Source organism: Pseudomonas abyssi (genome assembly GCF_003444685.1).
GTDB lineage: Bacteria > Pseudomonadota > Gammaproteobacteria > Pseudomonadales > Pseudomonadaceae > Halopseudomonas > Halopseudomonas abyssi.
The window spans coordinates 171,046-225,573 of sequence record NZ_LMAZ01000002.1; the positions used below are offsets into that span (position 1 = coordinate 171,046).

Here is a 54,528-nt window from a genome sequence, read left to right on the forward strand (position 1 = left end):
AAACCGGCCCGTACGCCGAGGGCTTCTACGAGTACAACAGCGGTGAGCCGGTGAAGCACGACGAACCGCTCAGCCTGGAGGTGCTCAAGCGCTATCCGCATGGCCTGGACCTGGGGCCGATGCGCGAATCCTTCCCGGGCTATCTGTTTACCGCCGACAAGAAGCTGCATCTCACGCCACCGGAGTTAGTGGACGATCTGGGTCGCGCGCTGGCTGAACTGCGCGGCGCCGAGAACGGCGAGCTGATGCTGATTGGCCGCCGTGACCTGCGCACCAACAACTCCTGGATGCACAACAGCAAACGACTGGTCAAAGGCAAGGATCGCTGCGGCATGCTGGTGCACCCTGCAGACGCCGAGCGGCTGGGCCTGGCAGACGGCAAACCGGCACGTATCGCGTCGCGCGCTGGTGAGCTGCTGGTGCGGGTCGAGGTGAGCGACGAGGTGATGCCCGGCGTGGTCTGCCTGCCCCACGGCTGGGGACATGACCGCGAGGGTGTCAGCCTGCGTGTGGCGCAGACCAACCCCGGCGTCAACGTCAACGACATTACAGATGACCAGGTGGTAGACCCGTTGTCCGGCAATGCCGTGCTCAACGGTATTCCGGTATCGGTCGTCGCTGCGTAAGCAGTCGTCCGAGACGGACGGAGGGCACGCCAGTCAGGCGTGCCCTTTTTTTGCGGCAAGCTCGCGATCAATCAACGTTTGACGCAGACAGCCAGTACGTTCCCCGATGCTCCATCCCAGGACACCAGCCGCTGATAGTCATGCGCCAGCAGCTGCACCTCAAAATACGGCTCCAGCAATTCAAGCAGCTCACCGAAGGTCACGGCAACCATCGGGTGCTCGTCTTTCCAGAGCTGGGTGCCCTGTGCATCCGTGCGTTCGATGCGCAGACGCAGGCGCTGTTGTTCACCCTCCCCTGCGTAATACCAGCCAGAGCTGAACCAGAAGGTGGCGTCGTGCTGACGCACCGAATGGGACACAAAGGAGCTGTTGTCGATCTGGCTTTTATCTACGCTGTTAAAGCAGAACACGCCGCCATCGGCCAACGCAGCATGGACACTGGCTATGCACGCGCGCAGCCGGTCGATACTGCCGCTGTAGTGGATGGAGTAGAGAAAGCAGGTGATCAGATCGAGCGGCTGACTGACGCGGAAGCCGCACATGTCCTGCTGAGAGAAGGTTGCCTCCGGGCAGCGCTGCTGCGCCAGATCCAGCATCGGCTGGTTGATATCCAGACCACTGCTCTGAAACCCCGCATCCAGAAAGTGACGCACGTGCGGGCCGGTACCGCAGGCCAGGTCCAGATGGCGTTGACCGCCGTTGCCGAACAGCTGATGGATACGCTGCACAGACTGGCTTTGGGCCGGGTAATCGATGTCGGCGCACATCAGGTCGTAGTAACCCGATAGGTCCGTGTAGATGGCGTTGTGAGACATGATGGCCTGGCGCTGAAATGGCGGTGGCGCATCATATATCGCGGTGACAGAAAGTCACCTGAAATCTGCAGGAAGAGCCCACGATTGCGCCAGAGCGACGCAATCGTGGGCCGATGTCATGGTAGTCGGGCTACCAGGACGTTGCTATCACGGGGGAGTTGCACAGGCCGGCAGGCCGGCGCGCTCACCCACAGTGAAGGTACAACCGTAGTTGTCGTTTGCAACCACGACCGGATCAAGCACCTCGTCACCGGCCGGCTTGGCGCCACCGTTTACCCAGGTCAGCCAGTCGTTGATCGCGGCGGTGTACTCACCGTCCGAGAAGTCGCAGTGGCTCGGCGCTCGAATGGCCCGCTGCACCAGCAAGTCTTCATTGCCATTGGCCTCTGCGCGCTCACGGTACAACTGCTGATGACGGAACGGTACGTAGAAGTCGCCAAGCGTGTGCATGGTCAGAACGGGTACGTCAAAGTCCCCGTTGACCAGCGGTATCCAGCGCACCCCGTCGTCACGTAGGGGGTTGGCGTCCGGATCGGCGCTGACGCGATCAAGAGACTCGTTAAACTCGATCTCTTCTGCGGTGGGTGTGGGGCCAGTGGTCCAGCGATACACCACATCCTCATTCCCGTACATGCTCTTGAGCAGGATGCCATTGATGCGACCATCGCTGCCGCCGGTGCCCAGCACGATGTCCTGCAAGGGCGTGGCATAACCAATGTTGAAAATCGGCCTCTTACCGCCAGTCAGGTTTTCGGCGATGGCTACCAGCCGCTCGCCGGCAACCCCCTTCGGTGACGCCCAGTTCGGCCAGCCATTGGGCAACTGATTGAACAGCGCATCAACCATGGGACCAGGAGAGGTAATAAGAGAAGCAGACCCAAAGTCGGTAAACTCACCCGCCAGCTCAAGGAAGCGAGAGTAGTCCTCATCGCCGTAGCCGGAGATTTCCATCATTACCCGGGTGTAGTCGCCCAACCACTGAAACTCATTCTGCTCTGCATGGCAAAAAGGCGCAGCCCCTGCATAAGGCACAGAGAACTGGGTTTGCTCAAGATTCTCGCGATCAACCGCGGCGGCAGCGATGTGGCCGCCCATCGAAACCCCCGAGATCAGGTACTGACTGGGAGCGGTATACCGTTCGCCGTAGTCCTGCTCGATATAGTCAACAACGTTGAGAGCAAGCTTGTTGGTATCTTCGATACCGGCACGGGCATCGTACCAATTGGCGGAGTAGGAGGACGCCGCCCAGGCGTACCCGGCGTTCAGTACAGCCAAGCGCCAGGCTGCCGGCGGCATGGCAAGGCTCAGGTCGAGTGTTTCGCCTGCATAGCCATGGGTCCACATAACCAGCCCATCACCATCCCAGCCATCCGGCACTTCAACCGAATAGATGGCATCGCCCTGCAGCCCCTCATAGATACCGAAGTAGATAGATGTGCCGGCCAGCGCGGCCGGCAAGGTAGCTGGCAATTCAGCACGGAAGTCACGACTATCTTGAGCGCGGGTTTCGGCAACCGGCGGAGAATCGCTGCCCCCACCGCCACCACTCAAACAACCACTCAGCATTAATGCAGACAGCGCTACGGGCACGGCAGCCCGAGACCAAGATGCAGTTGGCAAGGTAAACCTCCAGTGTTTTTTGTAATTGTTATTGCTGCGCAAGTCCTGCGCTTGCCGATCATAGTGGAGATTTGGCGGCCATAGCCGATTATCACTGCGAATGATGAGAAGTCTGCAGCGCAGCGTATACAGAGGCGAGCCGGCATAGCCACACCGCCTCCGCGCGCACCTCGCAAACGCCTATTCCAGCGCGTTTGATCGACAATATTCGCGGATGCGCTGACTGCTCGCACTGGTTACACTACCGCTGTCTTAATACCCCCATGACTCGCAAGGACACCCCAGCCATGCCCCAAGACCTGCTCTCCACTCCGATGCCTGATGCCAACGGTTACTTCGGCCCCTACGGCGGCCAACTGGTACCGCCGGAGCTGAAGCAGGCGATGGACGATATCGACAAGGCGTATGAAGAGATCCGCCAGCGCGAAGACTTTCAGCAGGAGCTGGCCAGTCTGTTTGCCGACTACGTGGGCCGCCCCAGCCCGATCTTTCACGCCAAGCGTCTGTCAGAGAAACTCGGCGGTGCGCAGATTCACCTCAAGCGCGAAGACCTGAACCACACCGGCGCGCACAAGATCAACCACTGCCTGGGCGAAGCACTGCTGGCCAAGTTCATGGGCAAGAAGAAGGTGATCGCCGAGACCGGTGCCGGTCAGCACGGTGTGGCACTGGCTACCGCCTGTGCGCTGGTGGGCATTCCCTGCGAGATTCACATGGGGCAGGTGGATATCGAGAAGGAACACCCGAACGTCACCAAGATGCGCATTCTCGGCTGCAAACTGGTGCCGGTTACTCGCGGCGCAGCGACCCTGAAAGAAGCGGTCGACAGCGCCTTTGAGGAGTACCTGAAGAACCCGACGGACTACATCTACGCGATTGGCTCCGTGGTTGGTCCGCATCCGTTCCCGAAAATGGTCCGTGACTTCCAGTCGATCATCGGCAACGAGTCACGCGAGCAGTTCCTCGCCAAATACAACCGTCTGCCTGATCACGTTGCTGCCTGTGTTGGCGGTGGCTCGAACGCGATGGGCATGTTTACCGCCTTCCTGAACGACGAGGCCGTGCATCTGGTCGGCGTGGAGCCGGCTGGCGAGGGGCTGGACAAGGTTGGCCGGCACGCCGCCACCATGTCGGTCGGCAAGCCCGGCGAACTGCACGGCATGGCCTGTTACGTACTGGAAGACGAACAAGGCAATCCGTCTGCCGTGCACTCCATCGCCTCCGGTCTGGATTACCCCGGCGTCGGCCCGCAGCACAGCTATCTGAAAGACATCGGCCGCGTCGACTACCAATCCGCTACCGATCAGGAATGTCTGGATGCCTTTATGACCCTGTCGCGTACCGAAGGCATCATCCCTGCACTGGAAAGCGCCCACGCCGTGGCCTGGGCCATGCGCGAAGCACCAGACCTGCCGAAAGATAGCCACATCCTGGTCAACCTGTCCGGCCGCGGCGACAAGGATGCAGACTACGTCGCGCAGAAGCTGGGGCTGTAAACGCTCCAGAGCGGGGGGGCGGTGGACACGCCTGCGGCTTTGTCCACCCTACCTCCGACCCAATCGTAGGGCGGCCTAAGCGCAGCGTGTCCGCCATCGGTCCCGCAGCCAAACGCAGCCCGATTTCAAAGCGTGCAGACCCCGCCCGGCACCGCCATCACCCAATCCCTCACCGCCTGAATGGTTGGCTCGTTCTTGCGGCTTTCCGGGTAGACCAGATAAAACGCCTTGCCCTTGATCTCCGGGCCGAAGGGCTGCACCAGCCGACCCGCAGCCAGTTCGTCCTCGATCAATTCACGGCTCATCAAGGCCACGCCCTGTGCGCCTACCGCTGCCGATACCGCATGGGTTTCATCGGAGAACACCAGCCCGGCACTGACATCCAGGCCAGGCACCTTCGCCAGTTTCTGCCAGCCCGCCCAATCCACCGGCCCGGAACCGATAACAGGGCTGTGAAAATGAATCAGCGAATGCCTGGGCAGCTCGTTCACATCGTGTAAACCGAGCAGCGGACTGCAAGCAGGAACGAAGGTGTTGTCCAGCAACTTCTCCGCCACCATGCCAGGCCAGCGGCCGTCGCCGTAGCGGATAGCGATATCGGCGGTCACACCATCCAGTGCCACGGCGTCATGCGAGGCGTGGATACGCAGGTCGATGGTCGGGTGGGTTTCGCGCAACATGCAGACCCACGACAGCAGCCAGCGAGAGGCGATCACCGGCGTGGTGGTCAGGGTAATGGCCTGCCGCTGCGGGGTCCTGCGCAAGCGCTCAACCGCAGCGCTGATGTTGTCAAAGGCGCCTTCCAGCACGTCTTTCAGTTCACGCCCCGGCGCAGTCAGCTCCAGCTTGCGCGGCTTGCGCACAAACAGCGACACGCCCAGCGACTCTTCCAGCGAACGTATCTGATGACTGATCGCCGTTGCGGTTACCGACAACTCCTCAGCGGCCTGCTTGGCGCTCTCATGCCGCGCCGCCGCCTCGAATGCCCGGAGCGCAGACAGCGGCGGTAACTTGCGCTGCACCATAGATGAGTTCCTTTCAGCTGAACGTCAAAATATTCATCGTTTGTCGCAATTTATACGCGACCTTAGCCTGAGTGTGCTGCCAATTTCAGATGAATTCAACTTCAGGAGAAAACCCATGCCGCACATTCTTCAGCTCGACGTCAGCGCCCGCCCCGGTTTCGCCGGCAAGGATCTGCACGGCTCACACAGCCGAAGTCTCAGCCAGCGTTTTGTCAGCCAGTGGCTGGCGCAACGTCCGCAAGACACCACCACCTACCGTGACATCGGGCAACACCCACCCGCCTGCGTCAGTCATGACTTGATCGCCGCCAGCTTCACGCCCGAGGCGCAGCGAGAGCCCTGGATGCATGAGACGCTCGCGGAAAGTAACCAACTGGCTGACGAATTGATCGCGGCCGATATTCTGGTCATCGGTGTGCCGATGTATAACTTCGGCATGCCCGCCGCCCTGAAGGCGTGGATCGATCAGGTTGTGCGCCCGGGCAAGACCGTGGATATCGACACCAGCAACCCGGCCGATCCGTATACGCCGCTGCTGGCTGACCGCCCTCGCCACGCGATCATTCTCAGCGCACGCGGTGGGGTTGGCTTCGGTCCGGGTGGCGAGCTGGAAGCCCTCAATCACCTGGAGCCCGCATTGATCACCGCTCTGGGCTTTATGGGCATCACACAGATCCATCAGATCGCCATCGAGGGGCAGGAAGTGGGCGGTGAGGTGCTGGCCTCGTCAGTCGCCCAGGCCAATGCGGCAGTCGATGCACTGGTGCAGCAGCTGCAGCAGGCCACGCAAGCGGCGGAGCTGGCAGAAACAGCCTAGGTGTCGCTCATCAGCGGCTGGCCGCTGCGCCAGCCGCTACTTGCTGCAGAACATGAGAAAATGCAAAAAATGTCCGTTTTGCCCCCTTCCCGTACCCGGCATACATCCTGCTAGACTCCCTCAATCAAAATGGTAGAGCCGAGCGCGAATGCAGTGGATTCCAGCCAAGGTAGGCACCCGAGGCACCCGCCGTGGCGGCTGGCTGCTTGCATTCGTTTTACTGACGCTGTCACCTGCCAATGCATCAGAACCCTGTCAGAAAAACCTGCGCTGGAACGACGACCCGCCCTACAGCATGTTACTGGCAGACGGCAGCGTGCGAGGCATCTACATTGATACCCACACCACCGTACTCGAACGCCTGGGCTGCAAGACCGTGCTGCGCAAACTGCCTTGGGCACGCGCGCTGAGGGAGCTGGAAGCCGGCAGACTGGATATTCTGCCCGGTGCATTTCGTCGCCCTGAGCGTGAGGTCTACGCGCATTTTTCTGGCCCGGTGCTGCCGCCAGCCCGCAACCTGCTGTTTGCCCACCACGAAGCGATCGGCAATTGGCCTGCCGACTCGCTCCAGGCGCTGGCCGAAACGCCCTTTCGGCTTGGCGCGCAGATCGACGTCTTGTATGGCCCTGACTACCTCCAGCTGATGAGCGACCCAGCCTACGCGAAGCGCGTCGCCATGGTCAGCCAGCGCAGCAGTCTGTGGCGCATGATTGCCCGAGGACGCATTGACGGCGCCATTGCCGACGAACACACCGGTGCCTGGGAAATTCAGCAGCTCGGCCTGGCCAACGTCATCACGGCCACCCACATTGTGGTCTCAACCGAAGCCGCAGAGGTCGCGCTAAGCAAGGCGTCCAATGACCTGGCGTTTGTTGCTGCCTACACTGCAGCCCTGCAGGAGCTGGTCAGTGAAGGCAGTTACCAGCAGATCGTCGCACGCTATCTCACGCCCTGAAGCCAGCGCCAACAGGTCACAGAATCCGCCCCGGCAAACCCCGAACGCATCACATCCCCGCTCTGAACTGATTGGCCGCGGAGCGCCTGTGGCCCATGGTGCAGCATCGCCTTCAGAGAACCGTCAGTCCATGCCCCGCTACCGCCGCGCACGCGCCCCGGGTGCCAGCTATTTCTTCACCGTCACCCTGCACGACCGCAGGAGCGACCTGCTGGTGCGTGAGATCGACCTGCTGCGGCGTTGCGTGCGCGCAGCGCGCGATCGCCATCCTTTTCACATTGACGCCTGGGTAGTGCTGCCCGACCACATGCACTGCATCTGGACCCTGCCACTCGGAGATGGTGACTACTCGCTGCGCTGGCAAGTGATCAAACACAGCTTCTCAAAACGCCTGCCAGCCACTGAACCACGCACCGCAACACAGCTACGGCGCGGCGAGCGTGGTATCTGGCAACGCCGCTACTGGGAACACCTGATTCGTGACGACAACGACTACCGACGCCACCTGGACTACATCCACTACAACCCGATCAAACATGGGCATGTGACGCGACTGGCCGATTGGCCCTATTCCAGCTTTCATCGCGCGGTCGCTGCCGGGCTATATCCAGCGGATTGGGGTGACGCGCCGGATGACGAGGCGCTGAGATTGGGTGAATAAGGTGTGTCTTTGTCGGCGGAGAATCGCGCAGCGTTCTCCACCAGAACCGCCGTACCGCAACCGCGCGGAGAAGCCTTTGGCGCTCTCCGCCCTACCCGTAGCGTGGAGAACCGCGCAGCGCTCTCCACCAGAACCGCCGCGCCGTGACCACGCGGCGAAGCCTTTGGCGCTCTCCGCCCTACCCCGTAGCGTGGAGAACCGCGCAGCGTTCTCCACCAGAGCCAACGCGCCGTGACCACGCGGAGAAGCCTTTGGCACTCTCCGCCCAACCCCGTAGCGTGGAGAACCGCGCAGCGTTCTCCACCAGAACCACCGCGCCGCGACGACGCGGAGAAGCCTTTGGCGTTCTCCGCCCTACGGCTTTTTGCGCCAGGCGGATCGGGGGCGGGAGGGTTGCAGGAGGGGTTTGGCTGTGGCGTCGTCATTGCGGGCGACGCTGGTGGCCGCCTTGGCGCGGGCGGCGTGGAGCTTTTTGTAGCTGTCGATCAGGCGCAGGTGGCGGTCCAGCCCTTCCAGCTGCATGTTGGTGGGTGTCAGGCCATGGAAACGCACATCGCCATTCACCGAGCCGATCACCGCATCCATGCGCTCATTGCCAAACATCCGACGGAAGTTGGGCTCAAAATCGGCCAGCGCCAGCTCCTCATCCAGCAGCACCTCCAAGACCACGTTGAGCGCCTGATAAAACAGGCCGCGCTCCACGGTGTTGTCATTGAACTGCAGGAAGGCTTCGACCAGCTCCTTGGCCTCATCACGCTGCTGCAGCGCCAGATGAATCAGCAGCTTGAGCTCGAGAATGGTCAGCTGACCCCAGGTGGTATTGTCATCAAACTCGATGCCGATCAGCGTCTTGATATCGGTGTAATCATCCAGGCCACTCTCGTCCAGCCGCTCGACCAGCGCCTGCAACTGCTCATCATCCAGGCTGTGCAGGTTGAGAACATCGGCGCGGAAGTCGAGCGCCTTGTTGGTGTTATCCCAGATCAGATCCTCGACCGGGTAGATCTCGGAATAGCCCGGCACCAGAATGCGGCAGGCGTTGGCGCCCAGGTCGGTGTAGGTCGCCATATAGGCTTCTTTGCCCAGGTCTTTGAGAATGCCGAACAGCGTATCGGCTTCCTGCTGGTTGGAATCCGCCCCTTGGCCGGAGAAGTCCCACTCGACAAAATCGTAGTCGGCTTTGGCGCTGAAGAAGCGCCAGGACACCACACCGCTGGAGTCGATAAAGTGCTCAACAAAGTTGTTCGGCTCGGTCACCGCCTGAGACTCGAAGGTCGGCTGCGGCAGGTCGTTCAACCCTTCAAAGCTGCGCCCCTGCAACAGCTCGGTGAGGCTGCGCTCCAGTGCCACTTCGAAGCTCGGGTGCGCGCCAAAGGAAGCAAACACACCGCCAGTGCGCGGGTTCATCAGCGTGACGCACATCACCGGGAACCGGCCGCCAAGCGAAGCGTCCTTCACTAGGACCGGGAAGCCCTGCTCTTCCAGCCCCTTGATGCCGGCAACAATGCCCGGGTATTTGTCCAACACAGTCTGCGGCACATCCGGCAGCGCCAATTCGCCTTCCAGAATCTCGCGCTTGACCGCTCGCTCAAAAATCTCGGACAGGCACTGCACCTGCGCCTCGGCCAGGGTGTTACCCGCGCTCATGCCGTTGCTGAGAAACAGGTTTTCGATCAGATTGGAGGGGAAGTACACCTCCTTGCCGTCGGACTGGCGCACATAGGGCAAGGCGCAGATGCCGCGCTCGGCATTGCCGGAGTTGGTGTCGATCAGGTGCGAGCCACGCAACTCCCCTTCCGGGTTGTAGATATCCAGGCAGTAGCTGTCGAGCAGCCCGACGGGCAGATCATCATTGCGCCCGATCTTGAACCAGCGCTCGTTGGGGTAATGCACGAAGTCCGCGCTGGCGATGTCTTCGCCCCAGAACTGATCGTTATAGAAGAAGTTGCAGTTCAGCCGCTCGATAAACTCACCCAGCGCCGAGGCCAGCGCCGCTTCCTTGGTCGCGCCCTTGCCGTTGGTAAAGCACAGAGGCGACTGGGCGTCACGGATATGCAGCGACCAGACGTTGGGCACGATGTTGCGCCAGGAGGCGATCTCGATCTTCATGCCCAGGCCTGCCAGCAGCCCCGACATGTTGGCAATGGTCTGCTCCAGCGGCAGGTCCTTGCCCAGGATGCGCGTGCCCTTGCCCTCGGTCTGCACCGGCATCAGCAGCGACTGGGCGTCAGCATCCAGATTCTCGACCTCTTCGATGACAAAGTCAGGGCCGGTCTGCACCACCTTCTTGACCGTACAGCGCTCGATCGAGCGCAGAATACCGAGGCGGTCTTTCTCGGAAATGTCGGCGGGCAGCTCGACCTGAATCTTGAAGATCTGCTTGTAGCGGTCTTCCGGGTCAACGATGTTGTTCTGCGACAGACGGATGTTGTCGGTAGGGATATTGCGGGTATTGCAGTAGAGCTTGACGAAGTACGCCGCGCACAGCGCCGATGACGCCAGAAAGTAGTCAAACGGGCCCGGAGCAGAGCCATCGCCCTTGTAGCGGATGGGCTGATCAGCCACTACCGTGAAGTCATCAAACTTGGCTTCCAGGCGGAGGTTGTCGAGAAAGTTGACCTTGATTTCCATGCAGAACACCAGACGTGGGGGCGGGTTGAATAGCCCGCCATTATCCGGCTTTTGTACTGAATGTCATGTCGCGTCCGCAGCAAAGCGACAGACGCGGATGACCGAACGCCGCTGCCCAGGCCGACAACCAGCCTGGGCAGCGCCTGGCTCAGAAGCCGATGGTGGCGGACAGCAGATAGGTACGCGGCGCTGACAAGGTCAGGCCGGCAGCGCTGTCGTCCGATGCCCCGGCAGAAATCCAGGAGCGATCATCCAGCACATTCTCCACGCTGGCACGCAAGGTGACATCCTTGCCGGCAGCGGCAAAGGCGTACCGCGCACCCAGATCATAACGCTCCCAGCCGTCGATCTTCTTGCTGTTGGCCTGATCCAGATACTGCGAGCTGGAGTGAATGCCACGGGCGGTCAGGGTCAGACCGCGCACCGCCGGCACATCCCACTCGGCGCCCAGATTGACGCTGTACTCAGGCGTAGCAGGTGCACGGTTGCCGTCCTCGGTCGGATCGTTGGTGGCGGTCAGTTCACTGTCGATGTACATCAGGCCGCCGAGCAGACGCACACCCTGCCAGGGCTCGCCAAAGGTGCTCAACTCAATACCGCGGTTCTCGCGCTTGCCGTTGGGGCCGAACACGCCAGTGGCGGCGTCGGTTTCATAGGCGGGCTGACGAATGCGGAAGGCGCTCAGGGTGACGCCAACGTCGCCCCGGTCGTACTTGGCGCCCACCTCCACCTGCCGGCTGACAAAGGGCGCGAAGATTTCATCCTCGTTGATCGAGGTAGACGGGGCGATCTTGCCCTGGCTCAAGCCTTCCATGTAGTTGGCGTAGATCGACACCTCCGGTGCAAGCCGATATACCACACCAACCGAGGGCGAAACCTTTTCCTCGTCGTACGCGGTTTCGCCCTTGATGCCGTTCGTCCAGTCATCCACCTTCACCCGCTGCCAGCGCGCGCCCAGGGTAACCAGCAGGCGGTCATCCATAAAACCCAGGGTGTCGGCCAGCGCGACACCGCTGAAACGGTTCTCGGTGTAGACCTCGTTATCGATACGGGTCGGCGCGCCCGGTGCCGGCGTGGGCACCGGGTCATACAGGTTGCTCGGACCGGTGGCGTAGCGCGCGCCGCCGTTGGTGAAGTCCATGTAGAAATAGCTGGCAGCCAGATTCAGCTCATGGCTGACCGGCCCGGTCTGCAGCCAGCTGCGCAGGCCGGCTGTGGCCGTGCGCACGCTCTCATCGCGGGTAAAGTCGCGCGGCTGCACATTGAAGTCACCGGCCTCGTTGATGATCGACACGTTATGACGCAGAAAGTCGTGGTCGCTCTCACGCACACCGGCCGCACCGTAGAACAGCAGGTCCTCGTTGATGTCGTACTCGCCATTGAACGCAGCAAAAGTGTCTTCAGTACGGGCCTTGCTCCAGGCCTGCGCGTAGTTGTCATTGACCCGGTCGGCGTCCGGAATCGGCGCGGCTGCGCCAATCAGCACGCGCTCCTGCGGTGCATCGGTATCGCGCTCGGTGTGGCCAATGTCCGCGCCCAGGCGCACACGCTCGCCCCGGTAGTCGAGGCCCAGTACCGCCATCTCGCGGTCGACGTGCTGGTGGTCCCACTCGGTATCGCCTGCCTGGCGCACGCCGTTGAAGCGCAGGCCAAAGCGGTTGTCTTCGCCAAAGCGCCGTCCCACGTCGAGTGCGCCGCCGACCTGGCTGTTGGAGGCGTAGCTGCCGGTGAACTCGGTCAGTGGCGTATCGGCGGCCCGTTTCGATACCAGATTGATGCCGCCACCCACAGCGCCGCGCGGCGATATGCCGTTGATCAACTGGCTGGGGCCCTTGATCACATCCACCCGGTCAGCCATCTCCATGTCGATCGAATAGGTCGGCAGAACACCGTACAGGCCGTTGAAGGCAACATCGGTATTGAACAGGCTGAATCCACGAATGGTGAACTGCTCGAAACGGCCACCGGCCGGGTTGGTGGAGCGCACCGACGGATCATTGGCAATCAGGTCCAGCAGGGTGCGGGCATTCTGGTTCTGGGCGGTTTCGCTGGTATAGGTGGTTGCGCTGAACGGGGTGTCCATAAAGTCGCGTGAGCCGAGCATGCCCTGGGAGGTTTGCATGGTTACCTGACCGCCGGCGTAACGCTCACCGCTGGCCAGCTGCGGGCTGACGCCCACGACCGTGATCGGAGCAATCTGCAGTGCCGCGCTCTGGGCAGGCGCCGCGACCAGCGTATAGCCGCCAGCGCGTACCGGCTGAAGCTGCAGCCCGCTACCCTGCAGCAGGCGAGCAAAGCCCTCCTCCACGCTGTAGCTGCCGGACAGGCCTTCGCTGCGGCGGCCCTGCATCAGCGCCGGATCAACCGACAGGCTCACGCCAGCCTGACCGGCAAAGCGGGTCAGTGCCGCGCCCAGCTCGCCGGCCGGCACCGCATAGCTGCGCCGTTCCACCTCCTGCGCGTAACTGGTGGAGATAGCCAGCGGGCTGACGCTCAAGCCCATGACCAGCCCCAGGTACACCCATGAACGCAGACGCAGCGATGCGCACTCGGTCGATACTGCAGACATAAACCAGCTCCTCAATTTTTGCTTTCTCACCGCTACTGACTGGCGAGCGCAGAAAAAGGGACAGGCATCAGGCATTTTCTTGTCTGGGCGCGAGCGACACCCAATAGCGGGTGCGTGTCTGCACGCTCAGCGGCAGACTGGCCGCCAGCAGCGCCAGCACACGGTCGGTGTCATCCAGTCGGAAGCTGCCCGTCACGCGCAGACGCTCCAGCGCCGGGTCCCAGCGCAGCACGCCGGGGCGATAACGACGCAGCTCGCGCAGAAAATCACCCAGCGGCTGGTTGTCGGCCAACAGCACACCCTGACGCCAGTCAGGCAGTGTGGGGTCATAAGGCGTCCAGCCGGACAATCCACCCGCGCTTACCGACACCTGCTGGCCGCCCTCAAGCAGCTCGCTGGCACCGGCACTGGCGGCCAGCTGCACCCGCCCACGGGCCACCGCGATTCGGCAGTGGTCATCAAAACGGCGTACGCACACTTCAGCGTCACGCAGGGTGAGCACGGCCTGCGGCAAGATGATACTCAGCGGCTGATCGCCAGCGGCAGACAACGCAAGCTCCCCACGCACCAACGTCAGCCGTCGCTCGGCCAGCTGCAGATTCACCGCGCTATCGGTGTTCAGCTGCAGCTCGATACCCTCGGCCAGCGGCATGCGCTGCTGTTCGCCAGTGGCGGTGTGGACATCGGCGGTCCAGGCCTGCACCGGCAACTGCCGCCCCACCAGCCAACCCGCAGGCAGCAACGCACACGCGCCCAGTACCCGCTTGACCGCCACCCGCCGACCCAGATCAGGCCTATCCAGCGCGGCCAGGGACAACGCACTGGGCAGCCCGGCAAAACGCTGACGCAACTGCAACGCGCGCTGCCAGGCGTGCTCGTGCTCGGGGTTGCTGCTGCGCCAATGCGCCAGGCGCGCGTGATCGTCTTCGCTGCAATCCTCCGCGTCCAGCAGCGCCAGCCAGCGCGCCGCCGCACGGGTGATATCGCGGCGCTCGGCCTGGGTCACACCGCTCATGTCAGCTCCAGCAGCAGACAGTGCTCGTAGGCTTGGGCCATGTAGCGTTTTACCGTGCGTTCGGATACCTGCAGCCGCGCGGCAATGTCGCGATAACCAAGCCCTTCCAGCTGACTCCAGAGAAAGGCCCGCCGCACGGCCAGCGGCAACCCGTCCAGCAGCTCGTCCAGCGCCTGCAGGGTTTCCAGCAGGGCCCAGCGCTGTTCTGGCGACGGTGCCAGCGCCTGCGGCAGTTGCTGCAGTGCATCCAGATAGGCCTGTTCCAGGCTGCGACGGGCGTAAAAGGTGTTAAGCAGGCGTTTGCCAACGGTCAACAGATAAGCACGCGGCTCGCGAATATCCGCCACGTTCTGGGAGCTGGTCAGCACCTTGATGAAGGCATCCTGACTCAGGTCAGCCGCATCCCAGGTGTTACCCAGCTGACGGCGCAACCAATTCTGTAACCAGCTGTGATGGTCGCGATAGAGCGTGTGCAGGTTCTGCTGTGTGGCTGGCGCGGCGTCGGTCATTGGCGGTCAGGATCAGGGTGGCGGACAAATGAGATTGATTGTATTTAACAAATGCCATCAACTGCAATGCGCAAGACGCCCACGCCCCATTGCACTGGCCGCGCAAACCCAGCACGATAGCCACACGCTCCCACGTGCAGATACGCCATGACCACGACGCCTGCCACACGCCAACCCTGCCCGCCCGGCACCTGCGATTGCGACCGCGACACCCTGGCCGGGCAAGCCAATGCCGACCCGCGCATCCTGCGTCTGACGCTACATGAAGAGAAACGACTGGTGGCCCGGCTCGAAGCCATCAGCACACTGGAAGAACTGGAGCACCTGCAACTGCGCATGTACGAGCAGTTGGGCATGCGTCTGGCCATCGACACCGGCTTTGGTGAAGTACGCAGCGTGCGCGGTATCGACATCAAGCTGCTACCGCAACCCGGGCTCTGCCGCAAAACCCGCAAGTCTATCCCCGCCGCCATCCGTCGCAGTCTGAAAGCGCATCCGGAGATCACCTTCGCGCTGCTGAACAGTCAGGACTTGCTGCGCGACGCCTGAGCGCCGCCAGCAACATAGCCGTGATGGGGCTCGCGCGCGACCGCGACAGGGGAGCCCCGAGTAAGGCGTGGCCTTGCGTGCACGCAAGGCACAAAAAAAACATCAGCACACGGTAGCAGGCCAAGGCACTCTGCCACTATATTGGGCGGCATGATCCCAGCTCCCCTGATTCCCCACGACAAGCTATTGGATTTGCTGCTGGATGTCGTCTGCGTCGTAAACAAGGAGGGACGCTTTTTATCCGTTAGCGCGGCCAGCGAACGGGTGTTTGGCTATACGCCGCAAGAGCTGATCGGCCGCACGGCCTTCGAACTGATCCACCCGGATGACCGGGAGGCCACCCGACAGATCGTCGAGCGAATCACCGCCGGCCAGCCCTCAAGCGATCACGAGAACCGCTACATCCACAAACAGGGTCATATCGTCCACATCATGTGGTCGACCCAATGGTTCGCAGCCGAACAGGTGCGCGTTGGCGTCGCCCGTGACATCACCGCGCGAAAACAGGCCGAGGCCAGACAGGCTGCGGTATATGCGGTATCGGCAGCGGCGCACTTGGCAGAAACACTGCCCGCACTGTATCAGCAGATGCATCACCTGATCGCCCAGCATCTGCCGGTCCAGGCCTTTTCCGTTGCCCTCTATGATGCCGAACGGGATCAACTGAGTTTTCCGTACCAGGCGGGTGATGGTCTGCCGGGGCCTGCGCCTGCGCCACTTGCCGCCTACCCGTCGCTGGCACGAACAATTCGCTCATACCCGCACACGCCCAAGACAGAAAACAGCGGACAGTCGCCTCAGCTCTGCGTCCCCCTGCTGCACGACGGCGTGCCCATTGGCGTACTCGTCGTGCAAGGCCGGCGGGGCAGTCCAGTCTTCAACGCACGGGACACCGAGTTTCTGAACTTTGTCGCCAGTCAGCTGGTCACCGCCATCAGCCGGCACCGTGCCTACGATAAACTCTCCTTCCTCGCGCAACACGACCAGCTGACACAGTTGCCCAATCGCGTACTGCTCATGGATCGCTTGCAGGGCGCCCTGCTGCGCGCCCAGCGCACTAGCGGGCAACTGGCCGTGCTGTATCTGGACCTGGACAGCTTCAAGCAGATAAATGACACCTACGGCCATGGCGTTGGCGATCAGCTGCTGCAACAGGTCGCCACCAGATTACGTCAGAGCGTACGCGAGTCCGACAGCTGTGGCCGTCTGGGTGGCGATGAGTTTGCGGTCCTGCTCGACAGCATTCGGCAACGGCAAGACGCCGCAAGCGTAGCGGAAAAGATCCTCAGCACGCTGGCAGCTCCCTTTCTGATCGAGGGACATACCCTGACCTGTACACCCAGCGTCGGCATCGCGGTCTACCCTGAGCACGGCCAGAGCGAACGCCAGCTGATGCACCACGCCGACAATGCGATGTACGCGGCCAAACGCAACGGTGGCGCCGGCTACGCTTTTTCCCCGGACGCGCCAGCCTGACGTGCAAGAAAACCCAACAGCGCCTCAACAACGACCGCTGGCTGCTCCTGCTCCACCCAGTGCCCTGCCCCGGCAATCAGGTCGACGCTGCGCAGGTCGGTGCACACCCGGCGCTGCATCAGCTCCAGCGCGCCGGGGCTCTGCCAGGTACCCCAGTCACTTGCACCTGAAATAAAACAAGACGGCACTGTTATCTGCCGCCCCGCAAACAGCAGCATCTCCGCCTGCGCCGCAGCTGAGCCAAGCGATCGGTAGCACTGCAGACCGCCCTGCAATCCGGTATCGGCAAAGATACCCGTATAGACTGCCAGCTCCGCTTCAGTCAGCCAGCCACAGGCAGCCACCTCAGCCGCTGACGGCATGGCAACCGCGACGGTCTCAGCCATCGTCTTGCCCTGCTCCATGATGTAGTAGGTCGGCATGCTGGCCAGATCGGCCGCACTCGCCGATGGCAGCGGCGCTGGCTGGTTACCCGCCCAGTCGGCGCTTTTCATGTGGAAGTAGGCACGCAGAAAGTCGTGCAGTCCCTGCTCGCACGCCAGCATGTGCGTATTGGCGTCGGGCTGACTGAAGTAACGCTGATAATGCAGGCGCGGCGGCTCAAGAGCCGCCAGATCCGCATGCAACCGCGCAATGGCCTGCGTCCCGTTCTGCCCGTCAACGCGGTAACTTGGCGGGCCCGGATAAGGCGCGCTCATCATCGCGACCGAGCGAAACGCGTCCGGGCGCGTCAGCGCACAGGTACCGGCCACCGGCGAGCCGATATCATGGCCCACTACCGCCGCCACCTGGTCATAACCCAACACGTGCACCAGCCCCAGTGCATCGCGTACCAGGTTGAGAAAGTGGTACTGACTGATGTCGCCGTCATAGCGCGCATCACCGCCCTCGGTCATGCCGTAGCCACGCTGGTCCGGCGCCACCACGTGATAACCCGCCTCGGCCAGCGGCAACATCACCTTGCGCCAGCTAAACGCCAGCTCCGGAAAACCGTGCAGCAATAACACACACTCACGCCCCGGCTGCTCAAAACCGGCTTCCAGAATATGGACGTTCAGACCGTTGCCATTGTCGACCTGGCGGGAGCGGATACCGGGCGGCAACTGCGCCAGCATGGCAGCGCGAGCAGCATTGCTGACCGGGCGGGCATTGAATTCGGGCATGGGGCCTCTTGTTGTTGTGACTGCCTAACAGAGCCCACAACCTATCCAGCACACCTCAAGCCGGTCAACCAATGACCGTCCCATTCAGCCTGCCGAATACAGCGGCATTGCCCAAAGCGATGTCGCAGATGCACAAAAGCCGCCCGGAGGCGGCTCTTGCACTACCACTCGGCCCCCTATCAGGCAGCCGCCAGATCAGACTCTGCTTCCGCCAGCATGGCAAACTCTTCGTCAGCCGACTTGGCAACCAGATGCTGGCGGCTGTAGCCGAAGTAGTAGGCAGCGCCAATCACGAACAGGCCCATGGTGAAGAAAAACGCGCGCGGGTCGAAGGCGTACACACCGGTCAGCGCGACGAGCGAGAGCACCAGCGCGATACCCGAGGTCACCACACCGCCCGGGGTCTTGTATGGGCGCGGCAGGTCAGGCTGCTTGACGCGCAGCAGGATGTGACTGAGCGCCATCAGTGCGTAAGACACGGTCGCACCGACAACAGCCATCGCCAGCATCAGGTCGCCCTCGCCGCTCAAGGAAGCGATAAAGCCAAAGATGCCAGGCACGATCAGCGCACGTGCCGGCACCTTGCGCTCGGTCGTCAGCGACAGCGACTTGGGCAAATAACCGGCGCGTGACAGAGCAAATACCAGGCGGCTGTAGCCGTAGATAATAGAGAAGAACGAGGCAACCAGACCGGCCAGACCCAGCACGTTGACCAGCGTTGCCAGACTGGCGTTTCCAGTCGCGTTAAGCGCATCCACCAGCGGCACGGCGCTTTCGCCCATGGCTTGCGCACCGGCGGCACCCGGCACCAACACCACAACCAGCAGCGCGGTAAACAGCAGAAAGACCATGGCGCCAATGATGCCCTTGGGCACGTCCTTGCCCGGGTCCTTGGCTTCTTCAGCGGCCAGCGGCACGCCTTCGACCGCCAGGAACAGCCACATGGCGAACGGCAGCGCCGCCCACACGCCGTACCAGCCCAGCGGCAGCATCTCGCTGGCACCAGCGGCATCGGTCATGGCGATGTCGAACAGGTTGTTGATGTCAAAGTGCATGATCAGAGCCACGCCCGTGGCAACGATGGCGAAGACCGCCAGACCGCTGATCACCATCATCACTTTCAGCGCTTCACCCACGCCTGCCAGGTGAATACCGACGAACACCAGATAGAAGATCGCGTACACCCACGGCCCGTTGAAGCCGAGCAGCGCTTCTACCGCAGAACCGATAAAGATAACGATGGCCGCCGGCGCCAGCGCGTACTCAATCAGCACCGCCAGGCCGGTCAAAAAGCCTCCGGTCGGCCCCATCGCCTGCCGGGCAAAACTGTAACCACCGCCCGCTGCCGGAATGGCCGCCGACATTTCCGCCAGTGACAGCACCAGCGTCAGATACATCAACCCCATAAGCACGGCGGCAATCGCAAAGCCCGCCCAGCCCGCCTGCGCGATGCCGAAGTTCCAGCCGGCAAAATCGCCGGAGATGACATAGGACACGCCAAGACCGGCGAGCAGAATCCAGCCTGCTGTCCCGCGCTTGAGTTGCCGTTTGGCAAGGTACGCCTGATGATCGTTAGACATGAGAAAGCCTCAGTGATGTTGCAGTTGTGAATGACGCCTCCCCGACGTCATTCGGAAACCAGAAAATTGCGGCTGCTGCCGCCGTGTTCGATCACCGTGTCTTCGGTGCGGTCCTTGAGGTTCACCCCGGACAGCTTCAGCCGCTGCGCCTCACGCAGCAGATACAGCGCCCGTTTGGCACCCTCTGCGTGCGGCAGGCCGGCTGGCCGCACGTTGGAAATACAGTTGCGCGCCGCATCGGTCAGCCCCGGTTTGGGTGCCCAGGTCAGGTACAGCCCAAGGCTGTCAGGCGAGCTCAGGCCGGGGCGCTCGCCCACCAGCAGCAGTACCGTGCGCGCATTCAGCAGCGCGCCAACGTCATCGCCGATGGCCACCCGGCCCTGCTCGACCACGGTTAGCGGCGCCAACGAGCAAGCCGGCAGCTCAGTGCCCAGCAGGCCAACAAAGTGCTGCAAAAACGGCACGGCGTTTTGCGCAATCGCGCGGGATGACAAGCCATCCACGATCACCACGGCCAGATCGCTCGGCTGCTCGCAGCCCAACTCGATCAGCCGCTCGCGCGACGCGTCGTCCAGTACGCGCCCCAGATCCGGGCGCTGCAGATAGGTCGTGCGGTCGACCGCCTGACTGTGCAGCCGGATCGGCTCGCCCAGTGCCGACAGTTGTGGATCGGCTGCCAGGTCGCGGCACAATGCGTCGATATCCAGCGGCAGATGCACCGCATCACGCGCCTGAGCGTGCGAGAGCTGAAACGCCAGCAACTCGCTGGTCGGCAGGCTGATGCCGGCGCGGCCCAGGCCGATACGCGCATCGGTAAATTCGCGCAGCCGACGCCAGGGGTTTTCCACCACCGCGCCCGGCTGATTGGTGGTCTTGTCGCTGCACGTGCTCATGCCCGACCTCCCGGCAGCGCCTTGAGTGAGCGGGCAAAAGGCTCGGGCAGTGCGTCGTGCAGAATGTGGCGGTCGGCATCGCGCATGATCTGCATACGCGTCAGCCACTGTTCAAACTCCGGCGACGGCTTCAGCCCCAGCGCACGGCGCGCATACAGCGCGTCATGGAATGAAGTGGTCTGGTAATTGAGCATGATGTCGTCCGAGCCGGGGATGCCCATCACGAAGGAGCAACCCGCCACACCCAGTAGCGTCAGCAGGTTGTCCATGTCGTTCTGATCGGCTTCGGCGTGGTTGGTGTAGCAAACGTCACAGCCCATCGGCACGCCGAGCAGCTTGGCGCAGAAGTGATCCTCCAGCCCGGCGCGGATGATTTCCTTGCCGTCGAACAGATACTCCGGGCCGATAAAACCGACCACGGTGTTGACCAGCAGCGGCTGGAACCTGCGTGCAACGGCGTAGGCACGGGCCTCGCAGGTCTGCTGATCCAGGCCATGATGCGCGTTGGCCGACAGCGCGCTGCCCTGCCCGGTCTCGAAATACATCACGTTGTTGCCGGCGGTACCGCGCCGCAAACTCAGGGCCGCCTGCTGTGCCTCGGCCAGGGTCGCCAGGTTGAAGCCGAAGCTGCTGTTGGTCGCCTCGGTGCCGCCAATCGACTGGAACACCAGATCCACCGGCGCCCCGGCCTCGATGCACTCGATGGTGTTGGTCACGTGGGTGAGCACGCAGGACTGGGTCGGGATCTCGTACTTCTCGATCACCTCGCCCATCAGCTTCATCAGCTTGATGGCCTGCGCCACGTTGTCGGTGGCAGGGTTGATACCAATCACCGCATCGCCGTTACCGTAGAGCAGGCCGTCGAGGATGCTGGCGGCGATACCGTTGACGTCGTCCGTCGGGTGATTGGGCTGCAAACGGGTGGACAAGCGGCCGGGCAAACCGATGGTATTGCGAAAGGCCGTGGTCACGTGGCACTTCTTGGCCACCAGAATCAGATCCTGATTGCGCATGATCTTGCTCACTGCCGCTGCCATTTCCGGGGTTACCCCGGCGCGGATCGACTGCAGTACTTGCGGGGTGGCGTGATCGCTCAGCAACCAGTTGCGAAAGTCCCCGACGGTCAGATGCGAAATGGGCGCAAAGGCCGCGGCGTCGTGCTCGTCGATGATCAGGCGGGTAATTTCATCCGCCTCATAGGGCACCAGCGCCTCGTTCAGAAAGGTCTTCAGTGGTACCTCGGCCAGCGCCATCTGCGCGACCGCGCGCTCTTCGGCCGACAGTGCTATCACGCCAGCCAGTCGATCACCGGAGCGTTGTGGTGTCGCCTTGGCCATCAACTCGGCCAAGTCGCGGAAGCCGAAAGTTCGGCTGCCCAGCGTATAGCGGTAGGTGTAGGTCATAGTGTTATCTCGGGCATGCAAATTGCTGCGAATCAGCACGCAGGCACGGCTGATCAAACGAACCGATGCGAAGGCCGTTCCAGCGCGCTATCAAGATTTGGCAAAGCTGATTTTTGCCTCAAGAATCAGGCTACTGGCAGCAGCCAACACCCGAAGGCCGGGTTGGCATGCTGCCCTCTACCTACGTGAGCGCTCGCCCATGCAACAGACCACCGAGCAAAGCGCACCAGGACGGAGCACCCGTGAGGCACAGGACGCCGACGAACACGCCCACAACCTGACCAACTGGCAGCAGGAATACGACCAGTTGAGCGGCGGGCGTTTCTATGGGCGCATAGATGAAGTGGCGCTGGACGGCTGCCAGCTGTTCAAGGAGCACACCAACCGCGCCCTGAGGCAGCAATGCAACGTGTGGAAGGACGCCCTGTGGATCGGCATCCCGGCGCGCGCATCAGACTGCCGGATCAACGGCCTCAGCGTCGGCAACGATCAGCTGATGTGCCGGCCGGGCGACCGCGACTTTGAGTTGATGACGCCCGACGCCTTCGACATCTATGGCATCGTGATTCGCGAAGAAGTGCTGCTGCAGGTCGCCGCACGAGACGCCCGCCCGATTGACCTGCAGTCACTCGCGCACAGCCCACGGCTGACCGTGCCGCAGGCCCAGCTTGATCAGGTGCGAACTCTGCTGGAACAGGTGTTGTACCGCGACGCCCTGGGGCTGGACAGTGAACACCAGCAGCAGCTCGCCAGCCAGGCCCTGCTGCAGCTGGTTACCAATGCCGCGCAACCGGCTGCTGCTCCCAGCTATGCGCACCGGCGCAAGGTGGTCGAGCAGGTCAAATGCTATCTGGCAGAACACCCGGACGCGCCCCTGAGCATCCCCGAACTCTGTGAGCGCGTACACGTCAGCCGCCGCACCCTGCAGTACAGCTTCGAGAGTATTCTCGGCATCAGCCCGCTGCAGTTTCTGCGCAGCGCCCGCCTCAACCAGGTACGCCGCGCCCTGTGCGAGCCGCAGCAAACCAGCCCCATCGCCAGCATCGCCGCCGAACGCGGCTTCTGGCATCCGGGGCAGTTTGCGCGGGATTACAAAGCGTTGTTTGGGGAGAATCCGTCGGAAACGGTAAAACGGAGCAGATGAGCCAAGGCCCGTCTCAACCAGCTGCGGGCGCGGCGAGCAGGCCAGCCATGCCACCTGCAATAGCAACACAGCACATCAGCCCGACATTAAAGCGATACCTCAGCCGCCTTTGTGTTGATGCCTCGTTGGTCACCTGCAAACACAGGAACATAAGCGGCTACAGCGGCGTATTTCTCGCCACCATAAACACCTCGTCAGCTGAATACAGATCAGCAATGGTAGCGACCACCTCCGCCCCCAGCGCGCTGCGGTACAGCTGCTGCGCATAATTGTCAGCCCGCGTGTTGACGATGATGTGCTTGAGCGCAGCGCCCTGGTGCGCCAACTCGGCCTTCACAAGCGGCAGCGACTGATCAATCAACGCCCGGCCAGTACCCTGGCCATGCCGATCCGGCAGCACCGCAATCTGATCCAGCTCCAGCACCGCCTGTGCGCGAAAGCCACTCTTTTGCGCCCAGAGGATATAGCCCGCCAGCGCGCCCTGCACCTGCGCGACGTAACAGAGAAAGCGCGGGTGAGCGGCTAGCGTTGCCGTGAGCCACTCGAGCGAATGCTGCTGCCGCGCAAAGGCCAGCCGGTGCACGCAGGCGGCCTGTTCAAGGTCAGCGTGGCGCATAGCGCGAACCCTCACGGTCACGTTCTCCTGGCCTGACATCGCTACAACCAACCCTGTTCACGGGCAAAGGCTATGTCCTGCTGCCTTTTCAGGCGTTTTTCGTTGTCTTTTTGCAGCGCGGCATAGTGCGGATGCTGGGCAAAATACGGCCCCAGCAGGCCGTCTTCGTGGGTAAAGGCCATGGTCCAGGCCATGTTTTCCGGAAACACGTACACATCCTGGCCGGTGAGGTTATCTGGGCGCAGATCAGTCAGCATTGCCGGCTCCCCGTCATTCGGCAACAGGATATAACGCGCCGCTAGGTGCGAGGCGTACGCCTGCAGCGCCGCCCGCCCCTGCAAGGCCGGGTAGCCGCCACCGCTGAAGATGTGCCACTTGTAGGCCTTGGTATTCAGGCCCAGACCGTTGCGGCAGAACACCTCCAGCCACGCACGCTCGATGGCCTTGGACTCATCCCGGTCGAACGTCTTCAGCACCTGCCCCGGTGCTATTTCGTCGTGCTCCACAGAAACTCTCTTATCCCTTTAACAGGCGTCCAATAAACTATTGGATTACTCATCCAAGCCTTTTGCCGCTAATGACCCGCTCACCTCATCCGGCACCAAAGGCACCGCCCGACCCAATGAGGTCGCTAATTTAGAGACCTACGGCAAATCGGCTCAGCCACTGTTGATCTGACAACTCTGATGCCTACGTCTTACCCTTCGTGCCTCGTATAACCGGGAAAACAGAAAAGCCAGCCCGAAAAGCCCTACGCCTATCAACCAACCGAAGGTTCGTAATAGCCAGGAGACAGACCAATACAGCTCCTCTTCACTCCGCATAACGTAGCCAATGGAATCAAAGGCATCAGCACCAACAGCCGGAGGAAAAAGTAGCGCCAGAAATACCTCGGAGTGATAACTGAAAATGCCATATCCGATTGCCGCCCCCACCAAGGCGCAGATCAGCAACACCCCAAGCGAAAACCGACTCCAGCAGAGCAAAAGGATGCTGAGAAAGACATAGATCACCAACAACGCAGCTAACATTCCCAGCATCACGCCTCCACTCCATAGGGTCAAATCTTCCGGTTGAACGTCAGCCATTGATACTTAAAATCGTGCTCAAATTACCAGCACTATTGATCTGCCGAAGGCGGCGTAATACGGCCATCGCTGAAGCGGCGCATATACGGCAGCAGCACACGCTCATCGCCGTCAGCCAGCTTGGCGATGATCATGCCTTGATCACCGTCGCGGTGGTTAGGGCCGCAGCTGCTGAATGCGTACTCCAGCATAAATTGCTGCCCCTCATGCACCTCAACGCCAGAGGTAGTAACTACCTCGACAATCTCCGCCCTCGCCCGCCCGCCATCCACCTCGGACAGTGCAACGCGCGCAATCACATCTGCCTCAAGCGGCGGCTGAGGCAGGGCGTCAAAAAACAGCGTGTCTTCAAGGATACGGCCCATGCAGGCGTGCACAGGCAACGCTAGAGAGCAGACGAAAAACGCGATCAGCAAACGCATGGTTCCCTCCACGGGTCAGTAGCCTTGCCCATTGCCGACTTTAACTTTAGCGGCGGCGCGCCACTGACATAACCCCAGCGGCAACCAGACAGCGGCGAGTACACACAACTGGTAGTAGGCCAACCGATAGGGGTGCGCCCAAGCCCCGGTGTAACCAATCGCCAATGCCGTAGCGCCCACAAAAACAACGCTCACCAGCAAGGCCGCGCGCACCGCAAACCTGGGCAGCGCCAACACCAGCAGCCCCTCAAGCGCAGACAGCACCACAAACCCGGCGCTCCACAGCCACAGCGTCAGGGCCCAACCGTAGCCACCTCTAAACGCCCGGCCTGCCCCCTCGGCAACCAGATGGCCAAGGCTGTACAGCGCCACAAGCATAAACAGCCGCAGTAGCGGCTGTAGCAATAGCAGGTGTAGCGGGCGCAAGGTCATGGGGCGTCTGGGTCTCGTTTTGCATCACCGTGCCCGGCGCCGCCGACGGCGGTCAACGGCTGGCCTCCAGGCGAGCGACTCAGGCGACAGGTGGTCGAGCCAGCCTGCGCCTTACTCGTCACTGACCGGCTTGAGTGCGTAGGCCTTGTAGGTTTCTACAAATTCCTTTGCTGCGGCCAGCGTGTCCGGATACGGCACCGATTCCAGCGAATCGCGTGTTGGGCGTATCTTCTGAAACCGAAAGCCGTGCTCAAAGAGGTAGGCCACCTTCTCCCACTGCTTCAGGTCATTCTTTCTCGGCGCCTTGAAGTGGCGGCCAAAATTGTAGGCCGGCCCACCGCACTCAGGGCACACAAGCTGATCAGGGCAACCCGCCGCCAGATCGAACTCGCGCTTGAAGGATTTGCGGCAACCCAGACAGGCAAAAGCCATGTTAAAGGGTGTGGGCATAAAGCCTCCTGCTACGGCGCCCCGAGGGGCCAGCCCTGGTGCCTGTTTAAACCGAGAACACGATCTTGTTGCGATCCAGATCGCGGATGTAGGCAGAGTATTTGGGGCCGCGCTGGCCTGGCCCTCCCTCGCAGCTGCCGCCGAGCGTCAGGGCCTTGGCATGCAGGCGGCTAACTTCATCAGCAGAGCCCACGTTCAGCCCGATCATGGTGCCGTTGCCATTGGTGGCCGCCTCGCCGTTAAACGGCTTGGCCACCGCAAAGGCAAAGTCCGGCCCCTGCCAAAAGGTCATGCGGTCGGTTGCCAGCACCTGACTGAGCCCGGTGCCGTCGAACAGCGCGTCGTAAAAGCGTACCGCGGCGTCCATGTTGTTGGTGCCGAGCACGCAATAGTCCAGTTTCATATCAATAACGTCCTTTTCTCTTTTGTTAAATACGCAGGAATACCTGAGGCTGCAGCGCCGTCCAGCAGCCACTCTACCAGCCACTCCGTCAGCCGTTCTCCCCGCTTATGGATAAACTGGTTGCTGACCGGCTCATCAATCCACTCTCGCTGCCGCACCAGCACCAACGGCTGCTCACTACCCGCTGTCGCGTCGCTAAAGGCCTTGGCCTGCTCGTAGGTCGCAAAGGCGTAGTAGTAGATCTCGCCATCAAACTCGTCGGGCGCACCCTACCAAGGCCGGCACCATACGCGGTATTCCAGTACATCATCGTAAAAGTAACCGCCGCCCGATTTAGTGTGGGCCGGATAGGTGCCTACCAGGGCGGAGTCTATTGCTGCGGGGTAGTGGCTCATGCGCGTCCTGCTGCCAGATGGGTAGTCCTCGCCAAGCGAGCGCGTAACAGGCGACTAATGAACTGGCCTGTGCCCTCCGAGGCGCCAAGCAGTATACCTGCCCAATGCCAGAGCACCACCCGGGCTTGGCGCATTAAGCACGGCAGCTGCTGTGGTAAAGTGGCCGCTTAATTCCACCAGGTAGCCCCCATGCTTATATACATTTTCATCGCCTGCGACCGGCTGGATGAAAAACAGGAAAAACAGCTCAAACAGAACCTGCCAGCTCTGCAAGCCGCGCTACAGACCTACGTTGAGGCCAACGAAGCCAACCGCGCCGAGCTGATTAACGATTGCACCAGCGATGACTGCGAAGACTGGCAGCTGGGCATCAGCCAACCGGTGAAAAAGCACACCCACCTGGCTCCCGCCGTCAACCTGTTCAACGGCCTCGCCCAGCAATACGACATCGACTGCGAAGTAGGCTCCATCCAAGACGGCGAACGCGAGCCGGTCAGCTACTTTGGCAAACATGAAGGGCAAGGCGACGCCTTTTTGATCGCCCAGTATCTGGGGCTGTAACGCGCAGCGACTGCCAGACACCGACCACGGCGAATGATGAATAGGCCGGGGCAAGCGAACCGGCCCGCGTTAGGTCACCCCGGAGAACCCCCAGCCTCAGCGTCATCAGCATTGCGGCCTCGCCGGGCCGCACCAGCACGCTTGAACAGCCGATACGCCCCCAAACCCGCAAAAAGCGCGAACACCCCAAACGACAGCCCCACCACCCCATACACATACTCACTACCCGCGTGGTGAACCGCCACCCCGTCAAAGTAGCTACCCTCCTCGTTGTACGGCATACGCGCCTTGGTATACGCATAAGCGCAGAGCATCGCTGCCGCGATGCCGAGGAGCAGTGCGAGCACGCCTGAGGCGATGGCGAGGATGCTGAGTTTGGTGGTGGTTTTCATGGGGGTTAGTGACATCGGATCAGGAGGCTGGAATCAGGCAGTCCCTGCGAGCAAAGCGAGTGAACTCAACCACTTGCTACGCCCCTTGCTCGCAGTATTGCTTGCGGCCATTACGTATGCTGATACGCGATTCAGCGCTGAGTGGATTTTATGTAATACGCACCACTAGCGTTTGTTAGCCGCGAGCCGTTTTCTGATACAGCAAGCGGGATTTGTAATGACCTAGACCCTACGATAAAAAAAAGCGAGACCTCGTCACCAGTAAACCTATATGTCCCGCTTGTTGTTCTGCCATCAGGCCCACGCGACACAACCTGCTTTCGTTCATCAAATATCAGCCAATCCTTAGGGTTGTCGTCAGGATCAAACGCAAGCTCCCATGTACCGACAAGCCAATCATTAGAGCTTGGCTCAGCTAGCGCATTCGCCGCTTGGAGTACCACGAGCAAACTAAAAATGCCATAGACCAACTTACGCGAATACTTTTTCATTTCCACTCCTTGTTTTATGAAAAACCAGAATAGGCCTCATCTTTTCTCAAGCTATCCGATCGTCTCGACCACTGTTCCGCTGTGGTCCTTAATATGTGTCTTCTTGACGTGCAACACTATTCCATTGAAGGCCCGCAAGCCGTAGATTCCCTCGCGTTGCTTAAGCACCGACTGGAGTTCGTCCAGGACGTTCGTCCGAATTTCAAGCCGAAGCGTATTGCCGTCGATCGAGTACTTGTTATTAGCTCCAGAAGCGAACACGACCTTGCACTCGCCCCCAATGAGGGCGAACTCCTTACTGAACGGCAATCGGTAGGGAAGCAAGCCGAGAATCTCCTTGACTTGGCGCGCTCCAAGGGAGATCTCCATTTCAGGCTTCCTCAGTAGGCGCTTATTCTCTCTCCAGGCAAGCTGATCAACAAAGACGTAGCCAGTGTTCGAGCCCTCTGCGGCGGCGCCGGCAGCAAGCTTCTCCCGTACTTCTTTCTTTTCCAGAAGCGAGCCGCGCTCCAGCTCGGTCAGCAGGAGTGGCAGGTGCTCCTTGAATACTTCCAGCACCTTCAAAGTTTTCCACTGCTTAACCACGAGCTCTTCATCTTCCGTGATCCCAACGACCTGCAAGAACTCGACATGCCCGTTCGGCGTTTCGATGGGGGGCAGCTCTGGATCATGAGTGAAGACAACTGAGCGAATAAGAGTCTCCGATTCCGAGGCAATCGGACCGTTGGCGTTCAGGTAGTCCCCGTTGGCGAACACGTTACCCGTGTTGAAGACGTATCGCGCAAGGTTTTGAAGGAAACTGAGAGTCCAGCCCGGCGGCTCCTCGGCCGCTGCATGCGTCTTGAGCCGCATCGTGAGCTCGAACCCCCAGCCACTAACGTCTTTGTTCTCGGACTGCTTCTCGTAGAGTTCGCTAAAGCCGTAGGTGATGAAGTGCCAGTGTGGCACCGGATCGAGACGCTTGTAGGCGCTTATACCCCTGATCGGGTCAGGACCGCCAAGCTCGTAGCTGATGAGCGTGCCATAGTGCTTAGGCTCCTGACCTGCGTAGCGAGGAGCTAACGCCCCATCGATGGCTTCCCAGCCTGGCGACTGTAGGTCCCCTAGTTCCATCCGCTCCCCCATGAATCGATGTGTCTTTTTGGCCGTCGGCAACCTGGCAGGCCATTGATGATGAGACCTAACGCTGCGCTCACCGATAAATTACAAGCGCAGCGAGTAGTTTATCCTCGTACAGCACCTTGTTAGCTGCTTTGCGGCAATAAGAAAGAGCTGTCACTGAGAAAATCGTTCACTTCTTCGGAAATGCGCTCACACCTTTTTAACTTCTCATTGATATCCTTATCAAGACTCCCCAATACAAATTGGGTTTCCTGAGCCTTAATAACCCCAAGAATATCCATTTTATCTATTAAATAAGCGACCAATGACATTGAGAGAGCGGTTAATGACCCAACAATTACCGCTGTTACAACAGGGGAAAATGGCGCGAGAAATGGCACACCCAGAATAAGTTTCTCAATGACCTCCTCGAGTGCCACACCAGCAACAACAATCCCTCCAGCTGCAATTAGCTTCATAGCCTCGTGCATTGTCTCGGCAAAGCTCATGTCAGCAGGAGGAAGAAGTATGAGCTTCAACGCTTTTAATAAGGAAAACACACCTTCTCTGACCATCCTAACAAATCGCTTAGCGGTGGTTACAAAAATATTTACCAGCGTTGTAATTAGGTTTGATATAAAACCCGATATAAATCCAGCTGAGAAACCTTCTACTACTCCTTTCCATTTATTCCCAATGCTTCGGCCAATGCGAATCAAGCGGACCTTGACATCCTTATATAAACTCTCGCCTTCGAGCCCATTGTTGTATGCATCTTTTATTTCAACAATTGCACTCGAAAAAAACTCGACCAAAAGATACCCAAATGCTTGTTGCGCGCCCATTTTTGCGCCTTCGCTTACGCCTGTGGCTGCAGAGTTTTTAAGATAGTATTTTGCTTTATCTGTATCAGACGGCAAATGTCTTGCCGAAGTTTCTTTGCCTTGCCGGATCTTATCTTTTAGTTTTCGCCCGTCTATATTAAATCGATCTTTATTTTCAATTCCAGACTCACTCTTCTTTGACATCCACTCTTCTTTATCAAAATCCCTCATTGACTGATTTATTGAGCGATCTGTTAGCGCAAGGTTATCTTCATCTGTCGCAAAGTCAGCCTTTTGTGCTGACGACTGCATGAAGCCGCCATTTTTATGGTATTGAGATAGCGACTCTATATGATCTGGGCTGGTAGTATCTGCTTTTGTCATTTTCCCAGTATAAGCATCTTGCACCATCTGATTCTCATCCATTTGAGAACGAGTATAGATAGCACCTGAGCTGTTTTTTCCTGCATTTGCAAACTGCTTTCCTTCACTACTCTTGCTATGTGTATAGTCCTCTCTTCTATAACGATCTTCGTCTTTAGCATAAACACCATTATTTGCGTTATTTATTGTTGTTACATTTCCACCCACCTTGTCATACACACTTATTATTTTCCCAAGCCCAAATGGACCTGCTATCGATAATATGACGCCGCGCTTTGTTTCATCTATAAGCTGCCCCAATCGATCTTTGTGAAATGAAGCTCTGAGTTCGGAAAGCAAAGCCTTGACCTCTTCGGCATTTACCTCCACAGAAACATTAAGATCAGATGAATAGCCAAGGCTTGTCACGCGACCGCTGTCTATGCCTTGACGAAGAAGCTTATCGACCAGCTCTTGATCAGTAACGCCACGAACGAACGGCAGAGACTGATTTCTCTTTATTATTTCTTTCCTTTTTTTGAAACGATCAATTCCGCCGCTCATTATTTATTACTCCATGTCTTATGCTGCTTTAAGCTGATTCCAAGCTTGAACAAATGCCTCTTCCTCTGGCTTTATGCCATCTATCTCCATGACAAACCTAATTAAATCCTCATAGATATCTAGAGACATTCCGGAGTCTTTTGCCAGTAAGAACGCTTCTTTAATAGTAGGTGGATTATCATAAATATCTTGAATTTTTTCCTTTACATCCTTTGGAATACTCTGAGCAGTCATTCCTTTGACAAACTCACCAATTTCTTCACGTTCATTATCAGAGAAATTACCATCGCACGCCGCGCAAGCGACCCCAACAGCTTCCATGGCAATAATAGCTTTGAAATGCTCGTCATGAGACTTGAGCTTCTCTAGTGCTTGAGAAAGCTTGTTGAAAAGCTTTTCTATCTGCACAGCATTTTCAGCCCGCCCTTCAACTCTTCCTTCCTCTTTTATCTGTTTTTTCTCTTTTTCTTCACTATCAGCTATAGCAGCGCCAACTACACCCCCCACTGCTCCTGCACCTACGGCTGCAGCGATAGTTCCAGCACCGGTAAGTGAAGCGATAACAGATGCCCCCCCCAACAATGAGCCGCCACCCGTAAATGGGGCAGCAGCAATAGCACCAACACCAACAGCAGCACCAGCTAAAACTTTACCCCACATATCAATCTCCTATTCAGGCTTAGTTCAAGCTTACAATGTTAAATTTTGGTAGCTAACGCCACACTCTGAGGCAAACCAGAGCGAAGCGTGGGTTTGTCCCTAGCAGCGCCTTGTTAGGCAATTTCACGCTAGATCCTATTCTTTTCAACTAAACGCCTATAGTGCTCGCCCATAGCTGTAAGCCTACAGGACTTGCTTTCCATTGCTGCGTTCCACATATGCGGGACGTCTACAGGAGCAAGCAAATTCAAGCGATTGAATCGTTGGAGAATCGCAAAAATTCGCGTATTTTCCGGGTCTGGTGGAGGCATCCCGGAATCCCTTCCTTTCATCTCAGGCTCAAAGGTTGGGTCAAGCTGAAAGAAATATCCTGGAGATGGAAAAAACTCAGTAATTCTTCTTAATTCATCCGTTGCTATTGCCGGAGTAGACTTTCTAAGAGACACGAACTGCTTTACATTTGTTTTGAATACCGGTCGCTGCTCCCAAGCACCTAAAGATTGATCAATGTGTGCATAAATACTACCCGGTGTAATATCGCCTGTGAGATTAGCCGCACTACCATTTAGCGCATCAACTAACAAGGTAGTAAAAACACCCCTACCATTTTCCTCAGTAGCATATTGGTCTTTAGTTGATGCGGTCAGAACAGTGAGCCCCTCCGACAATGAAGCTAGTTGCCCAGCATTGGGCGGAGTGCCTGCAATACCAGAATGGCAGCTATCTAAAAAGATTATTTTATTTTTTGCGGGTGAGTTATTAGCTAAAGTGAGAATCTCAGTCAATGAAACACCTTCATCTCCTCGACTAGAGTCAGTTGCCAACAGGTACCCGCCGGTCGCCTCAATATGGCCATGCCCAGCAAAGTAAAATAACGCAATATCTGCATCCGTTTTAAAAAGCCGTTCAATTTGATCTTTTAATTCGCCGCGTTTAACGCGGCCTGCTGGTCCTGTACCAGTCAACAAACGACAATCGAAATTTACTGCACCTCCATCATGTCGTTCTAGCACAGCTTTAACTTCGTGGGCATCGTTCACACAACCATGAAGAGAGCCTCCGTGCTCGTAATAATTTATTCCAACAATAAGAGCGATGCGCATTTGAGTCACTCCCTTATAAGCTGTCGATAAAATCCTCGATAGCCTTCCATGTCCATACAACAGTTCGAACACCTTGGACATTAGTTCGATCGTCGGTATAAGCCCATATCCCTAAGACTTTCTTCCCTTCTTCTTTAGCGCAAGCAATCTCCCATTTCTGCCCGCTTGAGGTAAGGGAGTCGCTACTAATTAGCGCGATAACACCATCAGATCGCCTAATTCTTGTTCTAACTTTATTTTTCCAGTCGGTGTCATATGCGTCCTTGACTGACATATCTATATATTCAAAAGGAGAATTTGTATTTAGTGATTGTCCCTTAAGAAAATCTCGCTGCCTCTCATCTTCAATTGCAAACGCAACAAATATCGTCTTTTTTGTAGCCAATTTACTCTCCGTTTTAGTTTATGGTTGATTCTCGATTGGTTGCCTAACGCTCGCATTTGCGGCTGGTTTGGAGCGCAGCGGAAAACCAGTCCGACAACATGAGCTTGTTAGGGCTCTTCTGGTTCTGGAAGGAATCGGTATTCCGAAATATCAAATTCATCGATTACCTCCAAAGCTCGCTCCACAACGAGTCTATGATCGCTGTCAGCTCGGCCACGCCAGTGCGTTTGGTTATTGTTTCCTATACCTTCGATCAAAAGTTCGATATCAGCTTTATCGAATTTGCTAACATGAGGCTTTATAAATTGTGAAAAGAGCGAATCAGCAGCGTCGAAGTTTGTTGCGTTTATGTACATTATAACTAGTAGTTTGTTGATGCGGCTTTTTATACCAGCTGATTCAGCATGCCTCATTAGATCATGAACGTGATTAATGTGTATTTTATGTGCTCCACCAAAAGAACATTCATGATTCGTTTTTATCAAATTAATGAGCATATTTATGTGCTCAGCAATATTTTTGCTGAGAAAATATGAAACAGCTAGCAAATCTACATCCGATTTTGCTTTAGCCGACACTACTTCCCTAGTCGCCTCACTCAGAAGATTAAACAAGTGTGGGTAATCACCCAAGAAGAAAACCGCTTGACGTAATGGTGAGCCGTCAGATATTTCACTGAAGCATGGAGAGTTGTTTTTTATGTATTCGGTTAATGTTTCACGGTTTCGATCAAAAAGTATCCTGACTGCCCGGGAATTAATGATTCTATTTTCATTACACCGCTCATCTTCAATCTTGAAAGTTACCCGCCATAAGGACTTAAATATTTGAGCTGAAACCTCTTCGTTTAAGTTTTTAAAATATTTTGACTCTAGGTACCTTTTGAGCTGGCTGTTGTCTGCGAACAAATCTTTTATTTTTTCAAGATCTTCCGCTAGTTCGGCGAACACCTGCTTTGTTAGGATCGGGGGTTTAGTTAATACAGAGTCCAGCGCAACCCTTATATCTGATAGAACCATCTCTCTATTGGGGCGAAACAGAATATCAGCTTTGCTAATCACTGGGTGAGCTGACAAATGCCTATGCCTATGCAATGCTTGCAAAGAGTCAAGCTCATGAGCCTCTAACAAGCTTGTTCGTGAAAATATCTCTTTTAAGAGATTCTCCTCCCATTTAGGATTTGCAGGATTTTTCTCTTGAAAATCTGACATTTCATTAAGGATCGATTCTGCTTTTTCATCACCATGAATATCTTTTAAATATTGTAGTTTATAAACTAGGTCACAAATAACTACAGTCCACAACATTACAAGTGCAGACCTATGGTTTCCATTAAAATAGTTATTCATCACTTCACGAAAATACTCTTTCGTACGGTGATCATGAATGTTATTAGCTGCTTGCTCTACTGAAAACTCGTACATCTTAATCCTTATATTGTCGCTGCATTCCTGACTGGTGCCCTAACGTGTGAAGCCAAGCACCAGTCGCGCTTGCGCGAGTGTGTGACTTGGCGGCTTGTTATTTGCTGATGGCGTTGCACTGACATTTGCCACAGCAAATGGATACGCCAGCAGCTTGCCGAATAGCGAGCGAGGGGGATGAGCAATTGATGGCCTCTTCTCTGCCTTAAGACCAAGTGGTTGTCCGGTACAGCACTTGGTGCTTCCCGGCAACCACTTGGTCTTAAGGTTTGATGTTAGGCGGAGGTCTGTCAATTTCACTTCCTAGACTTTGTGCTCATATCAGCTGCAGCCAATATACTGTTTAGATATACAGCACTCTGTGCGGTTTGCACTATGCTGATATGGGGTCTCGCTCGCTATCGCGCAAATAACAGCTGATTGGACCGAAGGCTTCATCATTGCATATCAGTGACTCCTTCATAACAACGCCTCCTTCCACACATCAGCATAAATAATTAACAATAAAAACAGCCACCTACCACCATTCCATCAACCACGCACGTAATAACGCGACTTCCTCTTTTCGTGCTTTCAATAACCCTGTATGACATGCCATGTGGGCATTTAGAGCGGCTGCACATTCACGATACCTCTGCATTTTGGATAGGTGCTGCAGCCCCAAAAGCTGTTGCCGGCGTTAGTGCCTTTGCGCGCAATGCGTTTGATCATGCTGCTGTGGCATAGCGGGCAGGTTGGGTCTTTTGCGGGCTGGAGGGCTGCGGCGGTGGGTGTGCTGGATGACGTGCTGGTTGGCTGAGTTATGGGCGTGCTTGGTTGGGCGCGGAGCATCAGGCGTTTAAGGCCGGCGCCGTCGATCAACTGGATGTTGCGGCCCTGGGCGAAGCTTTTGGCCTCTTGGGTGAACTGACCTGAGGTGACCACATAACCACCCGCGGCGCCCTCTGCGGCCATGGCGCCGAAAAACTCTCTCACCACCGGTACGCCCACCTTGAGCGAGCGCCAGTGTTTGCATTGCACCAAGTACTTCTCGTTGTTCTTACGCAGGATCAGGTCTACGCCGCCGTCGGCGCCCTGGCCGCCGGTTTCGGTAATGCTGTATCCCTTGCGGCGGAAGGCTTCGCCAATGAGGTGCTCAAATTGCTGCCAGCTGAGGCCGTCGATGGCTTTGCCGGGTTGGGTGGCGGCGGTGACGCTGCCGAGCAATTGCTTGCGTTTGTAGCGCGCGAGCACCGAGCCAATGGCGCCCAGGCCGCAGGCAATGGGGATGAGGTATTGGCCGAACAAGGCAAAGGTGCGCCAGAGCTGCGCGGTGAGAATGCCGCCCATATCGCCCGGTTTGAGGGCCGCGGGCGGGGTAACCGGTGCGGTGGCGATGGGGTGCAATATCAGCCAGCTGACCAGACCAATGGCCAAGCTTGCCCACCAGGGCAGACGTGACAGTACAACGATCAGGTCTTCAAATGCAGAGGTCCGTCTGCGTGCCATCCTTTGGCTCCTTTAACTGGCTTAGTGCCATTAAAGCCCTAACCTGGTGCGTGGTAAAGCAGCTTTTAGTCTGCCCCGCTCTGCTCTGCCGCCTGAGCTATCGCATGCAGCACAAAGGCCACGCGCTCCGGCACACTGCAACAGGGCACGTCCACCACGTCATAGCCCCAACGCAGGTACCAGCGTTTGAGGTTTGCATACACGCGTTGGGCTTCGCTAAAAGTCTGGTCTCGCTCGCCGTCCGTTTGGTAGATGGCCTGCCACGGCGGCAGGAAGAACACGGTGCGGTTGTAGGGGTAGGCGCTGCTTTGTTGCGCTACGGCGGCCTCGTCCATGGCGCCGGCGGCGTGCAGCATGTAGAGGGCGTCTACCACGCTGCGATCAAAGAAGCATGGCGTGTCTACAGTCTGCAATTGCTGATAGTGCTGCGTGTCCTGCTCGAATATGGCCTGGGCAAAGGCGGCGGGCTCGGGCCGTGGAGCAAGGCCGCTCTGTAGTCGGCTGCGGATAATGGCGCGGGCCGACTCGGGCACCACGGGATAACCGCGCTCGGCCAACGCAGCAAGCAGCGCTGACTTGCCGCCGCCGGGGCCGCCAGAGAGCACAAAACGGTTGGTCATAGGCATGGGTTACTCCACCGCATCCAGCGCTGCAGCGGCTGCGCGGGAGCGGCTGATGGCTTGATCCAGCTGGGCGGTGCAATGATCGCGCGCGGTCTCCAGCGCTGTATCTTCCACCGATTGCAGCGCGGCCCGCCGCACAGCCAGCTCGCCGGCCTGCTGGGCAAAGGCATCCACAAAGTCCGGCCCCAGCGCGGAGACATTCGTACACTCCGCGCCGCCGTTGTAGGCCACCAGCTCGGTAAGAAAGAGCTTGGGATGGGCTTGCGCTACCTGGCCCAGTGTCTCGTTGATCCACTCGGCCACGGCGCCATCTGCGCCTTCATACAAGCGGAACAACTGCGCGGTGGCAGCGGCTTGTCCGGCCAGGGCCGGCTCGCGCGCTGCGGCAACATCTTGCTCGGTTACCGCTGCCCACACAGGCGCACACAGGGCTGCGGCGAGCAGCGCAAAGGTTGGTTTGTTCATGGACGATTGACTCCTGCGCGGCGCTCAGATGGTGTTGTCGAGTTGGATGGCTTTCTCGGGCACACGCCAGAGGCGCACACCGTCGACGACCATGGTCCAGTCACCTTCTACTTCGTGGGGCGGTTCGCTGACCTCAAAGCGTGTGGTCAAGAACAGCAGACCGACAATAAAGTCGTCGCCCTCAAAGCCCTGCATGGGCCCATTGATGGAGGTGGTGCCGCCGCTTTTAAGCCGCTCATAGGCGACGGTGCCGTCTGCCAGAATCAGCAGGCTCATCTCTTTGCTGCGCCATTGGCCTACGTAGTCCAGCCGGTTCTCCGGTAGCGGTTCGGCGCAGCCAGCCAGCAGCACGGCCATGGCGATCACCAGCAGCCAGTTTTTCATTGCGATTCTCCGTTGCGTTCAGGGCACCGGGCAGGTTACCGATTTGCTGGCGTGCGTGCCTCCGACCAGACCGCAAATTCGTTACCGCTGGGTTCGATAAAGTGAAAACGACAGCCACCGGGAAAGTCGAAGATCGGCTTGACGATATCGCCGCCGCATGCCTGCACCTTGCTCAGCGTTGCAGCGATGTCGACACTGTAGAACACCAGCAGCGCGCCACCGCTGTCTGTGCGGTTGCAGGCGTCTGCCGTGAAGAAGCCGCCGTCCAGTCCCTCACCGGAAAACGCCGTGTAATCCGGGCCGTAATCGACAAAAGCCCAGCCAAAAGCAGCGGTGAAGAAGGCTTTGGTAGCGGCCAGGTTCTTAGCGCCCAACTCAACGTAATTCAGTTTTTCATGCTGATGCATCGCGTCTCTCCTGCTACGAGATTGAACACCGCCGGGCGAGCCGGCGGCGTGGTTGAGCCCCCCCCATTAGAGGGAGCGAGGCTAGCGCATGCTGGCCCACATCAGGCTGGCTTTTGCTCTGCTACAAGCGCTGCGGTGGCTGTCAGCTCGATGTTGGGGTGCTTCGAGAGCGTAAAGCTGTGATGCGCAATGATTGTGCGAGCATCCAGGTGTGGTTTGTCGTGGGTGGTATGGGCGTCATCTGCCAGGGTCACCTTGTAGCCGCGGCTAGCTGCGCTGAAGACGGTTCGATCGATACAGAACTCGGTCGAGTAGCCGCAGACAATAAGATGCTCTACACCCTCTTGTGCCAATCGTTCGGCCAGGTCAGTACCAAAGAAGGAGTCAGGTGTCTGCTTGCGCACCGTGATGCCCTGCTTGGCCGCGGTCAGGCCAGAGTAGAGTTGCCAGGCCGGGCTCTCGGGCTCGAGCATGCCCGGAATCTGGTGCTGGATAAGTACGGTTTTCAGTGAATGTGCGTTGGCGTATTCCACCAAGGCGTTGATGTTGCGGATGACAGCCTCGGACTGATACGGCGGCTGAGCTGAGCCAAATACGCCGTTTTGCACGTCCACCACCAGGAGTGCGGACTTCATACCAATTCCCTTTAATAATGATGTGTTTCCTACCCTCAGGCAGGTACCGGGCCAAAGAAAGCACGTGCAGCTTTGGCGAGAGCGGGCAACTGACCAAACTCACAGTGCAACTGAGTTCTGACGTACCACCCCTCAGAAGAGCCTAACGGCTGCAGCTCCAGGCCGACAGTTACAGTTCTGCGCCAATCGCAGGTAGCAGTCAGTTTGAACTCCCTCTCCAGCGACGCCCAGCACTCAGGCTCTGACCAGGGCCGGTTTTGTGCGCCCAGCCGCTAGAACAGGCGCGCCAACCCACCGGCATCGATGTAGGCCCAGACATCCTGATGGCAGGTGAGCGCGCTGGATGAAAACGTCACCTGAAAGTAATCACCGTTGCGGCTGTGCAGTACCAGCTCTGCGTCGCTCGCGGCGGATTTGATGCGGAAGGTAGTCACGGTGCTCCGGTCGGTTGTTGCGCAGTTTGCGTCAGCTCAGTTCTCGTCAAACAAAACTTCGAGGCGCGGCATCTCCGACAGCGCTCTTTCACGATCAACAATCGCCAGCCCGGCAACCAGGTTGACGTGCTGCCTCAGGTAATAGGTTTTGCCCGCTTCAAAAAGCGCTTCTACCTGCGCCCCTGACCCCAGCTCCAGCGCACGCTTCTCTGCCGCGATGCGATGCATGCCGGGCGGTAACCGGTACACAACATAGGCGTCGTCATCCAGGTCATTGATGCGGCAATGGTCGATGGACATGGGCGTGGCATACAACACGCCGACCATGGCGCCGGGCCGATAAATCACCAGGTTGGCAGCCTGCGGGCCAGACGCCGTGGGCACACTGCACACCGGCGAAACCGTTGAACACCCCGCCAACAGCGTGATTGCCAGCGCCAGCACAGGAACCTTCCATACCATGTTGTCTTCTCCTGATTGCTATGAAGAATCCGCAGCCACCGCTGCCGGAACCCTTTTTATAACCGCACCCGCGCCCCGCGCTTCCACCAGAACTTACGACCAAAGCGGTAGTTGTCGCCATCGGTACTGAGCACGAACACCTCACCCGGCAGCTGAATTTCATCGACCAGACGTTGCCCGATAGCGTCTACCTTTTTGCGACGATACAGCCCCCACCAACGCGTACAGGAATACCCGAGCACAAACAATGGGCGCTCGGGGAACAGGGCTACGCGCTTACGCAGCAGGTAAACCCGACGCAGCCCCGGCATGGCCCGCAGTTGGGCACGCAGTGCGGCAAGCTGCTCCTGATCCAGCCCATGGGGGTCAAAGGTGTCCTTGAGGGTGATCTGGTCGCGCTCGGCCCGTGCGCGCTGCAGCAGCTCGTGGCGTTCCAGCAGGCGGTCATGCCAGGCATGGGCGGCCTCCTCTCGGCCACGGCGCCAGCAGTAGTCGCGCAGCACTTCATAGCCGCTCAGCTGGGCGTCTTCATCCAATTCGGTGGCCTTTTCGACCAGGGCCAGGCCCTCATCATCGTCGCGCTGCAACAGTCGCAGCCCCAGCGCGTAGCAGACTACCGGCTGGTCCGGAGTCTGTTGATACAAGGCTTTGAACAGCGGCAAGGCGGCGTCTTCCCCGGCGCCGTACTCCTCGGTCAGGCAGGCGTGCTCATAGCCATCCTGCGGGTTCAGCTCGGTGCCCTGCTGCAGCATTGCATCCAGCTCACGCAGGCGTTCACGTCCGCGCGTGGCGGTTTGGTAGCGCTCTTCCCAGGCGGGCAGTACGGCGGCCTCCCAGCGACAATCCAGCTCCTCGGTGATGGCCGACAGCACCGGGCCGAGCAAGCGATCTGCACGCGCATCAGGGCCAGGCAACGATAGCAGCGGCCCCTGCTGCAGGGCGCGCAGGCGGTCGGCCAGCGCGGGATGGGTGTCGTCTGAGCTGGTTTCGCGCTGCAGCGCGTGTTCAACCCAGTCTGCCATCGGCTGGTCCTGCAGGCCGCCGGACACCTTGTCGGCCAGGCTGCCATAGGGTGCAAAGGCCGGGCGCGGCAGGTCGCTTGCGCTGCGATGGATATCGCTCCAGTAGCGCTCGCCCAGATAACGCCCCACTACGTTGACGGCGGTCAGCGCCTCGGCAATCGCCTGCGGCGAAGTCAGGCGCGCCGCTGCAGCATCAGCCTCATACTCGTTGGCCCGCGCCAACGGGAAGGAATAAGCCGTAAAGTACGGCACATACCAGTTGAAGAAACGGCGAAACAGAAAGGTGCCAAAACGGCCCTCGCCGACCAGCGAGTCGATCAGGCGATGCCAGCTCAGGCGCAGGCGGTAGATCCAGTTGGATACCCGGCCATGGCCGCCGGCAAGGTGGCCAAACTCGTGGGCCAGCACGGCCCTGAACTGTTCTACGCTGAGCGTCTTCATCAGCGGCAGGCCGATGACCAGATAGTTGCGATACCAGCCGAATACGCCCAGCCTGGGTGTTTGCACCACGCAGGCGTTGAAGTCGTCGGTAATCAGTACGCGATGAAAACGCGGCGCCTTGAGCCCCTTGCGCAGGTCATTGATCATGGCAAACAGCTCAGGCGCCTCCTTCTGGGTTACGCGCCGCCCCTGCGGTGCATCCAGTTTGACCCACAGTGCCTTGAGCACCATCCACATCAACACCAGCAGCCCCAACGCCAGCTTGGCGCCCAGCGCCTTGAGCGCGACAACGCTGATCACCGAGGTCAACAACAAGCCGACCAGCATAAAGGCGATGTAGCCGTAGCCCAGCAACGCCAGCGCCAATACGCGCATCTTGTACAGCCACGGGCGCCGCAGCGCCTGCGCTTCCAGGCGTGCTACCAGTTGTTCAAACTCCCGGTTGGTCATTGCGATGAACTCCCTTTATCGTTCTTATCTGGGTAGCGACGCGCAGCAGTACGCCACACCCGAGGCATCGGGGTGTGGCGTGAGTATCGGAGTGCAGGGTGAAGTAGAAGCAAGCGCGCCATCCCTGGGCCTTGGGCAACGCTGCCCACTTGGCGAAATTACCGCGTCCGTGCGGCGGGGTAAAGTGGCGAAGTGCGCGGACGATTAGTCCCGACGCGCGCTCCAGGCGCGGATCATGCCAGCCTGAAAGAACGGAATCGGCGCGGTGAAACCGGCCTGCCGGATCAGCGCCTCAACGTTATCGGCGGGCAGTACGGCAACGTCCTGGCGATAGGTCTGCTGCATCCGCGCAACCACCTGGGGCGTTACCGGCTCGGCCGCGACAACCTGCGCCCAGAGCGTCATCAGCCGCGCCTGCTGTTGCGGATCGGCGCGGGCCGTGAGGTCGGAGCTGGCAAGAATGCCGGCCGGCTTTAAGCGGGCGGCTATCTGGCTGAAAAAGCCGATGCGCGCCTTTGGGTCCAGAATAAACTGCGAGACGAGAAAGCTGGTAGCAGCATCAAATTCCGCCTCTTCCGGCAGGCTGTCGAGGTAACCGGTGTGAAAGCGGCAGCGCTCGGCTACGCCCTGGGCCTCGGCGTTGCGGCGGCACTCCTGCATCATTGCGCTTGAGGGTTCAACTGCGGTGAAGCGCCACTGCGGGTAACGCGCGGCCAGATACAGCAACTCCTGCCCGGTGCCAGCGCCGACACACAGCAGGTGCGCGTTGTCCGGTAGCTCGCTGAACACCGACTCCAGCAAAAAGTGCAGACAGTCGCGGATGGGCGCCTGCCGCGCCCACTGCTGGTCATAGCCTGCGGCCTGTTGATCAAAGAGTGCTTCCAGTTCCTGGCTGTTCATGCGGCGGCCTGTGCTCCGGTAACTAAGTGAGGGCAATCATCACCCGACTCAATCACCATACCGCAGCTGTCAAGCCACCCTGAACCCCTGCGCCAACGCCTGCAGCTCACCCGCCAACTGCGCCTGACTGTCGGTCACCTGAGAAATTTCCCGCGAGCCGTTAAGGGTCTGCAGGGAGGTTTCGCGCACTGACGTCATGCTGCGCGAAATGTCCCGCGTTACGGCAACCTGCTGCTCGGCAGCGGAGGCAATCTGCGAGGCCATGCCGGAGATGCGGTCAACGTCCTGCAGGATGGCGGCCAGGGTGTCTTCGAGTTTTTCGGCTTCATCGGCACTGAGGTTGGCCAGCTTGTGGCTGTCGGTCACCGCGGTGCGCACGCTGTCGGTGATATCGCGGAAGCCGCTGATCATGCTTTCGATCTCAACCGTAGAATCATGCGTCTGACGCGCCAGATTGCGTACCTCATCGGCAACCACGGCAAACCCGCGACCATGCTCCCCTGCCCTGGCCGCCTCGATGGCGGCGTTGAGCGCCAGCAGATTGGTCTGATCGGCCACCGCCTTGATCACGTCGATCACCCGGGTGATGGACTCGCTACTGGTCTGCAACCGCTCCATCTGGCCGTTGACCTGCTCGATGGCCCCGGCCAGATGCCGAATACGGCCAACGCTATCCTGCACTACCTTGCGACCGGCTTCATTGCGCGCCGAGGCGTGTTGCGCCGCTTCAGCCACCTGCTGGGTGTTGCGCGAGATCTCTTCCGAGGTGCTGGACATCTCCTCCGCCGCAGCCGCGACCTGATCGACCAGCGCCTGCTGCTGGCCCACCTGGTCGGAGTTTTGACTGGCGGTGGCGCGGGTCTGCTCCGAGGCGGAGGCCAGGCGCACACTGGTTTCGTCAATCTGGCTCAAAGCACCGGAGAAGGTTTCAATCAGCCCGTTCAGCGCGCTGCCGATCAGCCCCATCTCGTCCTTGGAACAGACCCGTGTGCGCACCGACAAATCCTTGCGCTCCATGATCTGACGAAAATCACCCAGCAGCTGATTCACCTGCCCGGATACCCCCATGATGATCAACAGCGCCAGCAACAGCACCGCGCCAATCACCACGCAGCCAATAATGGCGGCCCGACGCAGCTCCGAGCGCGCGCCCGCCAGCACCAGATCGGTGCCCTTCGCCATATCCACCGCCAACTGCTGCTTGAGCTGATAGATACCCGCGACCGCCGCGCTGGAACTGTCGAACCATTCGATATTGGCCATGCCCAAAAAACCGTATTCCGAACCGATCAGCCGGTCACGCAGCGCTGCAAACTCGAGACTTTCCGGGCGCGTTTGCATGGCGTCCAGTTGCCTCTGCAGCGACGGCCCCAGCAGGCCTGCCGCCGCATCCAGCAGCGCCTGGCGGCGCGCGCCGGCAGCGCTGACCTGACTGGCCAGGGCCAGCGACACGCCACCATCACTCAGTACCTGAGCGCCGGCAGCCATCTCGCTGGCACCCCACTCGCTTGCCTCGCTCAAGGCCAGAAAGGCGCCCATCATCCGCGTCAGGCGTGGCTCGTTGGAGCGCAGCAGGATTTCCGGGATCAGTGCGATCAGGCCATCGACGGCATCGGTGAAGGTTTGATAGGACAGCGCGGCATCCACATCCTCGTTGATCACCCGTTCACGCAGCGGCGCCAAGGCATCCAGTGCTTCGTTGATGCGGGCCAGCTGCGCGGCCACCGCCAGCCGGTCAGCGCCTTGCAGTGTTGCCATGCCGGAGCGCAGCGCGCTCAGGCTGGCATCTGTAGCCGCACGCTGCAGCTCCAGGCGTTCGACCACACGGCCGTCAGCGCCCCCGGTTGCGATGAACAGCGCGGTCAGACCCCGCTCTTTTTGCAGATTCTCCAGCGCCGGATCGGCTGTCAGCGCCAGGTCAAACAGCGCCCGTGCCGACTCTGTTGTCTGCAAGTGGGTGTAACGATCCTTGACCGTGGAACCGGAGAAATACAGCGTTCCGGCCAGCGCCGGCAGAATGAGCAGCAGCAATTTGCCGCGCATTGAGATGTTGCGGAGCATCGACAGCATGGTGAGAAAACCTGACTGATTGGACAGCCAGACCCTCAGCAAGAAAAGTGCCATCACTTTGCCACGCAGCAATGCGGCCTGCAGCGCCGTGACCCGCATATTGCGCACCAGTTCAGGGCTGATACGCCAGTGTACGAGCGATAAAAGGGAGAGGTTTCAGTCTTGTGGCCTGGCCATCGCCGCCGCCAGATCACCATGACCGCCCCGCTCCAGGCCATCAGCAGCCCCGGCAATATCCTCCGCAGCCTTGTTCTGACTCAGTTTGAACTTGCCGACCAGCTGCTCAATCTCAACGTCGATACCGACAATCGCCGCGAGCATCTGGCTGATGTATTCAGGGCTGGAGTCGGTCATTTTCCACGGCCGATCCTGCCCGGACGCCACCTCATGCTTGCGCGTCAGCCGGGCCACCAGCCCACGCACAAAGCGCTCGTCGTCGCGCAGGCGGATACGCCCATGGGCATGCACCACCTGATAGTTCCAGGTTGGCACCTGCCGATGAGTCTCGTGCTTGCTGGGATACCAGTTGGGCGACACATAGGCCTGCGGGCCCTGAAAGATCACCAGCACGCGCATACCATCGGTGATCTGCTCGACCAGGGGGTTGGCGCGCGCCAGGTGCGCCTGCAGCGTACCCTGCGGCCCCTGGTCCGGCAGCAGCTCAAAGGGCACGTGATTGGCATCCAGCCCGTCCGACCCGCTGGTGACCAGCGCACCCAGCGGGTTGGCCGTGATCAGGGCGTGTAGTTCACCGCTGCGGGTTTCGGCAAAGTGCTCTGGCAGGTACATGGGCTAGCCTCAGATAGCGAAAGTCTGGTCGAGATAATACAGCCCCAGCACCAACAGCAGCCAAAAGACGATGCCGGCAGCGCTTTCCAGCCAGGCATGGTAGGACCGCGGTCTAAACCAGTGCGGCGGCCACAGGCAGCGCAGCAACCAGCGCCCGGGCAGACGCAGGCTGAGGTCGAGCACCGCACCCGCTTCCAAAATCAGGCGCCCGAGCAACAACAGGCCGCGCGCCAGTGCTTCGAGCAGCTCAAGCATCACTTGTTACTCCACGCTGGGCGCAAACTCGGCAAAACACGGCAGGCGATCAGTAATTTCAAACCAGTTTGCCTTGTGGGCGGTGAAAAAATGCGCTTGCAAGCGGGTATCCAGATCACCGTCCAGCGTCCCTGCGCGAATCCGCAGCACGCCGGGAATGCGCTCATTACGACTGAAAATGGGCGAGCCGCAACGGTTGCAGAAACAACGCTGCTTGCCCGGCGAAGAGCTGAAGCTGTTCAGCAGGTCCTGCCCTGTCAGCAAGCGAAAATGCGACTCGGCAACCGGGATATTGGTCGCAAAAGCCGCGCCCTGTGCCTTGCGGCACTGGCCGCAGTGACACACCTGAATGGGCTCCAGCGGCCCGGACACCTCGTAACGAATCCCACCGCACAGGCAACTGCCGGTAATCATGTGAACTCCCCTGTTCTATCAGTGCCCTCTGTCACACCTTAAAAATAGCCCAAAAAAGATAATATTGAAAAATTAGCATTTAGAGGCTAACGTCATTCAGAACCATCCAGAGGCCTGCCCATGACCATCGCTGCCGTCCTGACCGGCGACCTGATTGACTCCCAAGGCGTCGAGAATACGCAGGATTACATCAACCAGCTACGTGCCACGTTGAGCAAACTGCTGCCATTGTGCGCCTTCAGCCACGAGCTGTACCGTGGTGACAGCTTTCAACTGACGCTGGAGTCCTCAGCTGACGCCGTTCGCTGCGCCGTGATGCTGCGCGCAGCGCTGATTGCAGCCAGCCCTGAACACGAGCGTTACGACGCCCGCATCGCTATCGGCATCGGGCACGCGCCTGAGAGTAACCACTATGGCGAAGCGTTCGTGCTCTCTGGTCAGGGGCTCGACGGTATGAAAAAAGAAACTCTTGCCCTCTTCACCCACTCCGCCAGCCTGCTGGACCACCTCGAGTTACCCATCGCCTTTGCCGCTCGCATCATCGAGAACTGGACCCGAGTCGAAGCCGAGACCTGGTGGTTGCACGCCACCATGAACGCTAGTCAAAAGGCGCTTGCTGAACATCTGGGCAAGTCTCAAGTCACCGTACACAAGGCACTGCAGCGTGCCGAAGCCCCACTGATTGACCGCTTTCTGGCCCGCAGCCACGAATGGATTACGGAGCTGGCCGGTGACTGATCTCATGCTATTGCCATTGATGCTGCTCCTGCACATGCTCAGCAGCCTGTGGGCCAACGCCCGGCCGCTGCCCGAGCAAGCCGACCGGTTGCAGCAACGCGCCTGGCTAATTCTCAAGGCCTTGCCATTGGCCGCCGCCATCAGTGCCCTGCTGCTGTCGCAGGGGCTGGTCAGCGGCCTCATGGGCTTCATCGTGATACTGCTCAGCCAGTTGATTCTGGAACACCAGCGCCTGACCCGGCCGCAAACCTTCACCGCCAGCTTTGTGCTCGGCCAACTCATCCCCGTCGCTATCGTGGTCCTGCTCTGGAGCGGCGCCACCGACAACTGGAGTCAGTTGGCAGCAGCTTTTGAGCAGTTGCTGCAACCGCAGATGCTGACCGTGCTGGTGGGCGCACTTTTCCTGCTGCATCCGACTTCGTCACTGATTGCCCTGATCCTGACGCCCTGGCTGAATCACGTGGACCTGCAGGATGAGCAATCATTGAAGAAAGCTGGCCGTCTGATCGGCTTTCTTGAACGGCTGCTGGCCTTTGCCTTTGTGGTTATGGACCAATGGTCGGCCATCGGTTTTCTGCTCGCAGCCAAGAGCATCATGCGCTTCAACGACACCCGCCAGGCCAAGCGGCCGGTGTCGGAGTATGTCCTACTCGGGACACTGCTCAGCTTCGGCACCAGCGTGGCGACCGGACTGGCCGTCCGCACGCTACTCGGCGGTTAGCCGCGACACACCAATCTGGCAAAAATAGCCTCACGAAGGTAAAGTCATCAGCCCTTCGCGGCGCTCTGCCACCGAGCGTTGCCCCTCCCCAGCTCATCAGGAGAGTCCATGCGTCTGTGTGTTTTCTGTGGTTCCGCCCCCGGCAACCAACCCGAATATCTTGCCGCCGCTCAGCAGCTCGGCACCGCGCTGGCCAAGGCCGGCATTGGCCTGGTGTACGGCGGTGCCCAGGTTGGTCTGATGGGTGCAGTCGCTGATGCGGCGCTGGCCGCCGGTGGCGAAGTGATTGGGGTGATCCCGCGCCATCTGGTCGAGCGCGAATTGGCCCACGAAGGCCTGACCACCCTGCACGAAGTCGGCTCCATGCACGAACGCAAAGCCATGATGGCCGACCTGTCTGACGGCTTTATCGCACTGCCCGGCGGCGTCGGCACCTTTGAGGAACTGTTCGAAGTCTGGACCTGGGGCCAACTGGGCCACCACCAAAAGCCCTGCGCCCTGTTCAATGCCGCCGGCTACTACGACAAGCTGATCGAGTTCCTCAACCACGCCGTCACCGAAGGCTTCATACGCCAGCCCTACCGCGACATGCTGATCGTCGACAACGCAGCAGAGCCCCTGCTCGCGAAGGTCCGCGACTACACGCCGCCCAGTGTCGCCAAGTGGGTGAAGACCGGGCAGCGCTGACCCGCACACGGCTGTCGGCAGCCCGCCGACAGCCGTGCACAAATCTTCCAGACACCCACAAACACTGGGTTATGCTGCACTGACACTCGTCATCCCCGAGGCGTGCGCCATGAAACCCAGCAACTGGATCGATCTCAAGCAGGATGCCGACACCGGCATTGAGACGATTCGTGCCCATTTTGAGGGCCACGCCTACGATCCGCACTGGCACGACAGCTATCTGGTCGGTTTTACCGAGCAGGGCCTGCAGCGCTTTCATTGCGGGCGGCAGCGCTATGACAGCGTGCCGGGCAAGGTCATTCTGATTGAGCCGGGTGAAGTGCATGACGGTGAGGCGCCGACAGAGGATGGTTTCACCTATTCCATGCTGTATCTGGACCCGCTGTGGATGGAGCGCGAGATGCGCGGGCTGTTTGCCGACGCGCCCGAGGATTGCGTCCCCGGAATGAGCATGACGGTGACGCAGTCACCCGAGCTGATCTTCGCCATCGCCAGCACCTTTCAGACCCTGCATCAGCAGGAACTGCGCATTGTCAGGCAGACGGCGTTGGACTATCTGCTCAGCAACCTGTCGGCACATACCCAGTGGCGCCGCCGTACCGAGGCCGACCCGCGCATGCCGCAGGTGGCGTTGCGAGCCCGCGACTACCTGCACGCTCATGCGCATGAAGACCTTGGCCTGAACGAGCTGGCGGCCGTGACCGGTGTTGACCGCTTTCGCCTGAACCGCGCGTTCAAGGCGGCTTTCGGCATGGCGCCGCACGCCTATCTGGTACAGCTGCGTCTCGCCCAGGCCCGCCGCCAGCTGGCCGCAGGTCAGGCCCCAGCCGAGGTGGCCGCCAGTTTGGGATTTGCCGATCAGAGCCATCTGGGACGCTGGTTCAAGCGTGCCTACGGCGTCACCCCCGCGCACTACCAGCAACGCTGCTCAGGCCTTCCAGACCGACGCTGAGACACGCGGCAGACTGGCTCTCGAATCCATTTTCGGGAGAACTGTCTTGACCGCCCTGCTGCCCTTTCTTGTCTTTGCCTTTGTTGCCTCCATCACCCCCGGCCCGACCAACCTGTTGGCCATGAGCAGCAGCGCCCGCTTTGGCCTGCGCGCCAGTCTGCCTATCGTGCTGGGCGGCTGCGCGGCTTCCGCCGCCCTGGTGCTGGCGGTGGGGCTAGGCGCCGGTGCAGCGCTGCTGACGCACCCCGAGATGGCGACAGTATTCGGCTGGGCGGGCGCGCTCTGGCTGAGCTGGCTCGGTTGGAAGATAGCCACCGCGGATGTGCAGCTGAACACCGACAGCAGCACCGACAAACCGCTGGGCGCTGCGGCGGCCGCCTTGATGCAGCTGATCAACCCCAAGCCCTGGACCGTGGCGCTCGCGGTTGTTGGTGTATTCATGAGCACCTCAGGCGCGCCGGCCTGGATGCTCGCGCTGCTGTTTCTGCTGATCGCCATTCCCTGCATGCTGCTGTGGGCGTGGCTGGGCCTGAAAGCGCGCCATTGGCTGCATTCTAGGGTGGCACTGCGCCGCTTCAATCAGCTGATGGGGGTGCTGCTGGCGGGCTCTGGCTGGCTTGGCCTGCTCGGCTAAGTTCAGTCAGACGCTGATAGCCTGACTGGGTCAGCAGCACCAGATTGACGGTGGTGGCGTAGATCTGGCCGCTCACCTTGAGACTGTCGATCAGCGCCTTGTGCACGTCGGCCGCCAGGTAGAAGAAGTCCTTCCCCTCCTCCAGCTGCGCCTCGCAGCGACGGAACACCCGAAACGCCGTGCCTTTGGGGGCGTGATTGAGTTCGTCGAGCTGACGCAGGCTCAGCGTATCGGTGTCGGCATAGTGGATGGGCTGCATGTCTGTCCTGATCACAATCAATAACGGGCTCCGGCAAGGCGCTATGCCAGAGCCCGAAGGCTACCGCACAAAACTCATATCAACAATGTTGACGTTAAAATTTATCCGTGCCAGCATCATTGTCACCCGCTTACGCCAAAGCCATTGCGCCAATAACAACAAGGAGCCCGTCATGACTCGTCACGCCGCACTGCTGGTTGCCAGCCTGCTGTGCTCAACCGCGCCCCATGTCTTCGCCACGACGAGCAGTTGCGAGGCCGTTTTCCCGGATCGCGCAGCTGCCGCTGCTTTCGTCAGCCAGTGGACCGCCGACTGGAACCGCATAGACATTGCTGCAGTAGTAGCTCACCTGAGCGATGACGCACGCATGCGCAGCCCGCTGGCCGCGCGCCTGACCGGCGAGCCCGTGGTGTCCGGACGTGAAGTCATCGCCCGGTACTGGCATACCGCCTACGGCTCGCTCAGCGAACCCAATCTGCAAGTAGAGGCCTTTGCCTGGGACCCGGCCATCTGCCGCCTGAACGTCTGGTGGACCGCCGACACCAGCAGCGGCCCAACCCGCGCCAGCGAGTTCATGGACTTTACCCCCGACGGGCTCATCCACTACGGCGAAGCCTTCTACGGCCAGTGATCAGGAGCAACACCGCATGCAGGAACTCATGGTGACAGCCCCAGGCAAACTCGCCTGGATCGACTCCCCCAGCCCGCACCTCGCCTCGCCTGACGGCGCTATCGTGCGGCCTATCGCCTCCGCCAGTTGTGATCTGGACCGACGTCTGATTGCCGGCGCGACGCCATTCAAGCCGCCCTTTGCCATCGGTCATGAATGCGTGGCGGAGGTACTGCAGACCGGCGAAAACGTGCGCAGCGTGCAGCCCGGAGACCTTATTTGCGTGCCCTGGAAAATCGCCTGCGGCCAATGCGCCCAGTGCGCGCGCGGGCTGTCTACAGCGTGCACAGCTGTGCAGAAATACGCGGCCTATGGCGTGCCCGCCGGCGGACATTGGGGCGGTTTGTTTTCCGAGGAAGTCTACGTACCCTACGCCGACGCCATGCTGGTGCCACTGCCAGTGGGCACCAACCCGCTCGCAGTGGCCAGCGCCAGCGACAACCTGACCGACGCCTGGGTTGCCGCCAGCACACCAATCAAGCGCCATACCGATGCCCGCGTTCTAGTGGTAGGCGGTACCGAGAGCCTCGGTGTGCTGGCGGTGCAGATGGCACGCGCCGCCGGTGCCAGCCAGGTCGACTATCTGGATACCGACGATTACCGCCGGGCAATGGCAGAACTGTGCGGTGCCAACGTGGAGATTGGCGCGCACAGCACGCTGGATGAACGCTACGACGTGGTGGTTGCCGCGACCCGCGACGAGCAGGCGCTGAACCGCGGTTTGCTGGGGCTCGCACCCGGCGGACACTGCTCCTGCATCGGCATCATGTTCGAGCCGCCACGTATCCCGCTGTTCGGCATGTACATGCGTAACGTGACCATGTCGGTCGGCGCCTGCAACGTGCGCCCGCACATCCCCAAGGTGCTGGACCTGGTCAACAGCAAGCAGTGCGACCCGATGCTGGTCTGCCCGCAGATCGTCGATTGCGATGACGCGCTGCAGGCGCTGATTCAGCCCACGGCTAAATGCATCATGGTACGCGAGCGCATCACCACTTCCCCGCAAACCTGAACCGGAAATCCGCCATGAAACTGCTGTACGCACAACCCTCGCCCTTCGCTCGCAAAGTACGTGTCTTGGCCTTTGAGCTGGGTCTGCATGAGCAACTGGAGCTGACGTCAGTCGCCGTGCTACCAACCGACGAAAACATCGAGGTTACCGCCCACAACCCGCTGGGCAAGATCCCGGTCCTGCTGACCAATGACGGTGAAGCGCTGTACGACAGTCGGGTGATTTGCGCCTACCTGCAACAGCTCGTATCCGGCAGCAGTCCGGTGACAAGCACGGCGCACTGGCAGCAGCAAACGCTGATCGCCATGGCCGACGGCGTGATGGAAGCCACGCTGAGTATCCGCTACGAACAGGCGATTCGCCCAGCCGGCAAACAGTGGCCAGCCTGGACAGACGGCCAGCTGGAAAAGATCAAGCGAGCGCTTCTGGTGCTGGATAGCAGCAAGGCACTCAGCCAGCCCGAGGTCACCGCAGCCCAGGTTGGCATCGGCTGCGCCCTTGGCTATCTGGATTTTCGCCTGCCAGATCTGGGCTGGCGCAACCAGTTTGCGGCACTGGCCGCGTTTTACGCGGACTTTTCCCAGCGCCCCTCCATGCTTGCCACGCTGCCAGCTTGATGTATCCGCCCACTGAAAAAGGAAATATGAATGACTGACTCAATGCCATCCGGCCTGCAGATCATGCAGGGGCTTGCAGCCAAACGCGCCAGCGGATCGCCCATCGGCGAAACCATGGGCCTCGTCGCCACAGCAGCAGAACACGGTAGGGTCGAACTGCAGGCCACGCCAGACCACCGCCATCTAAACCCGGCCGGGGCTGTTCACGGCGGCTTTGCGGCCACCTGTCTGGACGGCGCGGCGGCGCTGGCGCTGTTCACCACCCTGCCGCTGGACGCCAGCTACTCGACCGTTGATCTCAATGTGAAATACGTACGCCCGCTGACAGCAGGCCAGGCCTACAAGAGTTGCGGCTGGCTGGTCGAACGCACCCGTTCGCTGGCGATCTGTGAAGCGGATATCCGCGATGACGCCGGCAAGCTCTACGCCAAGGCCAGCGCAACGCTGATGGTGAAAGAGCGTTAAAGCCGATCCGCCAACGACTCCATGACGGCGTACCAGCCGTCTTGCCCCTCGGCCGATACCAGATTCAGCGCCTCACCGATGGCCCTGCGCTCCCGGTCTGAGGCCTGCTGCTCAACCTCAGCACCCTTGTCCGTGAGGGTCAGCAATTTGAAACGGTGGCGCTGCGGGTCACGCGCATGCAGCACCAGGCCATCGTTCTGCAGCTGGGTCAGTGGCCGGTGCAACGCCTGCTTGCTGATACCGAGGGTGTCGGCAAGCGCCCCCACCGTAATGTTCTCTGCGCGGGCAATCACATAAAGCACCCGGTGATGGACCCGAGACAGCCCCAGCTCCGCTAGATACAGGTCCGCATCGACCGTCAGCCCTCGGAAACCGAAGTGCAGCAGCTCCAGCGCCTTGTCCAGCTCATGCAATGGCGACATGGAGACCGCCGCCGCGTTGCCCTTACGTTGAATAACCATAAAATCGCCTGATAGAAGAAATAGCGCCACAGCGGCACGCCCGCCTCTCAGTCGCGGCTCGTTCTCTTACCGCTTGGCCGAAGCATTGTAGCGCCGCAATCAAGGGACTCTGGGTAGCAGCGCAAAACGACAACCCTCATAAAGACTTATGGCGCTCCCGGCAAGCCGTTATACTCGCCGCCCCCACCTTGGAGAGAACGCCATGAGCAAGCAAGACGATCAGTGCCTGAACGATGCGAGCACCGACCAACCGGTTGCGCCGTCAGCGACCGGGCTCGGCGCCCTCTTTGCGGCCGCCGGCAAACAGGCCGGCAAAACCAACTCGCCCAGACAGGGCAAGGCGGGCTTCGACCCGCACACCAAGCGCGTACACATGCCGCCGCGTGGCACGCGCCGCTCGATGGGTAAACGCTGATTGATCAGCGCCTGCCGCCGCTACAACGGCAGAGCGAAATGGAAGCTGGCGCCCTCGCCAGGCCGTGAAGTCACACCAATGTGGCCACCGTGCAGCTGCACGACCTCCTTGCATAGTGCCAACCCGAGGCCTGCACCGCCCTTCTTGCCGCCGCCCTGAACAAAGGGCTCAAACACCCGAATCTGCTGACTGTAGGGAATACCCTCACCGGTGTCGGTGACGGCAAATACCACGCGTTTGCCATTACGCTGCACCGACACGGTAATGCTGCCGCCCACATCGCTGTGCCGCAACGCGTTGCCGACCAGGTTGTCCAGCACTCGCTCCAGCTGCAGCCGGTCCAGCCGCGCAACGGCCAGGTCGTCATCTATCTCTTCGTGCATGCTTATGCCCTGCTGCTGGGCCTGGGCCTCAAAGCGCGATACCACCGCTCGCACCAGTTCGCGCGGGTCGCATGGCTCCAGCTCCAGCTTCTGCAGGCCATTCTGATAGCGCGAGAAATTGAGCAGGTCGTTGATCAGGTCCACCAACCGGCGCATTTCCTCATCGACAGTGTCGAACAGGTCTTGCTCGCGACTGCCCGGCGTGAACTCCAGCCGTTCCTGCAACAGGGCAAAGGCCATGTGCATGCCGGTCACCGGCGTACGCAGCTCGTGGGAGGCGCGTAGCACAAACTCACGACGCACCCGTTCGAAAGCACGCTGATCGGTCACATCACGCAGCACCATCACCGCGCCCTGCACCCAGCTGTCGTTGCGCACCACCGGGGTCAAACTGTAGTCGAGCAGGCGCGTCTCACCGGACACCTGCACCGCCAGGTCTTCCTGTTCGCTGCTGAAGGCATTACCGGCCAACACTTCGCGCACCTGCTCATCCAGCTCAGGCCGCCCCATGGCCAGCCCCAGTGATTGCCCCAGCTCGCGGGCATCCCAGTTGAGCTGGCGCCGGGCAACCGGGTTGAAGTGGTCCACTTCGCCATGCTGATCAAGAATCAGCAAGCCGTCGTCGATACTGTCGAGTACCGCTTGCAAGCGCCG

General features: G+C 59.7%; 62 protein-coding genes and 2 pseudogenes (2 of these 64 cut by a window edge). 19 read left to right on the forward strand and 45 right to left on the reverse strand.

The window, feature by feature from the left end:
• Positions 1 to 626 carry the 3' portion of a molybdopterin oxidoreductase family protein gene (locus ASB58_RS20220; protein ID WP_268877912.1) on the forward strand. The gene continues 1,519 nt to the left of window position 1, outside the view, so the window shows 626 of its 2,145 coding nt (coding positions 1,520–2,145); its start codon lies off the left edge, out of view; it ends in the stop codon at positions 624 to 626.
• Between the two features lie 71 nt (positions 627 to 697).
• Here ASB58_RS20220 and ASB58_RS08945 read toward each other — a convergent pair whose 3' ends face one another.
• Entirely contained in the window at positions 698 to 1,441 is a 744-nt protein-coding gene (locus ASB58_RS08945) for a class I SAM-dependent DNA methyltransferase (protein WP_118130165.1), read from the reverse strand.
• A 147-nt stretch (positions 1,442 to 1,588) separates the two neighbouring features.
• Positions 1,589 to 3,061 carry an alpha/beta hydrolase gene (locus tag ASB58_RS08950; RefSeq protein ID WP_202974614.1) on the reverse strand — a complete coding sequence of 491 codons (1,473 nt, stop codon included), beginning with the start codon at positions 3,059 to 3,061 and terminating at the stop codon, positions 1,589 to 1,591.
• Between the two features lie 287 nt (positions 3,062 to 3,348).
• Between ASB58_RS08950 and trpB the strand changes: the two genes are divergently transcribed.
• On the forward strand, positions 3,349 to 4,557 hold the full coding sequence (gene trpB / locus ASB58_RS08955; RefSeq protein ID WP_118130167.1) for a tryptophan synthase subunit beta: 1,209 nt from the start codon (positions 3,349 to 3,351) through the stop codon (positions 4,555 to 4,557).
• 125 nt (positions 4,558 to 4,682) lie between these two features.
• On the opposite strand, the gene ASB58_RS08960 is transcribed toward trpB, so the two are convergent.
• Positions 4,683 to 5,582 carry a LysR substrate-binding domain-containing protein gene (locus ASB58_RS08960; RefSeq protein ID WP_118130168.1) on the reverse strand — a complete coding sequence of 300 codons (900 nt, stop codon included), beginning with the start codon at positions 5,580 to 5,582 and terminating at the stop codon, positions 4,683 to 4,685.
• A gap of 115 nt (positions 5,583 to 5,697) precedes the next feature.
• On the opposite strand from ASB58_RS08960, the gene ASB58_RS08965 reads away from it, so the two are divergent.
• From ASB58_RS08965 to ASB58_RS08975, 3 genes are all read left to right on the forward strand, one after another.
• Positions 5,698 to 6,399 (forward strand): FMN-dependent NADH-azoreductase, encoded by a 702-nt coding sequence (locus ASB58_RS08965; protein WP_118130169.1) that lies wholly within the window; start codon positions 5,698 to 5,700, stop codon positions 6,397 to 6,399.
• Positions 6,400 to 6,547: 148 nt separating this feature from the next.
• Entirely contained in the window at positions 6,548 to 7,354 is an 807-nt protein-coding gene (locus tag ASB58_RS08970; RefSeq protein WP_118130170.1) for a substrate-binding periplasmic protein, read from the forward strand.
• 130 nt (positions 7,355 to 7,484) lie between these two features.
• Entirely contained in the window at positions 7,485 to 8,015 is a 531-nt protein-coding gene (locus tag ASB58_RS08975) for an REP-associated tyrosine transposase (protein ID WP_118130171.1), read from the forward strand.
• A gap of 354 nt (positions 8,016 to 8,369) precedes the next feature.
• On the opposite strand, the gene ASB58_RS08980 is transcribed toward ASB58_RS08975, so the two are convergent.
• The 4 genes from ASB58_RS08980 to ASB58_RS08995 all read right to left on the reverse strand — a co-directional run bounded on the left by ASB58_RS08980 (position 8,370) and on the right by ASB58_RS08995 (position 14,739).
• On the reverse strand, positions 8,370 to 10,646 hold the full coding sequence (locus ASB58_RS08980; protein ID WP_118130172.1) for an OsmC domain/YcaO domain-containing protein: 2,277 nt from the start codon (positions 10,644 to 10,646) through the stop codon (positions 8,370 to 8,372).
• 148 nt (positions 10,647 to 10,794) lie between these two features.
• Positions 10,795 to 13,215, reverse strand: coding sequence for a TonB-dependent receptor (locus tag ASB58_RS08985; protein WP_118130173.1), 2,421 nt, complete (start codon positions 13,213 to 13,215; stop codon positions 10,795 to 10,797).
• A gap of 67 nt (positions 13,216 to 13,282) precedes the next feature.
• Positions 13,283 to 14,230, reverse strand: coding sequence for a FecR domain-containing protein (locus tag ASB58_RS08990; protein WP_096004086.1), 948 nt, complete (start codon positions 14,228 to 14,230; stop codon positions 13,283 to 13,285).
• Complete coding sequence (locus tag ASB58_RS08995) at positions 14,227 to 14,739, reverse strand: sigma-70 family RNA polymerase sigma factor (protein WP_118130174.1); 513 nt, start codon at positions 14,737 to 14,739, stop codon at positions 14,227 to 14,229. The genes ASB58_RS08990 and ASB58_RS08995 overlap by 4 nt, the downstream gene beginning before the upstream one ends.
• A 147-nt stretch (positions 14,740 to 14,886) precedes the next feature.
• On the opposite strand from ASB58_RS08995, the gene ASB58_RS09000 reads away from it, so the two are divergent.
• On the forward strand, positions 14,887 to 15,288 hold the full coding sequence (locus tag ASB58_RS09000; protein WP_118130175.1) for a hypothetical protein: 402 nt from the start codon (positions 14,887 to 14,889) through the stop codon (positions 15,286 to 15,288).
• 150 nt (positions 15,289 to 15,438) lie between these two features.
• The gene (locus tag ASB58_RS09005) at positions 15,439 to 16,764 is read left to right on the forward strand and encodes a diguanylate cyclase domain-containing protein (protein ID WP_118130176.1); all 1,326 of its coding nucleotides are present in this window, start codon (positions 15,439 to 15,441) and stop codon (positions 16,762 to 16,764) included.
• On the opposite strand, the gene ASB58_RS09010 is transcribed toward ASB58_RS09005, so the two are convergent.
• The 4 genes from ASB58_RS09010 to ASB58_RS09025 form a co-directional block, all read right to left on the reverse strand.
• Positions 16,734 to 17,927: an alpha/beta fold hydrolase gene (locus ASB58_RS09010; RefSeq protein WP_235827265.1), complete on the reverse strand. Its 1,194-nt coding sequence runs from the start codon at positions 17,925 to 17,927 to the stop codon at positions 16,734 to 16,736. The genes ASB58_RS09005 and ASB58_RS09010 overlap by 31 nt on opposite strands.
• Before the next feature lie 179 nt (positions 17,928 to 18,106).
• Positions 18,107 to 19,507: an ethanolamine permease gene (gene eat, locus ASB58_RS09015; RefSeq protein ID WP_118130177.1), complete on the reverse strand. Its 1,401-nt coding sequence runs from the start codon at positions 19,505 to 19,507 to the stop codon at positions 18,107 to 18,109.
• Between the two features lie 47 nt (positions 19,508 to 19,554).
• Positions 19,555 to 20,400, reverse strand: a complete 846-nt coding sequence (gene eutC / locus ASB58_RS09020; protein ID WP_118130178.1) for an ethanolamine ammonia-lyase subunit EutC — start codon at positions 20,398 to 20,400, stop codon at positions 19,555 to 19,557.
• Positions 20,397 to 21,803 carry an ethanolamine ammonia-lyase subunit EutB gene (locus tag ASB58_RS09025; protein WP_118130547.1) on the reverse strand — a complete coding sequence of 469 codons (1,407 nt, stop codon included), beginning with the start codon at positions 21,801 to 21,803 and terminating at the stop codon, positions 20,397 to 20,399. The genes eutC and ASB58_RS09025 overlap by 4 nt, the downstream gene beginning before the upstream one ends.
• A 199-nt stretch (positions 21,804 to 22,002) precedes the next feature.
• Here ASB58_RS09025 and ASB58_RS09030 point away from each other — a divergent pair, with 199 nt between their 5' ends.
• A complete protein-coding gene (locus ASB58_RS09030; RefSeq protein WP_118130179.1) occupies positions 22,003 to 22,947 on the forward strand; it encodes a helix-turn-helix domain-containing protein in 945 nt (314 codons plus the stop codon).
• A 157-nt stretch (positions 22,948 to 23,104) separates the two neighbouring features.
• Here the strand turns inward: ASB58_RS09030 and ASB58_RS09035 are convergent, their stop codons facing one another.
• From ASB58_RS09035 to ASB58_RS09065, 7 genes are all read right to left on the reverse strand, one after another.
• Positions 23,105 to 23,578 (reverse strand): GNAT family N-acetyltransferase, encoded by a 474-nt coding sequence (locus tag ASB58_RS09035; RefSeq protein ID WP_202974615.1) that lies wholly within the window; start codon positions 23,576 to 23,578, stop codon positions 23,105 to 23,107.
• A gap of 26 nt (positions 23,579 to 23,604) precedes the next feature.
• A complete protein-coding gene (locus ASB58_RS09040) occupies positions 23,605 to 24,069 on the reverse strand; it encodes a DUF4275 family protein (protein WP_118130181.1) in 465 nt (154 codons plus the stop codon).
• A gap of 153 nt (positions 24,070 to 24,222) precedes the next feature.
• Positions 24,223 to 24,606, reverse strand: a complete 384-nt coding sequence (locus tag ASB58_RS09045) for a hypothetical protein (RefSeq protein WP_147336808.1) — start codon at positions 24,604 to 24,606, stop codon at positions 24,223 to 24,225.
• Positions 24,607 to 24,683: 77 nt separating this feature from the next.
• Positions 24,684 to 25,073, reverse strand: a complete 390-nt coding sequence (locus ASB58_RS09050) for a hypothetical protein (protein WP_118130183.1) — start codon at positions 25,071 to 25,073, stop codon at positions 24,684 to 24,686.
• A 15-nt stretch (positions 25,074 to 25,088) separates the two neighbouring features.
• Positions 25,089 to 25,505, reverse strand: a complete 417-nt coding sequence (locus ASB58_RS09055) for a hypothetical protein (protein ID WP_118130184.1) — start codon at positions 25,503 to 25,505, stop codon at positions 25,089 to 25,091.
• A gap of 111 nt (positions 25,506 to 25,616) precedes the next feature.
• Positions 25,617 to 25,955, reverse strand: coding sequence for a hypothetical protein (locus tag ASB58_RS09060; RefSeq protein WP_118130185.1), 339 nt, complete (start codon positions 25,953 to 25,955; stop codon positions 25,617 to 25,619).
• A gap of 46 nt (positions 25,956 to 26,001) precedes the next feature.
• Positions 26,002 to 26,358, reverse strand: a complete 357-nt coding sequence (locus tag ASB58_RS09065; protein ID WP_118130186.1) for a VOC family protein — start codon at positions 26,356 to 26,358, stop codon at positions 26,002 to 26,004.
• 584 nt (positions 26,359 to 26,942) lie between these two features.
• On the opposite strand from ASB58_RS09065, the gene ASB58_RS09075 reads away from it, so the two are divergent.
• Positions 26,943 to 27,314, forward strand: coding sequence for a hypothetical protein (locus tag ASB58_RS09075; protein WP_118130187.1), 372 nt, complete (start codon positions 26,943 to 26,945; stop codon positions 27,312 to 27,314).
• 74 nt (positions 27,315 to 27,388) lie between these two features.
• Here the strand turns inward: ASB58_RS09075 and ASB58_RS09080 are convergent, their stop codons facing one another.
• The 24 genes and pseudogenes from ASB58_RS09080 to ASB58_RS09175 all read right to left on the reverse strand — a co-directional run bounded on the left by ASB58_RS09080 (position 27,389) and on the right by ASB58_RS09175 (position 45,860).
• The gene (locus ASB58_RS09080; protein ID WP_147336809.1) at positions 27,389 to 27,706 is read right to left on the reverse strand and encodes a hypothetical protein; all 318 of its coding nucleotides are present in this window, start codon (positions 27,704 to 27,706) and stop codon (positions 27,389 to 27,391) included.
• A 131-nt stretch (positions 27,707 to 27,837) separates the two neighbouring features.
• The gene (locus ASB58_RS19860) at positions 27,838 to 28,197 is read right to left on the reverse strand and encodes a hypothetical protein (protein ID WP_147336810.1); all 360 of its coding nucleotides are present in this window, start codon (positions 28,195 to 28,197) and stop codon (positions 27,838 to 27,840) included.
• 51 nt (positions 28,198 to 28,248) lie between these two features.
• Positions 28,249 to 29,322 carry a suppressor of fused domain protein gene (locus tag ASB58_RS09085; protein ID WP_202974616.1) on the reverse strand — a complete coding sequence of 358 codons (1,074 nt, stop codon included), beginning with the start codon at positions 29,320 to 29,322 and terminating at the stop codon, positions 28,249 to 28,251.
• Positions 29,323 to 29,441: 119 nt separating this feature from the next.
• Positions 29,442 to 31,049 carry a hypothetical protein gene (locus ASB58_RS19865; RefSeq protein ID WP_147336811.1) on the reverse strand — a complete coding sequence of 536 codons (1,608 nt, stop codon included), beginning with the start codon at positions 31,047 to 31,049 and terminating at the stop codon, positions 29,442 to 29,444.
• A gap of 18 nt (positions 31,050 to 31,067) precedes the next feature.
• Complete coding sequence (locus ASB58_RS09095; RefSeq protein WP_147336812.1) at positions 31,068 to 31,709, reverse strand: hypothetical protein; 642 nt, start codon at positions 31,707 to 31,709, stop codon at positions 31,068 to 31,070.
• 128 nt (positions 31,710 to 31,837) lie between these two features.
• Positions 31,838 to 32,812: a caspase family protein gene (locus ASB58_RS09100; protein WP_118130191.1), complete on the reverse strand. Its 975-nt coding sequence runs from the start codon at positions 32,810 to 32,812 to the stop codon at positions 31,838 to 31,840.
• 13 nt (positions 32,813 to 32,825) lie between these two features.
• On the reverse strand, positions 32,826 to 33,197 hold the full coding sequence (locus ASB58_RS09105) for a TIR domain-containing protein (RefSeq protein WP_118130192.1): 372 nt from the start codon (positions 33,195 to 33,197) through the stop codon (positions 32,826 to 32,828).
• 107 nt (positions 33,198 to 33,304) lie between these two features.
• On the reverse strand, positions 33,305 to 34,621 hold the full coding sequence (locus ASB58_RS19870) for a hypothetical protein (protein WP_147336813.1): 1,317 nt from the start codon (positions 34,619 to 34,621) through the stop codon (positions 33,305 to 33,307).
• Positions 34,622 to 35,227: 606 nt separating this feature from the next.
• On the reverse strand, positions 35,228 to 36,109 hold the full coding sequence (locus ASB58_RS09115; protein WP_118130194.1) for a restriction endonuclease: 882 nt from the start codon (positions 36,107 to 36,109) through the stop codon (positions 35,228 to 35,230).
• Positions 36,110 to 36,174: 65 nt separating this feature from the next.
• Positions 36,175 to 36,735, reverse strand: coding sequence for an AAA family ATPase (locus ASB58_RS09120; protein WP_202974617.1), 561 nt, complete (start codon positions 36,733 to 36,735; stop codon positions 36,175 to 36,177).
• Positions 36,736 to 36,738: 3 nt separating this feature from the next.
• Positions 36,739 to 37,197: a hypothetical protein gene (locus ASB58_RS09125; RefSeq protein ID WP_118130195.1), complete on the reverse strand. Its 459-nt coding sequence runs from the start codon at positions 37,195 to 37,197 to the stop codon at positions 36,739 to 36,741.
• Positions 37,198 to 37,221: 24 nt separating this feature from the next.
• A complete protein-coding gene (locus ASB58_RS09130; protein WP_083727115.1) occupies positions 37,222 to 37,581 on the reverse strand; it encodes a hypothetical protein in 360 nt (119 codons plus the stop codon).
• A gap of 35 nt (positions 37,582 to 37,616) precedes the next feature.
• Positions 37,617 to 37,988 carry a VOC family protein gene (locus ASB58_RS09135; protein ID WP_118130196.1) on the reverse strand — a complete coding sequence of 124 codons (372 nt, stop codon included), beginning with the start codon at positions 37,986 to 37,988 and terminating at the stop codon, positions 37,617 to 37,619.
• A 101-nt stretch (positions 37,989 to 38,089) separates the two neighbouring features.
• Positions 38,090 to 38,623 carry a cysteine hydrolase family protein gene (locus tag ASB58_RS09140; protein WP_118130197.1) on the reverse strand — a complete coding sequence of 178 codons (534 nt, stop codon included), beginning with the start codon at positions 38,621 to 38,623 and terminating at the stop codon, positions 38,090 to 38,092.
• Positions 38,624 to 38,658: 35 nt separating this feature from the next.
• A complete protein-coding gene (locus ASB58_RS20445) occupies positions 38,659 to 38,892 on the reverse strand; it encodes a DUF6228 family protein (RefSeq protein ID WP_407920678.1) in 234 nt (77 codons plus the stop codon).
• 3 nt (positions 38,893 to 38,895) lie between these two features.
• Positions 38,896 to 39,057 carry a hypothetical protein gene (locus tag ASB58_RS20040; protein ID WP_181977904.1) on the reverse strand — a complete coding sequence of 54 codons (162 nt, stop codon included), beginning with the start codon at positions 39,055 to 39,057 and terminating at the stop codon, positions 38,896 to 38,898.
• Positions 39,058 to 39,093: 36 nt separating this feature from the next.
• Positions 39,094 to 39,519: a DUF2846 domain-containing protein gene (locus ASB58_RS09145; RefSeq protein ID WP_118130198.1), complete on the reverse strand. Its 426-nt coding sequence runs from the start codon at positions 39,517 to 39,519 to the stop codon at positions 39,094 to 39,096.
• Positions 39,520 to 39,575: 56 nt separating this feature from the next.
• Complete coding sequence (locus tag ASB58_RS09150; protein ID WP_118130199.1) at positions 39,576 to 41,432, reverse strand: M48 family metallopeptidase; 1,857 nt, start codon at positions 41,430 to 41,432, stop codon at positions 39,576 to 39,578.
• A gap of 204 nt (positions 41,433 to 41,636) precedes the next feature.
• Positions 41,637 to 42,332 (reverse strand): class I SAM-dependent methyltransferase, encoded by a 696-nt coding sequence (locus tag ASB58_RS09155; protein WP_118130200.1) that lies wholly within the window; start codon positions 42,330 to 42,332, stop codon positions 41,637 to 41,639.
• A 69-nt stretch (positions 42,333 to 42,401) separates the two neighbouring features.
• Positions 42,402 to 43,514, reverse strand: coding sequence for a methyl-accepting chemotaxis protein (locus ASB58_RS20535; RefSeq protein ID WP_456239130.1), 1,113 nt, complete (start codon positions 43,512 to 43,514; stop codon positions 42,402 to 42,404).
• A gap of 9 nt (positions 43,515 to 43,523) precedes the next feature.
• Positions 43,524 to 44,501, reverse strand: a pseudogene (locus ASB58_RS20540) (nitrate- and nitrite sensing domain-containing protein); the annotation flags it as partial.
• A 57-nt stretch (positions 44,502 to 44,558) separates the two neighbouring features.
• On the reverse strand, positions 44,559 to 45,191 hold the full coding sequence (locus ASB58_RS09165; RefSeq protein ID WP_118130202.1) for an FMN-binding negative transcriptional regulator: 633 nt from the start codon (positions 45,189 to 45,191) through the stop codon (positions 44,559 to 44,561).
• 9 nt (positions 45,192 to 45,200) lie between these two features.
• The gene (locus ASB58_RS09170) at positions 45,201 to 45,446 is read right to left on the reverse strand and encodes a hypothetical protein (protein ID WP_096004105.1); all 246 of its coding nucleotides are present in this window, start codon (positions 45,444 to 45,446) and stop codon (positions 45,201 to 45,203) included.
• 6 nt (positions 45,447 to 45,452) lie between these two features.
• Positions 45,453 to 45,860 carry a GFA family protein gene (locus ASB58_RS09175; RefSeq protein WP_118130203.1) on the reverse strand — a complete coding sequence of 136 codons (408 nt, stop codon included), beginning with the start codon at positions 45,858 to 45,860 and terminating at the stop codon, positions 45,453 to 45,455.
• 120 nt (positions 45,861 to 45,980) lie between these two features.
• Here ASB58_RS09175 and ASB58_RS09180 point away from each other — a divergent pair, with 120 nt between their 5' ends.
• The 5 genes from ASB58_RS09180 to ASB58_RS09200 all read left to right on the forward strand — a co-directional run bounded on the left by ASB58_RS09180 (position 45,981) and on the right by ASB58_RS09200 (position 49,592).
• Positions 45,981 to 46,598, forward strand: coding sequence for a hypothetical protein (locus ASB58_RS09180; protein WP_118130204.1), 618 nt, complete (start codon positions 45,981 to 45,983; stop codon positions 46,596 to 46,598).
• Positions 46,591 to 47,319 (forward strand): hypothetical protein, encoded by a 729-nt coding sequence (locus ASB58_RS09185; protein ID WP_147336814.1) that lies wholly within the window; start codon positions 46,591 to 46,593, stop codon positions 47,317 to 47,319. Before ASB58_RS09180 ends, ASB58_RS09185 begins: the two co-directional genes overlap by 8 nt.
• Before the next feature lie 108 nt (positions 47,320 to 47,427).
• On the forward strand, positions 47,428 to 48,006 hold the full coding sequence (locus ASB58_RS09190; RefSeq protein ID WP_118130206.1) for an LOG family protein: 579 nt from the start codon (positions 47,428 to 47,430) through the stop codon (positions 48,004 to 48,006).
• 109 nt (positions 48,007 to 48,115) lie between these two features.
• Entirely contained in the window at positions 48,116 to 48,958 is an 843-nt protein-coding gene (locus ASB58_RS09195) for an AraC family transcriptional regulator (protein WP_118130207.1), read from the forward strand.
• A gap of 46 nt (positions 48,959 to 49,004) precedes the next feature.
• Positions 49,005 to 49,592, forward strand: a complete 588-nt coding sequence (locus ASB58_RS09200; RefSeq protein ID WP_118130208.1) for a LysE family translocator — start codon at positions 49,005 to 49,007, stop codon at positions 49,590 to 49,592.
• Here the strand turns inward: ASB58_RS09200 and ASB58_RS09205 are convergent.
• Positions 49,534 to 49,851, reverse strand: coding sequence for an ORF6N domain-containing protein (locus ASB58_RS09205; protein WP_118130209.1), 318 nt, complete (start codon positions 49,849 to 49,851; stop codon positions 49,534 to 49,536). The two genes, ASB58_RS09200 and ASB58_RS09205, sit on opposite strands and share 59 nt — an antisense overlap.
• 172 nt (positions 49,852 to 50,023) lie before the next feature.
• Between ASB58_RS09205 and ASB58_RS09210 the strand changes: the two genes are divergently transcribed.
• From ASB58_RS09210 to ASB58_RS09225, 4 genes and pseudogenes are all read left to right on the forward strand, one after another.
• Positions 50,024 to 50,482: a nuclear transport factor 2 family protein gene (locus tag ASB58_RS09210; RefSeq protein WP_202974618.1), complete on the forward strand. Its 459-nt coding sequence runs from the start codon at positions 50,024 to 50,026 to the stop codon at positions 50,480 to 50,482.
• Between the two features lie 16 nt (positions 50,483 to 50,498).
• Positions 50,499 to 51,533, forward strand: coding sequence for a zinc-dependent alcohol dehydrogenase (locus ASB58_RS09215; RefSeq protein ID WP_118130210.1), 1,035 nt, complete (start codon positions 50,499 to 50,501; stop codon positions 51,531 to 51,533).
• Positions 51,534 to 51,547: 14 nt separating this feature from the next.
• Positions 51,548 to 52,150, forward strand: coding sequence for a glutathione S-transferase (locus tag ASB58_RS09220; protein ID WP_118130211.1), 603 nt, complete (start codon positions 51,548 to 51,550; stop codon positions 52,148 to 52,150).
• A gap of 114 nt (positions 52,151 to 52,264) precedes the next feature.
• Positions 52,265 to 52,561 (forward strand): annotated as a pseudogene (locus tag ASB58_RS09225) (PaaI family thioesterase); the annotation flags it as partial.
• Positions 52,562 to 52,611: 50 nt separating this feature from the next.
• Here the strand turns inward: ASB58_RS09225 and ASB58_RS09230 are convergent.
• Positions 52,612 to 53,076 (reverse strand): MarR family winged helix-turn-helix transcriptional regulator, encoded by a 465-nt coding sequence (locus ASB58_RS09230; protein ID WP_118130213.1) that lies wholly within the window; start codon positions 53,074 to 53,076, stop codon positions 52,612 to 52,614.
• A 202-nt stretch (positions 53,077 to 53,278) separates the two neighbouring features.
• Here ASB58_RS09230 and ASB58_RS09235 point away from each other — a divergent pair, with 202 nt between their 5' ends.
• Positions 53,279 to 53,491, forward strand: coding sequence for a hypothetical protein (locus ASB58_RS09235; protein WP_096004113.1), 213 nt, complete (start codon positions 53,279 to 53,281; stop codon positions 53,489 to 53,491).
• 20 nt (positions 53,492 to 53,511) lie between these two features.
• Here ASB58_RS09235 and ASB58_RS09240 read toward each other — a convergent pair whose 3' ends face one another.
• Positions 53,512 to 54,528 carry the 3' portion of an ATP-binding protein gene (locus ASB58_RS09240; protein ID WP_118130214.1) on the reverse strand. The gene runs 759 nt beyond the window's last position, so 1,017 of the gene's 1,776 nt are visible here — the last part of the coding sequence; the start codon falls outside the window, past its right edge — the gene reads right to left on this strand; its stop codon occupies positions 53,512 to 53,514.

Excerpts from the sequence above, each read along its gene's own strand:
- ASB58_RS08945 (WP_118130165.1), bottom strand. The coding sequence starts at position 1,441 with ATGTCTCACAACGCCATCTACACGGACCTATCGGGTTACTACGACCTG.
- trpB (WP_118130167.1), top strand. The coding sequence starts at position 3,349 with ATGCCCCAAGACCTGCTCTCCACTCCGATGCCTGATGCCAACGGTTAC.
- ASB58_RS08960 (WP_118130168.1), bottom strand. The coding sequence starts at position 5,582 with ATGGTGCAGCGCAAGTTACCGCCGCTGTCTGCGCTCCGGGCATTCGAG.
- ASB58_RS08965 (WP_118130169.1), top strand. The coding sequence starts at position 5,698 with ATGCCGCACATTCTTCAGCTCGACGTCAGCGCCCGCCCCGGTTTCGCC.
- ASB58_RS08970 (WP_118130170.1), top strand. The coding sequence starts at position 6,548 with ATGCAGTGGATTCCAGCCAAGGTAGGCACCCGAGGCACCCGCCGTGGC.
- ASB58_RS08975 (WP_118130171.1), top strand. The coding sequence starts at position 7,485 with ATGCCCCGCTACCGCCGCGCACGCGCCCCGGGTGCCAGCTATTTCTTC.
- ASB58_RS08980 (WP_118130172.1), bottom strand. The coding sequence starts at position 10,646 with ATGGAAATCAAGGTCAACTTTCTCGACAACCTCCGCCTGGAAGCCAAG.
- ASB58_RS08985 (WP_118130173.1), bottom strand. The coding sequence starts at position 13,215 with ATGTCTGCAGTATCGACCGAGTGCGCATCGCTGCGTCTGCGTTCATGG.
- ASB58_RS08990 (WP_096004086.1), bottom strand. The coding sequence starts at position 14,230 with ATGAGCGGTGTGACCCAGGCCGAGCGCCGCGATATCACCCGTGCGGCG.
- ASB58_RS08995 (WP_118130174.1), bottom strand. The coding sequence starts at position 14,739 with ATGACCGACGCCGCGCCAGCCACACAGCAGAACCTGCACACGCTCTAT.
- ASB58_RS09000 (WP_118130175.1), top strand. The coding sequence starts at position 14,887 with ATGACCACGACGCCTGCCACACGCCAACCCTGCCCGCCCGGCACCTGC.
- ASB58_RS09005 (WP_118130176.1), top strand. The coding sequence starts at position 15,439 with ATGATCCCAGCTCCCCTGATTCCCCACGACAAGCTATTGGATTTGCTG.
- ASB58_RS09010 (WP_235827265.1), bottom strand. The coding sequence starts at position 17,927 with ATGCCCGAATTCAATGCCCGCCCGGTCAGCAATGCTGCTCGCGCTGCC.
- eat (WP_118130177.1), bottom strand. The coding sequence starts at position 19,507 with ATGTCTAACGATCATCAGGCGTACCTTGCCAAACGGCAACTCAAGCGC.
- eutC (WP_118130178.1), bottom strand. The coding sequence starts at position 20,400 with ATGAGCACGTGCAGCGACAAGACCACCAATCAGCCGGGCGCGGTGGTG.
- ASB58_RS09025 (WP_118130547.1), bottom strand. The coding sequence starts at position 21,803 with ATGACCTACACCTACCGCTATACGCTGGGCAGCCGAACTTTCGGCTTC.
- ASB58_RS09030 (WP_118130179.1), top strand. The coding sequence starts at position 22,003 with ATGCAACAGACCACCGAGCAAAGCGCACCAGGACGGAGCACCCGTGAG.
- ASB58_RS09050 (WP_118130183.1), bottom strand. The coding sequence starts at position 25,073 with ATGCGTTTGCTGATCGCGTTTTTCGTCTGCTCTCTAGCGTTGCCTGTG.
- ASB58_RS09055 (WP_118130184.1), bottom strand. The coding sequence starts at position 25,505 with ATGACCTTGCGCCCGCTACACCTGCTATTGCTACAGCCGCTACTGCGG.
- ASB58_RS09060 (WP_118130185.1), bottom strand. The coding sequence starts at position 25,955 with ATGCCCACACCCTTTAACATGGCTTTTGCCTGTCTGGGTTGCCGCAAA.
- ASB58_RS09065 (WP_118130186.1), bottom strand. The coding sequence starts at position 26,358 with ATGAAACTGGACTATTGCGTGCTCGGCACCAACAACATGGACGCCGCG.
- ASB58_RS09075 (WP_118130187.1), top strand. The coding sequence starts at position 26,943 with ATGCTTATATACATTTTCATCGCCTGCGACCGGCTGGATGAAAAACAG.
- ASB58_RS09080 (WP_147336809.1), bottom strand. The coding sequence starts at position 27,706 with ATGAAAACCACCACCAAACTCAGCATCCTCGCCATCGCCTCAGGCGTG.
- ASB58_RS19860 (WP_147336810.1), bottom strand. The coding sequence starts at position 28,197 with ATGAAAAAGTATTCGCGTAAGTTGGTCTATGGCATTTTTAGTTTGCTC.
- ASB58_RS09085 (WP_202974616.1), bottom strand. The coding sequence starts at position 29,322 with ATGGGGGAGCGGATGGAACTAGGGGACCTACAGTCGCCAGGCTGGGAA.
- ASB58_RS19865 (WP_147336811.1), bottom strand. The coding sequence starts at position 31,049 with ATGAGCGGCGGAATTGATCGTTTCAAAAAAAGGAAAGAAATAATAAAG.
- ASB58_RS09095 (WP_147336812.1), bottom strand. The coding sequence starts at position 31,709 with ATGTGGGGTAAAGTTTTAGCTGGTGCTGCTGTTGGTGTTGGTGCTATT.
- ASB58_RS09100 (WP_118130191.1), bottom strand. The coding sequence starts at position 32,812 with ATGCGCATCGCTCTTATTGTTGGAATAAATTATTACGAGCACGGAGGC.
- ASB58_RS19870 (WP_147336813.1), bottom strand. The coding sequence starts at position 34,621 with ATGTACGAGTTTTCAGTAGAGCAAGCAGCTAATAACATTCATGATCAC.
- ASB58_RS09115 (WP_118130194.1), bottom strand. The coding sequence starts at position 36,109 with ATGGCACGCAGACGGACCTCTGCATTTGAAGACCTGATCGTTGTACTG.
- ASB58_RS09120 (WP_202974617.1), bottom strand. The coding sequence starts at position 36,735 with ATGCCTATGACCAACCGTTTTGTGCTCTCTGGCGGCCCCGGCGGCGGC.
- ASB58_RS09125 (WP_118130195.1), bottom strand. The coding sequence starts at position 37,197 with ATGAACAAACCAACCTTTGCGCTGCTCGCCGCAGCCCTGTGTGCGCCT.
- ASB58_RS09130 (WP_083727115.1), bottom strand. The coding sequence starts at position 37,581 with ATGAAAAACTGGCTGCTGGTGATCGCCATGGCCGTGCTGCTGGCTGGC.
- ASB58_RS09135 (WP_118130196.1), bottom strand. The coding sequence starts at position 37,988 with ATGCATCAGCATGAAAAACTGAATTACGTTGAGTTGGGCGCTAAGAAC.
- ASB58_RS09140 (WP_118130197.1), bottom strand. The coding sequence starts at position 38,623 with ATGAAGTCCGCACTCCTGGTGGTGGACGTGCAAAACGGCGTATTTGGC.
- ASB58_RS09145 (WP_118130198.1), bottom strand. The coding sequence starts at position 39,519 with ATGGTATGGAAGGTTCCTGTGCTGGCGCTGGCAATCACGCTGTTGGCG.
- ASB58_RS09150 (WP_118130199.1), bottom strand. The coding sequence starts at position 41,432 with ATGACCAACCGGGAGTTTGAACAACTGGTAGCACGCCTGGAAGCGCAG.
- ASB58_RS09155 (WP_118130200.1), bottom strand. The coding sequence starts at position 42,332 with ATGAACAGCCAGGAACTGGAAGCACTCTTTGATCAACAGGCCGCAGGC.
- ASB58_RS20535 (WP_456239130.1), bottom strand. The coding sequence starts at position 43,514 with ATGGCGAAGGGCACCGATCTGGTGCTGGCGGGCGCGCGCTCGGAGCTG.
- ASB58_RS09165 (WP_118130202.1), bottom strand. The coding sequence starts at position 45,191 with ATGTACCTGCCAGAGCACTTTGCCGAAACCCGCAGCGGTGAACTACAC.
- ASB58_RS09170 (WP_096004105.1), bottom strand. The coding sequence starts at position 45,446 with ATGCTTGAGCTGCTCGAAGCACTGGCGCGCGGCCTGTTGTTGCTCGGG.
- ASB58_RS09175 (WP_118130203.1), bottom strand. The coding sequence starts at position 45,860 with ATGATTACCGGCAGTTGCCTGTGCGGTGGGATTCGTTACGAGGTGTCC.
- ASB58_RS09180 (WP_118130204.1), top strand. The coding sequence starts at position 45,981 with ATGACCATCGCTGCCGTCCTGACCGGCGACCTGATTGACTCCCAAGGC.
- ASB58_RS09190 (WP_118130206.1), top strand. The coding sequence starts at position 47,428 with ATGCGTCTGTGTGTTTTCTGTGGTTCCGCCCCCGGCAACCAACCCGAA.
- ASB58_RS09195 (WP_118130207.1), top strand. The coding sequence starts at position 48,116 with ATGAAACCCAGCAACTGGATCGATCTCAAGCAGGATGCCGACACCGGC.
- ASB58_RS09205 (WP_118130209.1), bottom strand. The coding sequence starts at position 49,851 with ATGCAGCCCATCCACTATGCCGACACCGATACGCTGAGCCTGCGTCAG.
- ASB58_RS09210 (WP_202974618.1), top strand. The coding sequence starts at position 50,024 with ATGACTCGTCACGCCGCACTGCTGGTTGCCAGCCTGCTGTGCTCAACC.
- ASB58_RS09215 (WP_118130210.1), top strand. The coding sequence starts at position 50,499 with ATGCAGGAACTCATGGTGACAGCCCCAGGCAAACTCGCCTGGATCGAC.
- ASB58_RS09220 (WP_118130211.1), top strand. The coding sequence starts at position 51,548 with ATGAAACTGCTGTACGCACAACCCTCGCCCTTCGCTCGCAAAGTACGT.
- ASB58_RS09230 (WP_118130213.1), bottom strand. The coding sequence starts at position 53,076 with ATGGTTATTCAACGTAAGGGCAACGCGGCGGCGGTCTCCATGTCGCCA.
- ASB58_RS09235 (WP_096004113.1), top strand. The coding sequence starts at position 53,279 with ATGAGCAAGCAAGACGATCAGTGCCTGAACGATGCGAGCACCGACCAA.